Genomic DNA, 56,332 nt, shown 5'->3' on the forward strand with positions numbered 1-56,332 from the left:
TGGGCTGGAACGCGGGTGTAGAGCAATTGGTAGAGCCCCACCAGCAGCAGCGCCTCGACGTCGGAATCGGCCGCCTTGAACGGCTTCTGCAGCAGCTTGGCCGCCAGGGCCGACAACCGTGGTTGCCAGCGGGCGGTGCCGAACGCCAGGTCCTGGGTGAAACCGCGATCACGGTCTTCGACTTTGTCCAGTTGGGTCGGCAGGGAACTGTTGAGCGAAGCCTTGCCGCCGAGGACGGCGGCGAGTGCCTTGGCGGCGGCCAGACGCGGATTCATGAAGCGTCCGCCGCTTGGCCGAGGACGGTGCCGACGGCGAACTTCTCACGGCGGCTGTTGAACAGATCGCTGAAGCCCAGCGCCTTGCCGCCGGGCAATTGCAGTCGGGTCAGGCACAGCGCCTGAGCGCCACAGGCGACGATGAGGCCGTCTTTGCTGGCGCTGAGAATTTCACCCGGTGCGCCCTTCCCTTCGGCGCAGCTGGCGGCCAGGACTTTCACGGCTTCGCCGTTCAACGTGCTGTGGCAGACCGGCCAAGGGTTGAAGGCGCGCACCAGGCGCTCCAGTTCGACGGCCGGACGGCTCCAGTCGATGCGGGCTTCGTCCTTGTTCAATTTGTGCGCGTACGTGGCGAGGCTGTCATCCTGCACTTCGCCTTCCAGCGTGCCGGCGGCCAGGCCCGCGATGGCCTCGACCACGGCCGGCGGGCCGATCAGCGCGAGGCGATCATGCAGGCTGCCGCCCGTGTCTTCAGCGCCGATAGGCGTGTTCACCTTGAGCAGCATCGGCCCCGTGTCCAGTCCGGCCTCCATGCGCATCACGGTCACGCCGCTCTCGGCATCGCCGGCCTGCACGGCGCGCTGGATCGGCGCCGCACCGCGCCAGCGCGGCAGCAGCGAAGCGTGGCTGTTGATGCAGCCCAGGCGCGGGATATCCAGCACCACTTGCGGCAGGATCAAGCCGTAGGCGACCACCACCATCAAGTCCGGCTTCAGCGCGGCCAGTTCGGCCTGGGCTTGCGCATCGCGCAGGGTCGGCGGCTGCAACACTTGCAGGCCATTCTCCAGAGCCAGTTGCTTGACCGGGCTGGGCATCAGTTTCTGCCCACGACCGGCAGGGCGATCCGGCTGGGTATAGACCGCGACGATTTCATGAGGGCTGGCCAGCAGGGCCTTGAGGTGTTCAGCGGCAAATTCGGGGGTGCCGGCAAAGACGATGCGCAGTGGCTCAGTCATGGGAAGCTCTCAATTACAAAGCAATCGCAAAAAGAAAAAGGCTTGCCGCGGCAAGCCTTTGAAGAAGGGCATCAAGCGTTCTGGCGATGAATCTTTTCCAGTTTTTTCTTGATCCGGTCACGCTTGAGATTAGACAGGTAATCGACGAACAGCTTGCCGTTGAGGTGGTCGCATTCGTGCTGGATACACACCGCCAGCAGGCCTTCGGCGATCAGCTCGTAAGGTTGGCCGTCACGGTCCAGGGCCTTGATCCTGACCTTCTGCGGACGGTCGACGTTTTCATAGAAGCCCGGCACCGAAAGGCAGCCTTCCTGGTACTGCTCCATCTCGTCGGTCAGGGTTTCGAACTCGGGGTTGATGAACACCCGCGGCTCGCTGCGGTCTTCGGAGAGGTCCATTACAACGATGCGCTTGTGCACGTTGACCTGGGTCGCGGCGAGGCCGATGCCGGGCGCCTCATACATTGTTTCAAACATGTCATCGACCAACTGGCGCACTTCGTCGTCCACTACGGCCACCGGTTTGGCGATGGTGCGCAGGCGCGGGTCCGGAAATTCGAGAATGTTCAAAATGGCCATAAGCTTGATAAATGCACGTGTGAAGTAAGGTCGGGTGGCTGGCCTGGCGTGTCTTGGAATGCAGGCTACCGTTGTAAAACGTTGCTCTTGAATCGGAGCGAGCCACGGGGGCTCTGGCGTTTTACGCGAACGCACATAATAAAGGGATTCACCGCATGAGGAAATCACTACTCGCCCTGCTGCTCCTGGCCTCGGCCGGTATCGCGCACGGGCAAGTGCAACTTCGGGAAGGTTTTCCGCAGCAATACACAGTGGTTCCAGGGGATACGCTGTGGGACATTTCCGGTAAATACCTGCGCGAACCCTGGAAATGGCCCGAGCTGTGGCAGGCCAACCCGCAGATTGAAAACCCGCACCTGATCTACCCCGGCGACACCCTGTCGCTGATCTACGTCAACGGCCAGCCACGGCTGACCCTCAATCGCGGGGCCTCGCGCGGCACCATCAAGCTGTCGCCGCGAGTCCGCAGCTCACCGGTGGCAGACGCCATTCCGAGCATCCCGCTCCAGGCGATCAACAGCTTCCTGCTGAGCAACCGCATCGTCGACACGGCGGAGGATTTCAACAAGGCGCCCTACGTCGTCGCAGGCGATGCCGAACGAGTGCTCAGCGGCACCGGCGACCGGATCTTCGCCCGCGGCACCTTCGATGCGAGCCAGTCGGCCTACGGCATCTTCCGCCAAGGCAAGGTCTACACCGACCCCGAGACCAAGGAATTTCTCGGGATCAATGCCGACGACATCGGCAGCGGCGAGATCGTCGCCACCGAAGGCGACGTCACCACCCTGGCCCTGCAGCGCACCACGCAGGAGGTGCGCCTGGGCGATCGGCTGTTCAGCGGCGAAGAACGCTCGATCAACTCAACCTTCATGCCCAGCGCGCCAAAATCGGACATCAACGGGTTGATCCTCGATGTGCCCCGGGGCGTGACCCAGATCGGCGCGATGGACGTGGTCACCCTGAACAAGGGGCGCCGTGACGGATTGGCCGAAGGCAACGTTCTGGCGGTCATGAAGACCGGTGAAACAGTGCGCGACCGCATCACCGGCGCCCCGGTGAAGATTCCCGACGAACGCGCCGGCCTGCTGATGGTGTTCCGCACCTACGACAAGCTCAGTTATGGCCTGGTGCTGTACGCCTCGCGCTCGCTGGCAATCCTCGACAAGGTGCGCAATCCGTAACGGGTCTCACAAGTTACCAACAGAGTTATCCACAACTTGTTCCCGTTTGTACGGGCCTTATGACGATCAAGGATTGATCACATGCCATTGCCTGAATCCGCTGCGGTTCCGCCCGCGGAACTGGAGGCCCGTCTGCGCTTGCATCGCTTGCCGGAACTGGGACCCAAACGTTTCATGACCCTAATGGAAGCCTTCGGCTCGGCCTCCAAAGCCATCAGCGCCCCGGCCAGCGCATGGCGAGCGCTGGGGTTGCCGGCGCAGTGCGCCGAGGCCCGACGTGCGCCGGAAATTCGTGACGGCGCGGCCCGCGCGCTGGCCTGGCTAGAGGGTTCGGCCCACTGTCTATTGATGTGGGACCAGCCCGACTACCCGGCGTTGCTGGCGCAGATCTGCGACGCGCCGCCGCTTCTGTTCGTTGCCGGCGACACCTCGATTCTGGAAAAGCCGCAACTGGCAATGGTCGGCAGTCGTCGCGCCTCGCGTCCCGGCATGGACACCGCGGCGGCATTTTCCCGGAGCCTGGCCGGAGCTGGATTTGTCATCACCAGCGGTCTGGCCTTGGGTATCGACGCGGCCGCGCATCAGGCTGCGCTGGATGTCGGCGGGCAGACCATCGGTGTGCTGGGCACGGGCCTGGAAAATTTTTATCCACAGCGCAATCGTCGGCTGGCAGAAGCGATGATCGCCCAGGGCAGCGCGGTACTGTCGGAGTTCCCCCTGGACGCGCCACCCCACGCCAGCAACTTCCCGCGCCGCAATCGGATTATCAGCGGGTTGTCCCTTGGCGTGCTGGTGGTCGAGGCCAGCGTCGCCAGTGGCTCGCTGATCACCGCGCGCCTGGCGGCGGAACAGGGTCGTGAGGTGTATGCCATTCCGGGGTCGATTCACCATCCCGGCGCCCGGGGCTGCCATCAACTGATCCGTGACGGCGCGGCGCTGGTGGAAACCGTGGAGCACATCCTCGAAGCGCTACGCGGTTGGCAACGCTTACCCTTCACCGCCGAGCCTGTGCCCGTGACGCATCCGCTGTTGCGCCTGCTACACGCCGCGCCGCAGACCAGCGAAGCACTGGCCGATGCCAGCGGCTGGGGCTTGTCCAAGGTCCTGGCGGCACTGACCGACCTGGAAATGGACGGAAGGGCGGCGTGCGAGCATGGACGCTGGTTTGCTCGCTAGGTTTTATGGGGAAGATCGGTAAACTGCGCACAGCCTTATTTGCGTTGCGGAGAATCTTTCATGGTCAACAGTTGGCGTGTGCAACAAGCCGCGCGAGAAATTCGCGCCGGGGCGGTGATTGCCTATCCAACCGAAGCGGTCTGGGGCCTGGGTTGCGACCCGTGGAACGAAGATGCGGTGGAGCGCCTGTTGGCGATCAAGTCCCGACTGCCCGACAAGGGATTGATACTGGTGGCCGACAATATCCACCAGTTCGATTTCTTGTTCGAGGACTTCCCCGAGACCTGGATGGATCGCATGGCCAGCACTTGGCCTGGGCCGAACACCTGGCTGGTCCCGCACCAGAACCTGTTGCCGGAATGGATCACCGGCGTGCACGACACCGTCGCGCTACGGGTCAGCGATCATCCGATCGTGCGCGACCTGTGTTCGCTGGTCGGCCCGCTTGTCTCCACCTCGGCCAACCCCCAGGGGCGCCCGGCGGCGCGGACGCGGATCCGCGTGGAGCAGTATTTCCGCGGACAGATCGACCTGGTGCTGGGCGGCAACCTGGGCGGGCGTCGAAACCCGAGCGTGATCCGTGACCTGGCGACCGGCAAGGTAGTGCGCCCGGACTGATTTTTTATCAGCGCACAATCAACTGTGGGAGCGAGCCTGCTCGCGAAAGCGGTGTATCAGTCAACATTGATGTTGGCTGACTTGACGCCTTCGCGAGCAGGCTCGCTCCCACAGGTTCTTTAGCGACCTCTAGATCAAGGCAGGAGGATGGTCGACCCCGTCGTGCGCCGCGCCGACAACTCGGTATGGGCCTTGGCCGCTTCCGCCAGCGGATAACGCTGGTTGATATCCACGGTAAGCTTGCCGCTGGCGATCATGGCGAATAGCTCATCGGCCATGTGCTGGAGGTTTTCCGCGTTATTGGCGTAGGTCGCCAGAGTCGGGCGGGTGACGTACAGCGAGCCCTTGGCCGAGAGGATCCCCAGGTTCACACCGTCCACCGCGCCGGAGGCATTGCCAAAGCTCACCACCAGGCCACGGGGAGCCGTGCAATCCAGGGAGGTCAGCCAGGTGTCCTTGCCGACGCCGTCGTACACCACCGGGACCTTATTGCCGTCAGTCAATTCCAGTACACGCTGTACGACGTTTTCCTTGCTGTAGTCGATCACTTCCCAGGCGCCGTGGGATTTTGCAATAGCGGCTTTTTCCGCCGAGCTGACGGTGCCGATCAGCTTCACGCCCAGGGCCTTGGCCCACTGGCAGGCCAGCGAGCCCACGCCACCGGCGGCGGCATGGAACAGGATGGTTTCGCCGCCCTTGAGCTCGTAAGTCTGGCGCAGCAGGTATTGCACGGTCAGGCCCTTGAGCATCACACCGGCGGCCTGTTCGAAACTGATGGATTCGGGCAAGTGGACCAGATTGGCCTCGGGCAACACATGCACATCGCTGTAGGCCCCCAGCGGACCGCTGCCATAGGCCACGCGGTCACCGACCTTGAAGCACGTGACGTCCGCGCCGACGGCCTCGACCACGCCGGCACCCTCGGCACCGAGTCCCGATGGCAGCGCCGGTGGCGGGTAAAGCCCGCTGCGATAATAGGTGTCGATGAAGTTCAGCCCGATCGCCTTGTTGCTGACGCGAACCTGCTGCGGACCGGGCTCGGCCGGCTGGTATTCGACGTACTCAAGCACGTCCGGGCCGCCGTGGGCGCTGAACTGGATACGTTTGGCCATCTTCGCTCTCTCCTTATCGTGGGACTTTTTACCAAGCCTGCTATCGGACTCCTAAGCTTGATCTCCGTCAACTGTGGCGTGGGCGGATGCGGTGTTATCCTGTGCGCCCATTTGCCGGCGGCCCTTGTACGCCGCGCAGCGTAGCCCTGATCAAGGTGATGTCATGACTACTCGCACCGAGGCCGTGAAAGCCTATCTGCTCGACCTGCAAGACCGCATCTGCGCCGCCCTGGAAACCGAGGACGGTGGCACTCGCTTCGTCGAGGACGCCTGGACCCGACCTGCCGGCGGTGGCGGACGCACCCGGGTGATTGAAAACGGTACGGTCATCGAGAAGGGCGGCGTCAACTTTTCCCACGTCTTTGGCAGCGGTCTCCCACCCTCGGCCAGCGCCCACCGGCCGGAGCTGGCCGGGCGAGGCTTCGAGGCCCTGGGCGTGTCGCTGGTGATCCACCCGCACAATCCCCACGTGCCTACGTCCCACGCCAACGTACGCTTTTTCATCGCCGAAAAAGAAGGTGAAGAGCCGGTCTGGTGGTTTGGCGGCGGTTTCGACCTGACCCCTTACTACGGCGTGGAAGAAGATTGCGTGCATTGGCACCGCGTCGCCCAGCAAGCCTGCGAGCCGTTCGGCCCGGAGGTCTATTCGCGCTACAAGGCCTGGTGCGACAGCTATTTCCACATCAAGCATCGCAACGAACCGCGCGGCATCGGCGGTCTGTTTTTTGATGACCTGAACGAGTGGGACTTCGATACCAGCTTCGCCTTCATGCGCGCCATCGGCGACGCCTACATCGATGCCTACCTGCCTATCGTGCGGCGTCGCAAACACGACCCGTTCACCGCCGCGCAACGACAATTCCAGGAGTTCCGCCGTGGGCGCTACGTGGAATTCAACCTGGTCTATGACCGTGGCACCCTGTTCGGCCTGCAATCGGGCGGGCGTACCGAGTCGATCCTGATGTCGCTGCCACCGCAGGTCCGCTGGAGCTACGACTGGAAAGCCGAGCCGGGCAGCGAAGAAGCGCGGCTGACCGATTATTTCCTGCAGGACCGCGATTGGCTGGCTACGGCCTGAACGGGGAAAAGTCCATGGATCGCTACGTTGTAATGGGTAACCCGATCGGCCACAGCAAGTCGCCGTTGATCCATCGCCTGTTTGCCGAGCAAACCGGGCAAGCGTTGGACTACACCACGCTGCTGGCGCCGCTGGAAGACTTCGCCGCTTGCGCCCGGGAATTTTTCCGTGAGGGGCGTGGGGCAAATGTCACCGTACCGTTCAAGGAGGACGCCTTTCGCCTGGCTGACAGCCTGACCGAACGGGCGCAACGGGCCGGTGCGGTCAACACCTTGAGCAAACAGGCCGACGGCCGCCTGCTGGGCGACAACACCGACGGCGCCGGACTCGTTCGGGACCTGACCGTCAACGCCGGGTTCAGCCTCAAGAACAAGCGCATCCTGCTGCTTGGCGCCGGCGGCGCGGTACGGGGCGCCTTGGAACCCTTGTTGGCTGAGGCGCCGTCATCGCTGATTATTGCCAATCGCACGGTGGAAAAAGCTGAATTGCTGGCTGAGCTGTTCGCCGACCTGGGTCCGGTCTCGGCCAGCGGTTTCGATTGGTTGCGCGAGCCAGTGGACCTGATCATCAATGCCACATCCGCTAGCCTATCAGGCGATGTACCACCGATCGCCGGAAGTCTGATCGAGCCAGGCAGGACATTCTGCTACGACATGATGTATGGCAAGGAGCCGACGTCGTTCTGCCGCTGGGCCGAAGAACACGGCGCGGCGGTGGCGATGGATGGCCTGGGCATGCTCGCCGAACAGGCGGGCGAAGCGTTTTTCCTGTGGCGTGGCGTACGTCCGGACACCGCCCCGGTGCTGACGGAGTTGCGCCGTCAGCTCGCGGCGGTCAATCCCTGAAGAGGATCGGGCATTTCTCCGGTCCTTCCAGCTTCAACAATTCCTCCACCACCGGTGGCCTTGCCCCGCGCAAAGTCAGGCTGCGCCCCTGGCTGCGCAGGCGCCGGGCTTCCTGGTGGAGCATTTCGACGCCGGAGTAATCGATGAAGTTGATCTGCTGGGCGTCGATGATCACCTGCTGGGCGGGCATGCGTTGCAGGCGCACTTGCAAATAATGGCTGGCGCCGAAAAAGATCGAGCCGCCCACTCGCAAGACGTCCGCCTCACCTTCTCGGAAATGCTGCACCCGCGGTTGCGAAGTGCGCTTGAGATAGAAAAACAGCGAAGCCAACACGCCCGCGTAGATAGCCGTTTGCAGTTCAAGCAGCAGCGTGGCCAGGCAGGTAAGCCCCATCACCAGGAACTCGGAACGACTCACACGGTACAGCGCCCGGATACCCCGATGGTCCACCAGGCCCCAGGCGATCAGCAAAATACTGCCGGCCATGGCGGGAATGGGAATGTGCGCGATCAGTGTCGCGCCGGCAACCGCGAACAGCGCCACCCACAACGCCGAAAACACTCCGGCCAGGGGCGAACAGGCACCCGCTTCATAGCTGAGACCGGAACGGGTAAAGGAGCCGGCTGACAGCGATCCGGCGAAAAATCCTCCGACGATATTGGAAAGCCCCTGCGCCCGAACCTCCTGATTCGCATCGAGCAGTTGCCCGGAACGGACCGACAACGAGCGGGCGATGGACAGGCTGGTCACCAGCCCGAGCATGCCCACCGCAACGGCACCGGGCAGCAGACGCAGAATCAGCTCCAGGTCCAGGGGCAGCGGTGTAAGCGGCGGCAAGCGCCCGACGAAGGCGCTGACCAATGCCACATGCCCGAACATCCCGGGCCATGCCCAGACCACCAGGCTGGCGATCACCAGGGTGATCAGCAGACTCGGCCAGCGCGGCAGCAAGCGCTTGAGCACGATCCCGACCACCAGCGTCGCCAATCCCAACAGCAGCGATGGCTTATCCACAGCGCTGATGTGACTGACCAGCACCAGCACGCCCTTCAGGGCCGTGGCTTCGTTGGGCAGGTCCAGGCCCAGCAGGTTCGGCAACTGCCCCAGCGCAATCACTACCGCCGCACCCAGGGTGAAGCCGAGTACGACCGAGTGTGAGACAAAATTCACCAGTGCACCGAAACGCAGCAATCCCAGCAGCCATTGGAAAATACCCGCCAGTACCGTCAGCAGCAGGATCAACGTGATGTAGTCCTGAGTCGCCGGCACGGCCAGAGGACTGACAGTGGCGTAGAGGACAATGGAGATTGCCGCCGTAGGACCACAGATCAAATGCCAGGACGATCCCCACAGGCAGGCGATCAGCACCGGCACGATTGCCGCGTACAAGCCGTATTCCGGCGGCAGGCCGGCGATCAGTGCGTAGGCAATGGACTGCGGTAACGCGAGAATCGCGCCGCTGAGGCCGACGATCAGGTCACGGCCGACGCTGGCGCGGGTCTGCCGGGGCAGCCAGCTGAGGAACGGAAACAGCGAATGGCGCGTGGGGATTGCCATGGAGCCTCAAAGATGGGGTTTGGCACAAGAATATCAGGTGAACCAACGTGGCGAGGGAGCTTGCTCCCGCTCGGTCGCGCAGCGGCCGTAAAATCCGGCCTGCTGCGCCCGAAGCGTCGGACTGGCCCAGCGGGAGCAAGCTCCCTCGCCACAAGAGCCCGGCGCAGCTGTCAGAGCTTGGCCTTGACCGCCGCCAGCGCGTCCTTGCCATCCACCGTCTTCACGCCGTCCAGCCATTTGTCCAGCACCGCCGGGTTGGCCTTGATCCAGGCCTTGGCCGCTTCGGCGTTGCTGACCTTCTTGTTCACCACTTCGGCCATGATGCTGTTTTCCATTTCCTGGGTGAAGCTCAGGTTGGTCAGCAGCTTCCCGACGTTCGGGCAGGCCTGTGCATAACCCTTGCGCGTCAGCGTGTACACGCTGCCGGTATCGCCAAAGTACTTCTCGCCGCCCTTGAGGTAATGCATTTTCAGTTGCACGTTCATCGGGTGTGGGGTCCAGCCGAGGAACGTCACGAATTTCTGCTTCTTCACGGCTCGGGAGACTTCCGCCAGCATTGCCTGCTCGCTGGACTCCACCAGTTTCCATTCGCCCATGCCGAAATCGTTGGTCTTGATGATTTCTTTCAGCGAAAGGTTGGCCGGGGCGCCGGAACCGATGCCGTAGATCTTCTTGTCGAACTTGTCGGCGAACTTGTTCAGGTCGGCGAAGTTATGCACACCGGCGTCCCAGACGTAGTCCGGCACCGCCAGGGTAAACTCGGTGCCGTCCAGGTTCTTCGCCAATTGCGTGACATCGCCATTGGCGACGAACTTGTCATAGAACCCCTGCTGCGCCGGCATCCAGTTACCCAGGAAAACATCCACCTGGCCATCCTTCAGGCCACCGAACGTGATCGGTACCGCCAAGGTGTCGACCTTGGCCTTGTAGCCCATGCCCTCAAGCAGGAAACCAGTGATGGCGTTGGTCGCGGCGATATCGCTCCAGCCCGGATCGGCCATCTTCACGGTCTCGCAACTCTGCTCGGCCCACGCCGAAACACTGCTCAACGCCAACAGCCCGGCGGTCAGTACTGTGGATAACTTTTGCATGCGCTTCCCCTTACATTATTGGTCTATTGGCAGGGTTGTGGATAACGGGCCTTGCGCTCCAGATCGTCGAGGTCGATGTGGTTGCGCATGTATTGCTGGCTGGCATCGACCAGCGGCTGGTGATCCCAGCTCTTGAGTTTGCCCAGGGTCAACGCCTGGGCAACGAAACGACGGCGTCGCTGGCTGGCGAGCACCTGTTGGTGAATGGCTGGAATATCCCATTTGGCCCGCGCTTCGGCGAGAAAATCGTTGAACAGCGCCTGATGCTCAGGCGACTGACTGAGATCCGCCACCTCCTGAGGATCATCACGCAGGTCGAACAACAGGCACGGGTCATCTTCGCTGTAGATGAATTTCCACGGGCCGCGACGGATCATCATCAACGGGCTGACGGTACCTTCGGCCATGTATTCACCGAAGACTTCATCGTGCCCGCCCTGCCCTTGCAGATGCGGAACCAGCGAGCGTCCATCCAGCGGCAAGCCTGGCTCCAGCGTGCCACCGGCCAGTTCGACCAAGGTCGGCAGCAGGTCAGCAGTGGACACCGCCGCGCTGACGCGGCCGCTGGCAAACTGGCCTGGGGCGCTGATCAGCAGCGGCACGCGGGCGGCCATTTCAAACCAGTGCATTTTGTACCAGAGGCCTTTTTCGCCAAGCATGTCTCCATGATCGCCAGAGAACACAATGATGGTGTCGTCGAGCAACCCGGTGCCTTCCAACGTCTGCAGCAACTTGCCGACATTGCTGTCGATGTAGCTGCACGCGCCGAAGTAGGCGCGGCGAGCATCACGGATCTTATCCACAGGCAGCGGCTTGCCCCACAGATCGTAGACTTTCAACAGGCGTTGGGAATGTGGATCAAGCTCTGTCTGGTCCGGGGTGTAGGGCAGCGGGATGTCCTTGTCGTCATACAGATCCCAGAATGCCTTGGGAATCGTGTACGGATCGTGTGGATGGGTCATGGATACGGTGAGGCAAAACGGCTGGTCGCCGTCCTCGCGGATGTGGTCGAACAGGTACTGCTGGGCCTTGAACACCACCTCTTCATCAAAATCCAGCTGATTGGTGCGCACGCACGGTCCGGCCTGCGACACCGACGACATGTTGTGATACCAGCTCGGCCGCACATCCGGCTCGTCCCAGTTCACGGCCCAGCCGTAGTCCGCTGGATAAATGTCGCTGGTCAGGCGCTCTTCGTAACCGTGCAATTGGTCCGGCCCGCAAAAATGCATCTTGCCGGACAACGCCGTGCGATAGCCGAGACGGCGCAGGTAATGGGCATAAGTCGGAACGTCCGCCGGAAAATCCGCCGCGTTGTCATAGGCGCCGATCTTGCTCGGCAACTGACCGCTCACCAGCGTAAAGCGTGACGGCGCACAGAGCGGGCTGTTGCAGTACGCGGCATCGAATACCACGCCCTGGTCAGCCAGGCGTGACAGGTTGGGCAGCTTGATGGGCGACGGACCGTAGATCGGCAACATTGGCGCGGCCATCTGATCGGCCATGATGAAAAGAATGTTCTTGCGCTTCATGTATTCGCGGCATTCCATAGTGAACGGTTATGCGATATTGCTGCGAACGAGCATGTAGCCCATGCTGGTTGGGGTAAAGCCCATGCAAGATAATGACTAGGATAAGCTGAGCTTATGTATGACGCCTTGGGTGACCTGTCCCTGGATCTGTTCCGCGCCTTCGAATCAGCGGCTCGCCAGCAAAGTTTTACTGCGGCAGCGATCGAACTGGGCACGACCCAACCCGCCATCAGCCAACAGATCAAACGGCTGGAAGAGCAGCTCGGTACGCGGCTGTTTGATCGCATCTATCGCGGCATCGAACTGACCGAGGCCGGCGCGATCCTGTTCGAGCAGGTCCAGGCCGGCTTGCAGAGCATCGATGCGGGGCTCAACGCGATCACGGCCCAGCACCAGCATGAAGTGCTGCAGGTCGCGACGGACTTCGCTTTCGCCGCCTATTGGCTGATGCCGCGACTGCATCGGTTCCACGCGGCAAATCCGCAGGTAGATGTGAGCCTGGTAACCAGCGAGCGCAACCACAACATGCTGCGCACTGATATCGACGTTGCGGTGCTCTTCGGCGACGGTCGCTTCAAACAGGGCGAAAGTCGTTGGCTTTTCAGCGAAGAAGTCTTTCCTGTATGCAGCCCTCTCCTGCTCAAGGACCGCCCCCAACCCCTGCCCGCTCACGCCCTCGCGGAATTCCCGCTACTGCATTTGCGCGGCGGCAACAGCAGCGCCTGGTTCGACTGGAGCGGCGTATTTCGCGAGCTGGGCATCACCTCGCCACCGGCGCCGGGCCAACTGCGCTTCGACAACTACACCCTGCTTATCCAGGCGGCGATTGGCGGCCAAGGCGTCGCCATCGGTTGGCGTCACCTTGTGGATAACTTGCTGGCGCAAGGACTGCTATGTCGCCCGATCGCCGAAACGGTGCTTTCCCGGTTGGGGTATTACGTGGTCTTGCCCCAGCGCAAGCGCCGGGGTTTGCTGATCAAACTGTTCGTGGATTGGCTGATGGAAGAACAGGCCAATAGTGCGGAGTCGCTTACAGGGTTGCCGCTGCCTTCGATTGCGGTTTGAGGGAGCTGGCTGAGCTCTTACAGTTTTAGAGAGAGGTATTGATGCGTACGGAAGTAAATAGGTCAAGACATAAATGTTAGAGACACACTCAATATAGTGGGGCGATTATTTTTCGCCTCCGAATTCAAGTGCTATTGTTTTTGTCCAAACCACCTCCTCGGCTCGTATTGCGTCGGAACGCAGCATGTTTGAAGAAACATGCTGATGAAAGCGGTCCAGCCAACCACATCATTTCCCTTGAGAATAGGTTTTAACGCCGGAATCATGATCTCGTATCCATACTCGACGGTGCTCATATGTACTGACGCGACAAGAATGGTTGAGATAGTGCACACAACAAACCATCGCCATCTGAACTTATTACCAGAGAAATACCGTGATAAAAAATACAGCAAAGAAAAGGAGATAAATGAGAACGATATATACAAGACGGAAACAACTAGACTATTCATCCGTCGCCTCAGACTCAAGATAAATGGAGCGTATTGTCATGGTATTACTCGCGCCCTCCAAAATAAGCGCGTCCTTGCCCATTGTTTTGTATGCTCGAATGCGATCGGCATCTACATATCTAAACAAACGCCACGTATCTTTCTTTACCACCATTCTTCCAAGGCCATACACCGACATCATCAAATCCACCATCCCGTACGCGATATTTCCCCCTCTATCCCCTCCTCCAAACGTCTTGGAAACAGCGTGGTACCCCTGCCGTACCGGCCCCTCAGTGTCGGATCGCCCCTCCCAAAGATTGCGCCCATTCTCATAAACGTTATTCGCCCCATGGGCCATTATCGGAACCCCCGCCACCAGGCAGAGCGTTCCGGCCGAGACGTAGCAGATACCGCCACCCGTCGCGATTTGCATGGCGCCCGCGATAGCGCCGGCGCCTTTCTTGGCAATTTCCCAGAACTGCTCCAGCAGGCTGCCCTGTTCGTCCTTGATGGCCTGCAACCCTTGCTCAGGACTTTTGCGGCCCTGCGCGACATCGTTGACGATGCCTCTGGCGTAATAAGCCACCTCGCGATTGAACTGGATACGCAGCGTCCCATCGCTGATGTGCCGGGCCGCCAATGTGCACGCCTGGTTGCTCAGGTTCGCGGCGGCCTGGCTGACTGTCCAATAGTCGCAACTACTGGGCTGGCAACTTTCTTCCGACTGTTTCATTCCTCGGACTGCCATGAGCTGTAGCCGCTGGTTCCCGCCAGGTGATGGGTCCAGATGATGTCGCGGTAGCGAATGGCGACATGCTCTTGTGGCTCGGCGTCGCTATGAAGGATCACATGGGGCATATCCAGGGTGAGGTCAGCGATGACCCCTCCCCTGACTTCGATGGTGTAGAACTTCTCCAATAAACCAAACGAGGAGGTTCGGTAAAAGCTGATGAAGCAACGTATCGCCTCTCGGCTGGAGAGCGCCTGGGCAATAAGGGGTGAGGATTTATCGACGTTCTTGCTGATGATGATCGGACGATGCGTGGCTTTATTGATGTTTCCAATGTTCGCCATGTTATGGCTGTAGGAAAGCACCATGATTTCGTCGGCATGAGCTGCCTGGCATCTATTGCCGATGGAGTCCTGGGTTGAACATCCCGCTGAAATCAGTCCTTGAACCTCGCCGGTAATGGTCATGTAGCCATGGTTTGCCATACGTGCCGCTCCCTTCTAGCCGTTCGAACAGGCTATTCCGAAGGGGTTGGGCACGATGTAGGGCGCGGCGCAGGACGTTTCCGCAAATACGAACAGAATGTGTCGAGGCCAGCCTCAAGCCACAGTCGCCGACCGCGACGGGCGATCAGTCAGCCGCCACGAAACTCACATGCTCGCCCACATGCAGGTTCGAGCGCAGTTCATCGACAATGCCCACCGCCACCCGATTGAGGCGCTCCAGGGACTCGGCCATTCCGGACTCCAGGCTGGTGCTGACCTGGCTGAAATGCTCGATGCTCAAGCCCGGCGCGGCGTAGGGCGCGTTGACCAGGGTCCATTGCAAGGCGCTGTTTTTCAGGGCGTCGAGGATTTCCTCGGCGGCATGGCGTTGCAAGTCATCTTCGGCTTCCTGCTCATCGAGGGCAGCGAAATCGCCCACCAGGAACAGCCGGGGAATATTGACCGCCTGCATGCCTGCAATCAGCGCATCCACGGCCAGGACCTGCTCCACCGGGCCGGGAATGAGTGTGCGCTCCACTTGCTCGCTGTTCATTGGCAGCCCCGGCGCGTTCAACAGGCACACCACGGCAGTGGCGCCGGCAACGCTCTGCTTGACCCGTTCGGGGTCGAAGAGGTCGCCGGTCTTGGTCCGCAGGCCCGGGCGTGGCGCCAAGGCCGTAAGATCATCGAGGATGGCGATGACTTCGTGCTGGCGTCGCAACAGCTCAGCCATCAACGCACTTCCGAGGCTGCTCATGGCACCATAGAGCACCACTTTGATGACCGGGGTTTCGGCGTTTCTCATGGCTGGTATTCCTTTTTTCCCGCGTGTAAAGGCTCTGACCCGTGGTTAACCGCGAGGGTTCGGCTGGTCTTTCGAGGAGTGACAGATGCAACGGATCAAGGGCTATCACGCCCATGTTTATTTCGACGCCGGCACCATCGATCAGGCGCGGGCCTTGTGTGAGCAAGCGGCGCAGCTGTTCCCGCTGAAGATGGGCCGGGTTCACCAACGGCCGGTCGGCCCGCACCCGGACTGGAGCTGCCAGCTGGCATTCGATCCGCAGTACATCGGCGTGGTCCTGCCGTGGCTGGCGCTCAATCGCAACGGGCTGGTGATATTCCTGCACCCGGACACTGGTGATGATCTGGCCGATCACACCGATCATGCGATCTGGATGGGCGCGGTACGGCCGTTGAATCTTTCGGCGTTTGAATCAAGGACCTGATTGCCTTTTGTGGCGAGGGAGCTTGCTCCCGCTGGGCCGGTCCGACGCTTCGGGCGCAGCGGCCCCCAGGATCTTTCGGCCGCTGCGCGACCGAGCGGGAGCAAGCTCCCTCGCCACGAAAGCAGATTGGTCATCAGCAATTACTGCAGCGAAAGCAGGCTGGTCATCAGCCATTGCTACAGCGAAAGGCTGCTGAAAGCTTGCGCGATTAGGATCGCCTCACCTACCGGCAAAAGACCGGTGGCCAGAAACGAGCTTTCGAATGCTCGTGCGGCCTTTTTAACAACAACAATGGTGATTCTGATGTCCGCTGCTACCCGTCCCGTTGCATCCCCTCCATCCGTCCGTCCCGTGCCTTGCATCCTGCGCTGACCTGTCCAGTTCGCATTTCATAGCCGCGCCACGCCTGGAGTATTTCCCATGCTGACTTTCCTTGGCTTCGCCATGGTCATCACGTTCATGTTCCTGATCATGACCAAGCGCCTGTCCGCGCTGATCGCGCTGATCATTATTCCGATCCTGTTCGCGCTGTTCGGTGGCTTTGCGCCGAAGATCGGCCCGATGATGCTCGAAGGCATCACCAAGCTTGCCCCGACCGGGGTGATGCTGATGTTTGCGATTCTTTATTTCGCCCTGATGATCGACTCCGGCCTGTTCGACCCGGCCGTGCGCAAGATCCTCAAGATGGTCAAGGGCGACCCCCTGAAAGTTTCGGTCGGCACCGCCGTTCTGGCGCTCGTCGTTTCCCTCGATGGTGACGGCGCGACCACTTATATGATCTGCGTAGCCGCCATGCTGCCGCTCTACAGCCGTATCGGCATGAGCCCGCAGATCATGGCGGGCCTGATTATCCTTGCTGGCGGCGTGATGAACATGACCCCTTGGGGCGGGCCAACCGCTCGGGCGGCCAGTGCGCTGCATGTGGATCCGTCCGACATCTTCGTCCCGATGATCCCGGCGATGCTGGCCGGCGTCGTGGCGATCCTGGCGATTGCCTACATGTACGGCAAACGCGAGCGTGCGCGCCTGGGTGAGCTGCACCTGGCCGGTGACGACATGGACCACAGCGAAATCAGCGTCTCGCAATTTCCGGACGCCCGCCGTCCGAAACTGATCTGGTTCAACGGCGCACTGACCCTGGCCCTGATGTGCACGCTGATTGCCGGCCTGTTGCCGCTGCCGGTGCTGTTCATGGTGGCGTTCAGTATCGCGATGATCGTCAACTATCCATGCCTGCAACAACAGAAAGACCGCGTCGCGGCTCACGCCGGCAGCGTGTTGGCGGTGGTCGGGCTGATCTTCGCGGCGGGTATCTTCACTGGCATCCTGTCGGGCACCGGCATGGTCGATGCCATGTCCAAGAGCCTGCTGGCAGTGATCCCGGACTTCCTCGGTCCTTACCTCGCGGTCATCACTGCACTGGTGAGCATGCCGTTCACTTTCTTCATGTCGAACGATGCATTTTATTACGGGGTGTTACCAGTTTTGGCCGAAGCAGCCAGCCATTACGGCATCACTGGCGTCGAAATGGCCCGTGCCTCGATCGTCGGCCAGCCCGTTCACCTGCTGAGCCCGCTGGTTCCGTCGACTTACCTGCTGGTGGCCCTGGCCGGGATCGAATTCGGCGATCACCAACGCTTCACCTTGAAGTGGGCAGTACTGGTTTGCCTGTGCATAATGTTCGCCGCCTTGCTGATGGGGATTTTTCCGCTGTTCAGCACTCTATAAAAGCAACGCCCGCCGCGTCGCCCCTGTCGGTTAACCGAAGGCGCGGCGCGGCCTAACACTCGCTCAAAGGAACTCACATGGAATGGCTGACCAACCCGGAAATATGGGTTGCCTTCTTTACCCTGACCGCCCTCGAAATCGTCCTGGGTATCGATAACATCATCATGATCTCGATCCTGGTCAGCCGCATGCCCAAGCACATGCAGGCACGCACCCGGATCTTCGGCCTGGCGCTGGCGATGATCACGCGGATCCTGTTGTTGCTGTCCATCACCTGGGTGATGCGCCTGACCGCCGATCTGTTCGAAGTGTTCGGCCAGGGCATCTCCGGCCGCGACCTGATCCTGTTCTTCGGTGGCCTGTTCCTGTTGTGGAAAAGCTCTCAGGAGATGTACCACGCACTGGAAGGCGAAGAGGAAAACAGCGACGAGCCTTCGGTCAAGGGCGGCAACTTCATCTACACCATCATCCAGATCGCGATCATCGACATCGTGTTCTCCCTGGACTCGGTCATCACCGCGGTCGGCATGGTCTCCCATGTACCGGTCATGGTTGCCGCGATCATCGTCGCCGTACTGGTGATGATGCTGGCTTCGGGCACCATCAGCACGTTCATCGACAAGCACCCGTCGCTGAAGATGCTGGCGCTGTCGTTCCTGCTGGTGGTCGGTACCGTACTGATCGCCGAATCGTTCGATGTGCATGTGCCTAAAGGCTATGTCTACTTCGCCATGGCGTTCTCGCTGGCGGTGGAAGCGATCAATATCAAGATGCGTACCGCGATGGCACGCAAGCGCAAGCAGCAGGATCCGGTGAAACTGCGCAAGGATGTTCCGGGTCAGTAAAGATGCAGGGCAATGAACGAAGGGGCTCTTGGGGCCCCTTTTTTCATGTCTGCAGAAACTCAACTGTGGGAGCGAGCCTGCTCGCGAAAGCGGTCTGCCTGCAGCAGCGATATGGGATGGGCTGCTGCCTTCGCGAGCAGGCTCGCTCCCACAGGGGTTCGGGGTGTTCCAGATGAAGCAGTTTTTATGACAGTTTTGTTTCAAAGCCCTCTTCAGCTATGCAATGCTGGCGTCCGAACCATTCGCCAACTACAGCTTAAGTACCAGTAGAACGATGTGGCATCGTCAATTTGTTCCTTTGGAACGCTAACAGGGGGCTCCTCATGCTGACCCTGCTGAATCTGCTCTCCGCTGTGGCCTTGCTGATCTGGGGCACGCACATCGTCCGTACCGGCATTCTGCGGGTCTATGGCTCGAACCTGCGTCACGTCATCAGCCAGAACATGTCCCGGCGCTGGTTGGCTTTCATCGCCGGGATCATGGTCACCGCCATGGTCCAGAGCAGCAACGCCACGGCCATGCTCGTCACCTCTTTTGTCGGCCAGGGCCTGATGTCGCTGACGCCCGCCCTGGCGACCATGCTTGGTGCCGACGTCGGCACCGCGCTGATGGCACGGGTGCTGACCCTCGACCTGTCGTGGCTGTCCCCGTTGCTGATATTTCTCGGGGTGATTTTTTTCCTGTCGCGCAAACAGACGCGCGTCGGGCAGATGGGCCGGGTCGCCATCGGCCTGGGCCTGATCATCCTGGCCCTGCAACTGATCGTCGAAGCCGCTGCGCCCATCACCCAGGCCCAGGGCGTGAAGGTGATTTTCGCCTCACTGACCGGCGATATCCTGCTCGATGCGCTGGTCGGCGCGCTGTTCGCCATGATTTCCTATTCAAGCCTCGCCGCCGTGCTGCTGACCGCGACACTGGCCGGCGCGGCGGTGATCAGCTTGCCAGTGGCTATCGGCCTGGTGATCGGCGCCAACATCGGCAGCGGCATCCTGGCGTTTCTCAGCACCAGCATGCAGAACGCCGCCGGACGCCAGGTGGCACTCGGCAGCCTGCTGTACAAGCTGATTGGCCTGTTGCTGATCATTCCGGTACTCGATCCGCTGGTGGGCTGGCTGGACAGCCTGGATTTCAGCCACCAGGAAACCGTCATCGGTTTTCACCTGCTCTATAACACCGTGCGTTGCCTGGTATTGCTGCCCAGCGTCGGGCCGATGGGCCGGCTCTGCGCCTGGCTGCTGCCGGAGCGCCCGGACACCAACGGCACGGCCAAGCCCCGGCACCTCGACCCCACCGCCCTCGCGACCCCGAGCCTGGCCCTGGCGAACGCGGCCCGGGAAACCTTGCGCATCGGCGACCTGATCGAAAACATGCTCGAAGCCATGCTCGGCGTACTGCGCGGCGAGCAGACAGCGATCACTCAGCAAGTGCGCGCCATGAGCGACGATGTCGAAGCACTGTGCAGCGCCATCAAGCTGTATATGGCGCAAATGCCCCGCGAAGACCTCAGCGAACAGGACAGCCGCCGCTGGGCGGAAATCATCGAGCTGGCGATCAATCTCAAGCTGGCCAGCGACCTCATCGAACGCATGCTGCGCAAGGTCCAGCAGCAGAAGACCTCGCAACGCCGGTCGTTTTCCGATGTGGGCCTGGAAGAACTGGCGGGGCTGCACAGTCATCTGCTGGCCAACCTGCGGCTGGGGTTGACGGTGTTCCTGAGTGCCGATCGGGAAAGCGCACGGCAGTTGCTGCGTGAGAAACGTCGCTTTCGCGCGCAGGAACGGCGGATGGCCCATGCCCATGTCAGCCGTCTGCAACGCAAGGTCGTGCAGAGCCTGGAGACCAGCTCCCTGCACCTTGAGCTGATCGCTGACATGCGGCGCCTGAATTCGCTGTTCTGCGGCAGCGCCTATGTGGTGCTGGAAACCTCGGAGATCGGCGCCCTGGCCGTCGATGAAATTTCCGACATCACCCATTCGCCTTGAACGACTGGCGTCCTGGTCAGTCATTAAAAGGGACCGGGGCCCAAGCCCATCGCCAGCCAGACAACTCCGCGAAGTGTGAGCGAGCCTGCTCGCGATGAAGGCTGACCCGGCACCATGGATCTTCACTCAGCCGCCAGGAAGCCCGTTATGCGTTGTCTGCTGCTCGCCTTGCTTTTGTTCGGCTCACTCCCCGCCATTGCCCAGGATCGCTTTCAGGTCGAAGGCTATACGTTGCCCAACGGCCTGCAATTGTTGCTCAAACCCGGCACCGAACGCGGGCACGTGGCGATTCGGCTGGTGGTCGGCGTAGGGCTGGACGATTTCAGCTGCGCCGACAAGGAGCTGCCGCATCTGCTCGAACATCTTCTGTTCAGTGGGGTCGACGACAGCGGCGAAGGTGGCCTGGAAGAACGCATGCAGGCGTTGGGCGGCGAGTGGAATGCCTTTACCAGCAATGCCGATACGACGTTTGTCATCGAGGCGCCGGCGCGCAATCAGCGCAAGGTCCTGGACCTGTTGCTGGCATTGCTGACCCGCACCCGCATCGACGAAAAAGCCCTGGAGGCGGCCAAACGGGTGGTCGAGCGCGAGGACGGCGGCCACTACACCCATCTGCAACGCTGGCTCGACCGACAGGACCTGGGCCATAAAGCCAGCAACCAATTGGCCGTGGAACTGGGCTTGCGGTGCGCGGAACGGGCCGAGGTCGGTCACCTTACCCTGGCCCGGGTCGAGCAGGTGCGCAAGGCCTGGTATGCCTCCAACAACATGACGCTGATCGTCGTCGGCGATCTCGACCGGTTATTGCCGGCCTACCTGGAACGCAGTTTCGGCGAGCTCGAACCGGTCGAGCCCAGCGTCCACGAGCCGCTGCCGCAGATCCGCTACAGCGCGGTCACCAAACGCAACCTCATTCGCGGCCTGGCCGGCGACGGTGCCAAGCTTCATTGGCTGTTCCCGGAGCCGGTGCTGGAACAGCAGCACGACGAAACCTTCGACCTGCTCAAGGACTATCTGGACTGGGCGCTTTATCGCCAGTTGCGCCTGGCCAACGGTCTGTCCTACGGCCCCTGGGTGGAGCGGGAAGTCTTTGGCGGTGTCGGTTTTCTCAGCCTGAACGCCGACCTGGCGCGTGAAGACCTGCCGAAAGCCGAGCAGGTGCTGGAGCAGTTGCGCGGTACGCTGCTCAAGGACGGCCTGGACCCCGAGAGCTTCGTGCGGATCAAACGCGCCGCTATCGCCCATCAGTCCTGGGCCGTGCAAGGCAACAGCGCGCTGGCCGATTATTACTGGGGCGCCCTGGGCGATTATGAGGATGGCCGCTTCGCCAACCCGGCCGCCCGCTTGCAGGCCGTCAGCCTGGAGCAGGCCAACCAGGCCCTGCGCGAACTTCTCAAGGACCCGGGTTACCTGCGGATCGAGAAGCCGTTGCTTGGTGATGACGAACTCGTTTGGGTGTTCGCTGGGTTGGTGGTGTTGCTGCTGGTGGGTATTGGCTGGCGATGGCGTCGCAGGGCGCGACCGCAGCCAGACTGATACGCCTCGTGTGAGCAAGCTTGCCCGCGATGAGACAACACAAATCCCGTGGCGAGGGAGCTTGCTCCCGCTCGGCCGGTCCGACGTCTCGGGCGCAGCAGCCGCAAACCGGGCGATGCGGTTTACCGGGGGAAAATGCCGGGCCGCTACGCAGGCCAGCGGGAGCAAGCTCCCTCGCCACGAAAGATCACCGCGGCAGGCGTCGCGATCCTCGCCATGTCACCGTCCTGGCGATACTCTGTCAGAGATATTTCCCAAGACTTACTGTGAAACTGCCGATGCCGAACCTGACTCATTTAATCCAGCGCATCCTCGAACTGATGAAGCGCTATCCGGGGGTCATCGCCCTCGGCGGTTTCATTTCCGGGGTCGGCAGTTTCATGCTGGTGGATCGCCAGCAAGGCCTGGCGACCTGGATCGCCATCATGATGCTGGTGAGCTGGCTCTGGCTGATGCTGGAGAACAGCCTGACGCGGCTGTTCACGCGGATCTTCAAACGGGAGATACCCCAGCCGCTGCTGCGTTACGCCACGCAGATGATTCACCAGGAAAGCCTGTTCTTCGTCTTGCCGTTTTTCTTCATCACGACAACCTGGAACAGCAGCCAGCTGCTCTTTACCGGCCTGCTGGCGGCGTCGGCGCTGGTCTCGATCATCGACCCGCTGTACTACAAATGGCTGGCGCCCCGGCGGTGGGCGTTCCTGGCGTTGCACACGCTGACGCTGTTCGCAGCGCTGCTCACTGCGCTGCCGGTGATCCTGCACCTGACCACTGACCAGAGTTTCAAGCTGGCACTGGGCATCGCCATGCTGCTGTCGTTCCCGAGCCTGGCCTCGATCTTCCCGATCCGCACCGTGCGCAACGCGCTGGCGATTCTGTGCATCACCCTGGGCATCGGCGCCGCCGGCTGGGTGCTGCGCTCCTGGGTTCCACCGGCCACGCTCTGGATGACCGAAGTGGCAATCAGTACCCAGCTGGAAGACCGCACGCCTGGCGCCAGCCTCAAGGAAGTCAGCGCGGCCCAGATCCGTGGTAACGGCCTGTACGCCTACACCGCCATCAACGCACCGCGCGGGCTCGATGAGCGGATCTACCACGTCTGGCAGTTCAACGGCAAAGAGGTGGACCGCATCGCTCTGGACATCCATGGCGGACGCAAGGAAGGCTATCGCGCCTGGACCCACAAGCAGAACTTCCCGGACAACCCGACGGGAAAATGGCAAGTGCGGATACTCACCGAAAATGGCCAGATGATTGGTGTGTTGAGGTTCGAGGTGAAGGACTGAAGGTCCTGCGGACCTTATCGCGAGCAGGCTCGCTCCTACAGATCAGCCAAAGAACCAGTAGCAGACGCCGATGGCCGCTATCACCCCGGCCAGCTCGGCCAGCAGGGCGCAACCCACCGCGTGGCGGGCTCGCTGGATGCCCACGGCGCCGAAATACACCGCCAGCACGTAGAACGTGGTTTCGGTGCTGCCCTGGATGGTCGCCGCCACCAGGGCCGGGAAGCTGTCCACCCCGGAGGTCTTCATGGTTTCAATCAGCATCGCCCGGGCGGCGCTGCCGGAGAACGGCTTGACCATGGCGGTGGGCAAGGCGTCGACGAAACGCGTGTCCAGGCCGGCCCACTGCACCAGATGGCGGATACCGTCCAGGCCGAAATCCAGCGCCCCCGAAGCCCGCAGCACACCGACAGCGCAGAGCATCGCCACCAGATACGGCAGCAGCGTCTTGGCGACGTCGAATCCCTCTTTGGCGCCTTCGACAAAGGCCTCATACACTTTGACCTTGCGCAGCGCACCCACCACCAGAAACAGGATGATCAGGCTAAACAGCGTCAAGTTGCCGAGAATCGATGAGAGCCCCGCCAGCGCCGTGGCCGAGAGTGTCGCCAGCAACGCCATGAAACCACCCAACACCAGCGCGCCCGGGATCAGATAGGCCAGTACCACCGGATCCCACAAGCGCAGCCGTTGCATGAACGCCACGGACAACAGCCCCACCAGGGTCGAGGCGCTGGTGGCGAGCAGGATCGGCAGGAACACCAGGGTCGGGTCCGGCGCGCCTTGCTGGGCGCGGTACATGAAAATCGTTACCGGCAGCAGTGTCAGTGACGATGCGTTGAGCACCAGGAACAGGATCTGCGCGTTGCTGGCGATGGTCGGGCTCGGGTTGAGGTCTTGCAGGGCGCGCATGGCCTTCAAGCCGATCGGGGTGGCCGCGTTGTCCAGCCCCAGGCCGTTGGCCGCGAAGTTGAGGGTGATCAGGCCGATGGCCGGATGGCCAGCCGGGACTTCCGGCATCAAGCGCAGGAACAGCGGGCCGAGGGCCTTGGCCAGCCAATCGACTATGCCGGCTTTTTCCGCGATGCGCAGGAAGCCCAGCCACAGCGTCAAAGTGCCGAACAGCAGGACCATCACCTCCACCGACAGCTTGGCCATGGCGAAAATGCTTTCCACCATGGCTGCGAAAATACCGGCGTTGCCGCCGACCAGCCACTGCACCAGCGCCGACACGGCTGCCACGATAAAGAAGCCAAGCCACAGGCCATTGAGCATCGGTAAGTCCCCCGGAAGATGCGGCGAATGATAGCGGGGCCGGCAGAAACGACAAACCCCGGATTTCTCCGGGGTCTGGTTGGCACTGCACAGGAGGTCCTGTGGGAGCGAGCTTGCTCGCGATGGCGGTGTGTCAAGCAACTTTAATTTTGACTGAACTGACGCTATCGCGAGCAAGCTCGCTCCCACAATGACCGTGGCTGTTCAGGCAGCGTTGCTACTGGCCCAAACTCCCACATTTGATTTTCAGTAATCAGCGGCTGGAAGTTTCCCCCGACGGCAGCGGCTCCTTGCTGCGCCAGTGCGGCAGGGAGTTCCAGTAGCGCTGGCCCTTGGCATCGTCGTACATGCCTTCCCAGCGGGAAATGACCAGCACGGCCAAGGCGTTGCCGATAACGTTCAGCGCGGTACGGGCCATGTCCATGATGCGGTCGACGCCGGCAATGAACGCCAGGCCTTCCAGCGGAATACCCACGCTGCCGAGTGTCGCCAGCAGAACCACGAAGGAGACGCCCGGCACGCCGGCGATGCCTTTGGAGGTGACCATCAGGGTCAGCACCAGCAGCAACTGCTGGCTGATCGACAGGTCGATGCCATACAACTGCGCGATGAAAATCGCCGCGATGCTCTGGTACAACGTCGAGCCATCGAGGTTGAACGAGTATCCGGTAGGAACCACAAAGCTGCAGATGGCTTTCGGCGCGCCGTACGCTTCCATCTTCTCGATAACGCGCGGCAGCACGGTTTCGGAACTGGCGGTGGAATAAGCCAGCACCAGCTCATCCTTGAAGATGCGCATCAGCTTGATCACCGAAAAGCCGAACAAGCGCGCAATCAGGCCCAGCATCACAAAAGCGAAGAAGGCGATGGCGACGTAAACCAGGATCACCAGTTTCGCCAATGGCAGCAGGGAGGCGAAACCGAAGTTGGCGACCGTCACCGCGATCAGCGCGAACACGCCGATCGGGGCGTAATTCATGATCATGTGAGTGACCTTGAACATGCTCTCCGACACGCCCTGGAACATCTTCACCAGCGGGTCCCGCAGATCCGCTTGCAAGCTCGACAAACCGAGGCCGAACAGGACGGAGAAGAAAATGATCGGCAGCATCTCGCCGCGGGCAACCGCCGCGAAGATGTTCGACGGAATCAGGTTGAGGATGGTCTCGATGAACGCATGTTCATGCTGGACTTCGGCGGCGGTGGCCTGGTACTTGGAAATATCCACCGTGCCCAGGGTGCTCATGTCGATGCCGCTGCCCGGCTGGAAGAAGTTGGCCAGCAACAGGCCAACGACGATGGCAATGGTAGTGACGATTTCGAAGTACACAATCGTCTTGAAGCCGATGCGCCCCAGTTTCTTGGCGTCACCCACGCCAGCAATACCGACGATCAGCGAAGAAATCACGATCGGTATCACGATCATCTTGATCAGACGGATAAAGATATCGCCCGCCGGTTGCAGCACATTGCTGATCCACCAGGCCTTCTCGGCACTGAAGTGGTTGAGCAGCGCACCGATTGCAATCCCGAGCACCAGACCGATGAGGATCTGCCAGGCGAGGCTTAGTCGTGCCTTCTTCATATCATTACCCTTACTTCAGTTTGACTCGGGCAGTGACATGAACCGATCAGCGTAGACGATCGCAATTCGTGTCCTCTGCCCCCGTATAAGGTTGCGCCGAGCGGCCACGGCGGCTCACTGGCAGGCGAAAAAAGGCGCAACTATTGCGATGCAAGGGGGGATCGTCTAATGCCGTAAACGCCTACCCTATGCCGAATCGGCATGAGATTACGCGAGTGAAACGCACGTCCCAGCCGGTTCGAAGACGCCATTTATGCGGGTATAACTGCCGTAGCCCGGCCATTTCAGCGTAGCCGGGCTCAACCTGGCTTGCGCGAAAGGGCGATGAAAGGACAGCGCATTGAGCCTGCGTTGATCATGAAAACGCCATGGGCGCTCTCCGATATACGGTCAGGTATCAGTGAAGAAAGGAATTTGGCGAGGCAATACGCCGCAACACATGCGAGGACTCTCGCGGCAAGGAAGCAACCGCTCTGGCACAAGGCTCAGCGGCTAAAGCTCTTCGCAAGTTCGCTAAAGCCAAGATGGCTTTGCGAACTTGCGTCGCAGCTTTTTACCTGACCCGGCCCTTTCGCAGGCACCCCTTGTGCCCGTAGGTCACTCCGACCTTCAATGGTCAGAACGTCCCAGCCCCCTGGTCATGCGACGGCCCTCTTCGGGCCTCGCAGAAAGAAAGACATGGCTGTCTTCCTTGTTTTCAAGTCAGTACCAATTCGGATCTTTCTTGAGCTGTTCCATCAACATTTCCTGCATACCTTCGTCGGGGTTGCCGAGAAAGCGGTAGTCCGCATGGCGAGTTGGCGACTTGTCGGCCGGCAGTCCGGCGGGGACCTCTACCAACAATGCATAGGCCTCGTCCTTGTCGAAGCTGAAGGCAACGAACAGGCGCTTGCTGCGGCAGGTATCCTGGGTCTCGCACAAGGGGCCGACCAGATATTTATCGCCGTCCTCCTCGACCGCGTTCATCTGCTCGGAAACACCGGTCAGGTTCATGACCCACTCCGGCAGACGCTCCTCCTTTTTCACCACTTGCTGCCAGGTCTCACGGTACTGCGGATCCGCCTGAAGCACTTGGTTGACCCGCATCTGTCCATCATTGGCAGCCATTGCCATGGCGCTGCCGCCCAGAAGCAGGGCGGCGGCCAGTCCTTTTAATGACCGATTCATGGTCAGCCTCGGCCGCGACGGCCAAAGAAGAACGAAGCGATGAACATGACCAGGAACACGACAAAGAGAATCTTGGCGATGCCCGTGGCGGTGCCCGCGATACCACCGAAGCCCAGTACTGCAGCAATGATGGCAATGATCAGGAAGGTAATTGCCCAGCTCAACATGATGATTCTCCTTACACTTTTCTATTTAGTTAGGGTCTGGCGGTAATGGTTCCGACACAACGGACAGCCGGTTCGGCGGGTCAGAAGACCCAGCGTTCTTCACGGGGCATGTCGTTGGCGGTCTGCGCCTGGTCAACTTCCATCATGCGCATCGAAGCGGCTGCATCGGCGAGGTTGCTGACGGAAGTGAAATGGGTCTGGGGAGCTCGTTGAACCGATACCAGCGGCGCTTCCGGCTGTTGGCTTTCGTGCCAGAGCATTAATTGCTGACCGGCCACGAGAGTAATCAACAGGGCGACGACAGCCCACAGGCCCTGCTGGATATGCAGGGGGCTGATGCGAAATTGGGCGGCACATTGACGATTCATCCTGGAATTCCTCCCCACCCTAGCGGTGATCTGGTTGAGGCGCTCAAACGCCACGTTGACTAGGACATTGCAGCCGCCGTGCCAGAAATAAAGTGCACATTAAAACCTTTAAAATCAATTGGTTATGAACAGAATAAAAACTAGCCGGGGCGCATCCTGCACGATGGCCCAGCCAAGTGTCGTGCGTTCTGCACGACTACCCACAGAAGAGGCGTAAGATTCTTTTTGAATTGAAAGTCGGAAATAGATGTCGGAATGAGCGAGCCGAAACGTATGAAGCCCGGAGGCGGGGAAAAACCGGTTTAAAATCAGTTTGTTGTGAACCGATGGTCCACAGACGTACGCTCGATGGGTAATATTCAGTCAGAATCGACCATGCAACTTGCCCGATTTTTCTGACACTAATCATCATCATTCTTTAAGGAGCGTAGGAAAAATGGAATCCGCCACTGAGCATCAAGGCCGCATTCTGCTGGTAGACGATGAGTCCGCCATCCTGCGTACCTTCCGTTATTGCCTGGAAGACGAAGGCTATACCGTCGCTACCGCCAACAGCGCAGCCCAGGCCGAAGCCCTGCTGCAGCGCCAGGTGTTCGACCTGTGTTTTCTGGATCTGCGCCTGGGTGAGGACAATGGCCTCGATGTGTTGGCGCAGATGCGCATCCAGGCGCCATGGATGCGCGTCGTCATTGTTACCGCGCATTCCGCGGTGGACACCGCCGTCGACGCGATTCAGGCCGGCGCCGCTGATTATCTGGTCAAGCCGTGCAGCCCTGACCAACTGCGCCTGGCAACGGCCAAGCAGTTGGAAGTGCGCCAGCTGTCCGCCCGGCTCGAAGCCCTCGAAGGCGAGGTGCGCAAGCCCAAGGATGGGCTCGACTCCCACAGTCCGGCAATGAAAGTGGTGCTGGAAACCGCCCGCCAGGTCGCCAGCACTGACGCCAACATCCTTATTCTTGGCGAGTCCGGCACGGGTAAAGGCGAGTTGGCGCGGGCCATTCATGGCTGGAGCAAACGCGCGAAGAAATCTTGCGTCACCATCAACTGCCCCTCGCTGACCACCGAGCTGATGGAGAGCGAACTGTTCGGCCACAGCCGTGGCGCATTTACCGGCGCCAGCGAAAGCACCCTGGGGCGCGTCAACCAGGCCGATGGCGGCACGCTGTTTCTCGACGAGATCGGCGACTTTCCCCTCACACTGCAACCCAAGTTGTTGCGCTTCATTCAGGACAAGGAATACGAGCGAGTGGGTGACCCGGTCACTCGCCGTGCCGATGTGCGGATTCTCGCGGCGACCAACCTCAACCTCGAGGACATGGTGCGCGACGGGCGTTTTCGCGAGGACCTGCTGTATCGCCTGAACGTGATTACCCTGCACCTGCCGCCATTGCGCGAGCGGGCCGAAGATATCCTGACCCTTGCCGATCGCTTCCTGGCGCGCTTCGTCAAGGAATACGCACGCCCGGCCCGGGGTTTCAGCGATGAGGCCCGCGAAGCGCTGCTGGGCTATCGCTGGCCCGGCAACATCCGCGAACTGCGCAACGTGGTCGAGCGCGCCAGCATCATCTGCCCACAGGAAAAAGTCGAGATCAGCCATTTGGGCATGGCCGAACAACCGGTCAACAACGCCCCGCGGATCGGCGCGGCGCTGAGCCTCGACGAGTTGGAGAAAGCCCACATCGGCGCAGTGCTGGCCACCGCCGACACGCTGGACCAGGCGGCAAAGACCCTGGGTATCGACGCCTCCACGTTGTATCGCAAACGCAAGCAATACAACTTATGAGCGCCATCTTATGAAACTGGCGATGAAGCTGCGCACACGGCTGTTTCTCAGTATCTCGGCACTGATTACCGTGGCGTTGCTGGGGCTGCTGCTCGGCCTGGTCAGCGTCATGCAGATGGCCAATACCCAGGAACAATCGGTGCGTGACAACTTCTTCCTGCTGGACCTGGGCCTCAAGCTGCGCCAGACACTGGGTGATCAATTAATGATCATGCTGGAGGAAAAGCCCGACCTGACAGTGCTGGAACAATCCAAACGGCAGTATTTCGAGTTGTTGGATGAAGGCATTGCCCATGAGGAGCAACTGGCTGAATCGACCACCAGCTTCAGTCGCGCGAAAGCCGACTACCTCAATTTCCTCGAGGCCTTCGAGGCCTCTCGTCGGCAACCGACACAACTGACTGGCATCCAGGACCTGACGCAAAAATTCAACGTGCTGCGCGGAGGGTTGATCGAAGGCTACCGCCATGCCCTGAACAAGATCAGCGAAACCCAGGACCGCGCCCGCGCCCGCGCGTTGCTGATTTCCGGCCTGCTGGGGTTGGTGGGATTGGCTGTGCTGATCATCGGTTTCATTACCGCCCACGGCATCGCCCGACGTTTCGGTGCGCCGATCGAGGCCCTGGCCGCGGCGGCGGATGATATCGGCCAAGGCAATTTCGAAGTGACATTGCCGGTTTCCTCGGCGGCTGAACTGAACCTGCTGACGCGTCGCTTCGGCATCATGGCCCAGGCATTACGGGAGCATCAGGCCACCAATGTCGACGAACTGCTCGCCGGCCAGCAGCGCCTGCAAGCCGTCCTTGACAGCATCGACGACGGCTTGCTGATGATCGACCGCCAGGGCCGCCTGGAACACCTCAACCCGGTGGCCCAGCGTCAACTGGGCTGGGACGAGGAGCGCCTGGGCCAGGGCTTGGGCGAGGCCCTTGGACGCGTCGAGCTGGATGAAGAGCTGCAACTGGTACTGCGCGGTGGCAGCCAGGAGCGCGCACCGGACGACTTGAGCATCGAAGTGGATGGAGAGTCCCGGGTGCTGACTTACAGCCTCACGCCCGTCATCCATACCCAGGGCCAGATTCTCGGCGCAGTGATGATTCTGCACGACGTCACTGAACAACGCGCCTTCGAACGGGTACGCAGCGAGTTTGTCTTGCGTGCATCCCACGAGTTGCGCACACCGGTGACAGGCATGCACATGGCGTTCGGGTTACTGCAGGAACGCATGCACTTTCCCGAAGATTCACGCGAGGCGGACCTGCTCAACACCGTCAACGAAGAAATGCAGCGGCTGATGCAGCTCATCAACGACCTGCTGAATTTTTCTCGCTACCAGAATGGCCTGCAAAAGCTCACCCTGGCGCCTTGCTCCATCGAAGACCTGCTGGAAACGGCCAGGATGCGCTTTACCAGGCAAGCGCAAGAGAAGGGCATCGAGCTCCTCGTGGAGATCCAGGGCCCCTTGCCGCGCCTGCACGCCGATGCCGCGCAACTGGACCGGGTCCTGGACAACCTGATCGACAACGCGATGCGCCACACCAACGGCGACGGCCAGATCCGCCTGCAGGCCCGGCGCCACGGCGAGCGGGTGATCATCAGCGTCGAAGATAATGGCGAGGGCATTGCCTACGGCCAGCAAGGACGCATCTTCGAGCCCTTCGTCCAGGTCGGGCGCAAGAAGGGCGGCGCCGGCCTCGGTCTGGCGCTGTGCAAGGAAATCGTCCAGCTTCATGGTGGACGCATGGGCGTTTATTCCAGACCAGGGCAGGGCACTCAGTTCTATATGGCCCTGACCGTCTGAGGAGCCATCAGGCTTCGTCGTCCAGGCGCCGTCCAAGCAGGCGCCGCCCGCGTGTAATCAATTCGATAAGCTGCACCGCGCTGAGCGCATGGGCGAACAACCAGCCCTGGCCGAACTTCACGCCTTCACTGCTCAGGTAGGACGCCTGGGCCTCATGCTCGATGCCTTCGGCGATCACCTTGAGTTCCAGGGCGTGGGCCATGCGGATGATGTGCGGGGCCACGCCACTGCTGGCGGCGTCATGACCCAGCGCATCGACGAAGGCCTTGTCGATTTTCAGGCAATCAACCGGCAGCGTTTGCAGATAGGCGAGGCTGCAATAGCCGGTGCCGAAGTCATCGATCAGCACCTGATGCCCGACATCGCGCAGCGATTGCAAATTATCCCTCGCAACCAGCACATCAACCAGGCCGCGCTCGGTCACTTCAAACGCTATCTGGCGCGCCGACACCCGATGCAGCGCCAACAAGCGGGCAATCACCTCGCCGATGCGAGGCACCATCACGTCACACGCCGCCAGGTTCACCGAGATATACAGGTGCGGGTTGGCCCGTAACAGCTGGCCCAACTGGTCGAACAGCCGCTGCAGGACGAAATCGGTGATCTGGCGTATCTGCCCGGTATTTTCCGCCATCGGGATGAACAGGTCCGGACTGGTCAGCGTGCCGTCCGGCCGCCGCCAGCGCAGCAGCGCTTCGGCACCGACGCAGTTGCGGCTGTGCAGATCGAAGATCGGCTGGTACAAGACCTGCAACTCACCTCGCCGGATAGCCCCGTGCAACTCGGCATCCATGGACTGGCGCTGGCGCACCAGCAGGAAGACCTGGAAGCCGATCCCCAGCCCCAGCATCAGGCTGATGGGCAACATCCACCAGGCATTGGCCGGAATGCGCAGGCCGTTGCGCGGTGCAATGAGCACCAGTTGGTACTCCGGATTGTCGGTCGGCATCCGATAGATCAGCCGGGTCTGGGTCACTTGCAGAGACTGTTGGCTTTTCAGTGGCCAAGGCTCTGTCGGAGGCCAACGCTGCGCGCTGCCCAGCACCGGAATCGCCCGCTCACCATGATCCAGGACCACCAGCAGGCTGCTGCCGGGCGGCAGGTCGACCACATCGGTCAGGTGCCCGCGGGACGTGGCGACACGGAAATTGCCGCGCCCCAACATCAACGCCGCGCGGTTCTCGTCGGGCTCGGTGGTGGTGTTGAGCCAGTAGCTGTAGGCCGGGCCGCGCAAATCGGGCGGACGCACCAACGACATACCGCTCTGGCGCGGACGATTCGAGCAGACACCGTTGGCATCCAGATAAGCCGCCTCATAGACAAAGCGGTAGTTGAAGCTCACCTGCTGCAACGTGGCGATCATGTCGTCGTTGCAGCCGCGCAGCGGTTGCGCCTGCAAATCGTCGAGACTCTCGCGCAACTGCCCGAAAAGCTGTTCCAGCCGCTGCAGGAAACGCTCGCCCTGGGCATTCATCTGCTCGCTTTCACGCTGCTGTATCTGCTGCATCACTACAAACAGGCTCCCGGCCAACAGCAGCACCGTACTCAGGGCAGCCGCCATCATCGCCAGGAAAATAGGGCGATGGAGCCAACTCTGCAGGGTTTCGCGTGCAGCCGTCATCATCGGTAATCCGAAAGTTACCAATGAGTTATAGCTGCTGTTTTGGATTCGGCCCGATCAGTCGGACGAGCGTCATTATTTTGTCTGGTTAAGCACCTGCAAAATCGCCGCACTTTGGGCGTCCGGCGCGCCGTCGAAACGGCTTGGCCGGTAGCGCATCTGGAAGGCGGCCAATACCTGATGCGTGGCGACGTCCCACTCGCCGGTCCGTGGCGTCGGGTAGCCAAGGCGGGCCAGTTCAGCCTGGAACCAGCTGGCGCTGGGCAGTTGTCCCGCATAAGCCGTCTGCTGACGCGCGACAGCCCCTTCGTCCGGCCAGACACCCAGGCCCGCTTGCGCCAGGCGTTTCCAGGGAAACAGCGGCCCGGGGTCCAGCTTACGCATGGGGGCAATGTCGCTGTGGCCAATGATATTGACCGGATTGATCCCGTTACGACGGGTGATGTCCTTGAGCAGGACAATCAACGATTGCACCTGGGCTTCGCTGTAGGGGTACCAACGACGTCCTTCAGGCGTGTCGACATAGCCCTGATTGACGATTTCGATGCCGATGGAACTGGAGTTGAGCCAGGTTCGGCCCTGCCATTCGCTTTCCCCGGCATGCCAGGCGCGCCGGCTTTCATCCACCAGGTGGTAGATGGTGGCGTCCTTATCGTCGCCGATCAGGTAATGGGCGCTGACTTCGCCATGGGTCAGCAGGGCCAGGGAGCGTTCCAGGGAGGCGGAGGTGTAATGAACCACGACAAACTGGATGCGGCTGTCGTGGTTGACGGAAGGATGGCTGGTATCGAGCCGAGGGCCGCTGGCGCATCCGGCCAAGGCAATCAACGAAAGAATGATCGGGAAAAATTTCATGGCGAGGACATGCCCGAAGAAAATAATGCAACAGTGTAACGTATCGCCCAGCAATGATCCGACCGGGAATTGGATATCACAAAAAGGAAGTTGCGCCTTAGCCCAACTCCACCCGGTTGCGTCCCGCGCTTTTAGCCCGATATAGCGCCTGATCGGCTCTTTTCAGCACCAGATCGCTGTGTTCGCCCGGCTTGAACGCGGTCATTCCCATGGATACCGTGACCGTGACCGGCTCGCCCTTGAAGTGGAACGGACAGGCTTCGATGGCGGCGCGCAAGGCCTCGGCCAGCTTGGCGCCTGCGGCCAGCGACGTGTCTGGCACCAGCAGGACAAATTCCTCACCGCCAAAACGGGCAATGAAATCACTGCCGCGCACGCGCTTGCGCAGTACCGAGGCAATCAGCTTGAGCACTCGGTCACCGGCCAGATGACCGTAGTTGTCGTTGATCCGCTTGAAATGATCGAGGTCGAGCATGGCGATCAACAGACTGTTGCCGTGCCGCTGCCACTGCTCGACCTCATGTTCGAGACGCTCGGTCCAGGCGGCACGGTTGGGCAGCCCGGTGAGCGGATCGATGAGCGCTTTTTGCCGTTGCTCTTCCAGGTTCTCCCGGACAATCAGGGCGTCCTGTTCCATCAGTGCAACGCGCTCGGCGAGGCTTTTCAGACGGGCTGAAACTTCCTTCTCACGCTGGTCACGCTGCTTCTGATGCTGATCCATCGTGCCGATCAGGCCTTCGAGATGATTCTCCAGTACCTGCTTGAGGCCTTCCAGGTCGTCGGCTTGCTGCACGCTGCTCTGCAAGCCATCCACCTGCTCGCGAATCTGGTTGTTCATTTCCCTGGAGGCGGACAGGTTATCGGCGTGGTCCTCGCTGGCGGCCTGCAACGTGCTCTGGAATGATTCCAGCCGATCGTTGAGTCGCTGCAGATACGCTTCGAATTCATGCTGGCCGCTGTCGGTGATCGCCAGCATGAGGACCGCCAGATCGTCGAGGATCGGCAGCAATTCGTACCAGTTCAAGCCGTTTCGCAGGCGCTCGCGCATGGCCTCGGCTTGCGGACGGTGGCGCTCGGGCAGCGTCAGGTCGCCCAGCAGGCCCAGCAAGGTATCTTCGATATGCCTGGCGACCGAGCTGTAGGACGGTTCGGGGGAGTCGGGCAGGGCGTAGTGGGTCTCATCGGGATCAGCGGATGCCTCAAGCGCCACAGGTTCGGCGGGTTCCGCAGGGGCGATCGGTGCCTCATCGAGCGGCGGTTCACCCGGCGTCAGTTCGTCGGGATTGTCGAGCGCCGGTACCGGTTCGGCGGGCTCAGGGTCGATCGGTGCCGGCTCGGCGGTCGGCTGGGCAACAGAGGCAACCGATGTTGGCACGGACGCCGGGGCAGGCTCGTCGACCGGAGCATGGGACTCAACCGGCGCTGGCGGCGCATCTGGTGTGGGGGCGTGCTCGACCAGCGGTTCAGGTTCAGGTTCAGATTCAGGTTCAGGTTCAAGTGCAGGTGCAGGTGCAGGTGCGGCGGAGGGCGCTTCGGCTGTCGGCTCGGCAGAAGCCGAAATAACCGCCTTCGGCTCAGGCGTAGCGCCGGGTTGGGCAGGCTCGGGCGACGGTAGCGGCTCTTCATGGCCATGGCCGCCGAACAATCGTTGCAGCAGACCCGGACGGCTCGGCTCGTCGGGCGCGTCCAGCGCGCCCAGCGCCTTGCCCTGCAGGCTGCTCAGCTCGCTGAGCAGCAACGGGATTTCCCGGGCCTGGCCAACCCGGGTCTCCAGTTGCTTGGAAAACTTCTTCAGGGGCCGGCTGACGTCCTTCGGCAGCGGCAGCTTTTGCAATTGGACGACCAGGGCGGTCAACGCGGCGCTCATCTGTTCTACCCGGGTCTCGCGGCGCTGCTCGGAATCGAGTACGGCTTTTTCCAGGCGCGGCAGCAGGGCGGCGAGGGCGGCGTCCATGTCATCGGTGCGCACCACTTCGCGCATCTCTTTCATGCACTGGTCTACCGCGCGATCGGTGCCTTCGGCGGCCAGGGTGCTGCGCACCAGGCCACGACGCAGCAGGTCGAGCCGGGCGTCCCAGCGACGCTCGAGCTTTTCCTGTTGCTCGATGCTCTTGAGGTACTTCTCTCTCCAGCGTTCGGCGTCGTCGCTCATTCATCGGATCCGCGAGGGGCAGGACTCAGCGCGGGAAATGCATCGGCCGTGAGCGAACCCGGCAAACGTATTTCGACCGCGACCGGCAGGTGATCGGAAATGGGCTGGGCCAACACTTCGAACCGTTCGAGGGCCAAGGTAGGGCTCAGCAGGATATGGTCCAGGCAGCGCTGGGGGCGCCAGCTGGGAAACGTGGCTTCCAGTTGTGGGGCCAACAGGCCAAGGTCGCGCAGCGGTGAGGTCTGCAACAGGTCATTGGCATGGGTATTCATGTCGCCCATGAGGATTTGGTGCTTGTAGCCGCCAATCAACTCACGAATGTAGGCCAGTTGCATGGTTCGGGTCCGAGCCCCGAGAGCCAGGTGCATCATCACCACTACCAGCGCCTCCGGACCCTCGCCGAAACGCGCCAGGATCGCTCCGCGCCCCTTGGGGCCCGGCAACGGGTGATCCTCGATCGCCCAAGGCCGCAGACGACTCAGCACGCCATTGCTGTGCTGGCCGAGACGACCGAGGTTGCGATTGAGTTGCTGGTACCAATAAGGAAACGCGCCCAGCTGGGCGAGGTGTTCGACCTGATTGACGTAGCCGGAGCGCAGGCTGCCGCCGTCGGCTTCCTGCAAAGCGACCAGGTCGAAATCCTTCAGCAGGTCGCCGATCTTCTGCAGGTTGCCGGCTCGCCCGGTGTGCGGCAGCAGGTGTTGCCAGCCCCGGGTCAGATAGTGCCGGTAGCGCTCGGTGCTGATGCCCACCTGGATGTTGAAGCTGAGCAACCGCAGGCGATTGTCGGCGGGCAGGCCCGTGGACGTGACGTGATGCTCATTGACCTGCGGTTCATGCAGGCCAACGATGCGTTCGGTACTCCAGCGGGCCATGGACGTGGCCGCGCTTAGTTGGCGGCAGCCTTGGTGGCCGCTCGCTCTTTGGCGATCAGCTGGTCGGCCAGTTGCAGCGCTTCGTTTGCGCCGCCAGCGGAGCCGATGTCAAAGCGGTATTTGCCGTTGATGACCATAGTTGGTACGCCGGTGATTTCGTATTTCTTTGCCAACTCGCGGGCCTTGGTGATCTGGCCCTTGATGGCGAAGGAATTGAAGGTTGCCAGGAACTTGTCCTTGTCGACGCCTTGGGTGGCGAGGAACTCGGCCATTTCTTCAGGATCGGTCAGGCGCTTCTTTTCTTTCTGGATGGCATTAAACACCGCTGCGTGAACCTGATGCTCAACGCCCATGGATTCGAGCGTCAGGAACATCTGGCCGTGGGCGTCCCATGGACCGCCAAACATGGCCGGGATGCGCACGAAATTCACGTCCGAAGGAAGCTTTTCAACCCATGGGTTGATGACCGGCTCAAAGGCATAGCAATGCGGGCAACCGTACCAGAACAGCTCCACGACCTCGATCTTGCCAGGCACCGCCACCGGAACGGGGTTGCTCAATTCGACATAAGGGGCAGCGGGCTTTTCAGCCGCTTGGGCAGTCACGCCGAACAGGCTGGCGGCGACGAGCGCGGCGCTGATGATCAGATTACGCATGCTTTACTCCTGGACAATGAGGTGGCCTCGCGGGGCGTGTTTTTCAGACAGGCCGCCACGGGTTCAGTTTCGCTAGTGTAACGGCAGCGGCCACAAAAAAGGGCGGCCAAAGCCACCCTTTTGATGTTTGCACCGACGGATTAATCGGGCGTTAACGTTGCAAGAGGTTTCCCCCTTGCAGCCGCCTCAATGCAGGCCCTGGATGTAGCTCGAGACTGCCGCGATATCTTCGTCGCTCAGCTTGCGGGCGATGGTGCGCATGGTCATCGCGTCGCCGTCGTTGGCACGACCGCCTTCTTCCTTGCGGAAATCGGTCAACTGCTTGGTGATGTACTGGGCGTGCTGGCCACCCAGATGCGGGAAGCCGGCGGCGGCGTTGCCCTTGCCGTCAGGCGAATGGCAGCCCGTGCAGGCTGGCAGGCCCTTGGCCAGGTTGCCACCACGGAACAGCGCCTCACCCCGTGCCACGAGTTTTGGATCAGCGGCGCCGACGCTGCCTTTCTGGCTGGCGAAGTAGGCCGCGATGTCCGCCAGGTCTTGATCGCTCAGGTTGTTCAGCAGGCCGGTCATTTCCAGCACGACACGCTTGCCGTCCTTGATTTCCTTCAACTGCTTGACCAGGTAACGCTCACCCTGGCCGGCCAGTTTCGGAAAGTTGGGCGCCATGCTGTTGCCATCCGGACCGTGGCAGGCTCCGCACACGGCGGCTTTCGCCTGGCCTGCGGCAGCATCGCCTGCGGCGTGGGCTACACCGGATATCCCCAAGGTCAACAGCAGACTCACGATCAGTTTGTTCATCAGCTAATCCAACTACGGCTAAGGGTTAAGAGTTATGGACCGGGCTTACTCGCTCATCCACTGGATGATGGCTTGGTAATCCTCGGCACTGCAGTCCATGCACAAACCACGCGGCGGCATCGCCTTGAAACCCTGGGTCACGTGTTGCACCAGCGTCCCCATGCCTTTCGCCAACCTCGGCGTCCAGGCTTCGCGGTCACCCTTGCGGGGCGCCGTGGGTAGTTGGCCGGAATGACAGGCACCACAAACACGGTTGTACACAGCTTCCGGATCCTGTGTAGCCTGAGCGCTGTAAAGCGGCATCAAGACACCGGCAGCTAGCAGCCATTTCGTCATAAAACGACCTTTTCAGGGTTGAGAGCGAGCTGCGTTCTAGTGCGCAATTTCGGTCGGTCGCTCCCGTGAACTTCATCCTACGCTGGGACAAAGCGCACACAAAATCTGCGGCATTATATACTGGCGTCACTGAAACGGAAACGACACAGCTTGCCGCGTCCATTCCCGACGCCGCCCACATCGGAAATCCCATGCAACTGAAAAACCCCATCCTCGGCCTGTGCCAACAGTCCACCTTCATGCTCAGCGCCGCCAAAGTCGATCAATGCCCTGACGACGAGGGCTTCGAAGTGGCCTTTGCCGGGCGTTCCAATGCCGGTAAATCCAGCGCGCTGAACACCCTGACCCATGCCAGCCTTGCACGCACCTCGAAAACCCCGGGCCGCACGCAGCTCTTGAACTTCTTCAAGCTAGACGATGAACGCCGTTTGGTCGACCTGCCCGGTTATGGCTACGCAAAAGTGCCGATCCCGCTCAAGCAACATTGGCAGCGTCACCTGGAAGCCTACCTGGGCAGCCGCGAGAGTTTGAAAGGTCTGATCCTGATGATGGACATCCGCCATCCAATGACCGACTTCGACCTGCTGATGCTCGATTGGGCCGTTGCCAGCGGCATGCCGATGCACATCCTGTTGACCAAGGCCGACAAGCTCACCTACGGGGCAGCGAAAAACACCCTGCTCAAAGTGCAGTCGGAAATTCGCAAGGGCTGGGGCGACACAATCACCATCCAGCTGTTCTCCGCGCCCAAGCGCATGGGCCTTGAAGAGGCCTACACGGTGTTGGCGGACTGGATGGAATTGGCGGACAAGGGCAGCGAAGCGGCCGAGTAAGCCAAATCGCAGGCAAAAAAAACCCCGGACTTCGTATGGGGAGGGGGAAGTTCGGGGTCCAAGTTCCGGACCGCTAGGGCGGGGTCCAGATATCTGCCAACACTTAACACAACATAGGAGCATTGAAGGGCTTCACCAGCCATTCAGAATCTCTGAGTAGCAATTCACGGGTTTAGTTCAGATTATTTTCGGTAATAACCGTAGGAATTTTCAGAGCTAACCATGCCCTACCTGGAGTTTCGCTCATTCAATGTGGAATGGGTTGGCTGGGCTGACACCGACTCCCCCGTGGCGAGGGAGCTTGCTCCCGCTGGCCTGCGCAGCAGGCCCCTGCATTCCCTCGAGAAGACCGAATCGCCCGGTTTACGGCTGCTGTGCAGCCGAGCGGGAGCAAGCTCCCTCGCCACAAGAGCCCTAGGCCTCAGGACGTGGGAATCAGTGCGCCTCGTCCCAGTTATTGCCCACGCCCACCTCCACCAGCAGCGGCACGTCCAACGTGGCGGCGGCGCTCATGTGCTGGCGGATTTGCGCGCTCACCTGGTCGACTAGGTCCTCACGAACCTCCAGCACCAATTCGTCGTGCACCTGCAGGATGACTTTCGCATCGAGCCCTGACGTCGCCAGCCAGCCATCGACGGCCACCATGGCTTTCTTGATGATGTCGGCGGCCGTACCCTGCATCGGCGCGTTGATCGCGGTGCGCTCGGCGCCTTTGCGCAGGGCAGGGTTTTTCGCGTTGATGTCCGGCAGGTACAACCGGCGCCCGAAAATGGTCTCGACGAAGCCTTGCTCGGCGGCCTGGGCGCGGGTGCGCTCCATGTATTCCAGCACCCCTGGGTAACGCGCGAAATAGCGGTCGATGTAAGCCTGGGACTGCTTGCGATCCACGCCGATCTGCTTGGCGAGGCCGAACGCGCTCATGCCATAGATCAAGCCGAAGTTGATCGCCTTGGCACTACGGCGCTGGTCATGGCTGACGGCGTCCAGCTCGACCCCGAATACCTCGGCAGCGGTGGCGCGGTGCACGTCCAGGTCGTTGCGAAACGCATGGAGCAGTCCTGCGTCCTTGGCCAGGTGGGCCATGATCCGCAATTCGATCTGCGAGTAGTCCGCTGCCAGCAGCTTGTAGCCTTTCGGCGCGACGAATGCCTGGCGAATCCGCCGCCCTTCGGCGGTGCGGATCGGGATGTTCTGCAGGTTCGGGTCAATGGATGAAAGACGTCCGGTGGCGGCCACAGCCTGTTGATAAGACGTATGAATGCGCCCGGTGCGGCTGTTGATCTGCTCCGGCAGGCGATCGGTGTAAGTGCTCTTGAGCTTGCTCAGCGAGCGGTACTGCATCAGCACCTTGGGCAGCGGATAATCCTGCTCGGCCAGTTCGGCGAGCACCGCTTCGGCAGTCGATGCCTGGCCCTTGGCGGTTTTGCTGAGCACCGGCAAACCGAGTTTTTCGTAAAGGATCACGCCCAATTGCTTCGGTGAGCCGAGGTTGAATTCCTCACCGGCGATGGCAAATGCCTCACGCTCCAGTGCCACCAGCTTCTCGCCCAGCTCGACACTCTGGACGCCCAGCAGGTTGGCATCGACCAACGCCCCTTGGCGCTCGATACGCGCCAGGACCGGCATCAACGGCATTTCGATCTCGTTGAGCACCTTGCCCAGGCTTGGCGTGACGGCGAGTTTTTCCTGCAAGGCCTGGTGCAGGCGGAAGGTCACGTCAGCATCCTCAGCGGCGTATGGGCCGGCAAGTTCGAGGGAGATCTGATCGAAACTCAGCTGCTTTACGCCCTTGCCGGCAATGTCTTGGATATCGGTCTTGCTTTGCCCAAGGTATTTCAGCGCCAGGCTGTCCATGTCGTGACGAGTCGCCGTGGAATCGAGCACATAGGATTCAAGCATGGTGTCGAAAGCGATGCCCTGCACCAGGATGCCGTTGTTCTGATCACCATCGATAGCGCAATTGGCCAGGATGTTGATTTCGAATTTGGCATGCTGGCCGACCTTGAGTTTGTCCGGATTTTCCAGCAATGGCTTGAGCGCCTTGAGCACGGTGTCGCGGTCCAGTTGCTCCGGCACGCCCATGTAGGAATGCGTCAGCGGCAGGTAAGCCGCTTCAAACGGCGCAACCGCGAAGGACAACCCCACCAGTTGCGAGTGTTGGGCGTCGCCACCGTTGGTTTGCGTGACCAGGGAAAACAGCGGCGCCTTTTCAAGCTTGGCCAGCCAGGCGTCGAAGCTCGCCTGATCGAGGATAAGGTCATACCGCTTCTCGACGCCCGCCGCTGGCTCATCAGCGATTTCAACGATTTCCTGCCCGGCACGTTTGGCGTCGCGCTGGTTTTCTTCGAACCAGCTCTTGAATTCCAACAGGGTGTACAGCTCGGCGAGCTTTTCGTGATCCGGCGTGCCCATCTGCAGATCGTCGAGGCCAATATCCAGGGGAACGTCGGTCTTGATGGTCGCCAGCTCGTAGGAAAGAAACGCCATTTCCTTGTGCTCTTCCAGCTTGGCGGCCAAGGTCTTGGCACCGCGAATCGGCAGCGTGGCAACGATGTCCAGTTGCGCATACAGCTCGGTCAGGCCACCGTTGACGCCCACCAGAAGGCCGGATGCGGTCTTCGGCCCGATGCCCGGAACACCCGGGATGTTGTCGGACGAATCGCCCATCAATGCCAGATAATCGATGATCTGCTCCGGAGCGACGCCAAACTTCTCCTTCACGCCAGCCACGTCCAGTGAGCTACCGGTCATCGTGTTGACCAAGGTAATGTGCCCGTCGACCAGCTGCGCCATGTCCTTGTCGCCGGTGGAAATCACCACCGGGCGGTCGGCCGCGGCGCTGCTGCGGGCCAGGGTGCCGATCACGTCGTCGGCTTCGACGTTGTCCACGCACAACAAGGGGAAGCCAAGGGCCTTGACGCTGGCGTGCAGCGGCTCGATCTGCACGCGCATGTCGTCGGGCATGCTTGGGCGATTGGCCTTGTACTCGGCGTACAGCGCATCGCGAAACGTCCCACCCTTCGCGTCGAAGACCACCGCGAACGGACTGTCCGGATACTGCTTGCGCAGGCTCTTGAGCATGTTCAGCACGCCCTTGACCGCACCGGTCGGCAGGCCTTTGGACGTGGTCAGCGGTGGCAGCGCGTGAAAGGCGCGGTACAGATAAGAAGAACCGTCCACCAGGACGAGGGGGGCTTGGCTCATGAGCAGGATCAACCTTTTCGGCGGGTCCGGGGCTAGAATAGCGGGACCGTTGACGACAAAGGGACAAGGTTATCATGCGTACACTAAATCGCCTGTTACTGGCTGGCTTGTTTGCATTCACACCGTTGGCCGTCATGGCGGCGGATGACGCTCCTTCGGCGGACCCGGATGTCACCATCCGCACCGAAGGCGACAGAACCATTCAGGAATATCGGCAAAACGGCTTTTTGTATGCGATCAAGGTCACGCCCAAGAACGGCAAGCCTTATTTCTTGGTACGCGCCGACGGCACTGATGCAAATTTCATTCGTTCGGACCAGCCGGATATGCTGATCCCTTCGTGGAAAATTTTTGAGTGGTGATACCGCTCGCGACTTCAACCGGCGCCCGCTGAAGGGCGCCCGTACTGGCAGTTCTAACCATGTCTGTGTTCACGCCCCTGGCTCGGCCCGAGCTGGAAACCTTTCTCGCCCCTTACGGGCTCGGCCGCCTGCTTGATTTCCAGGGGATCGCCGCCGGCAGCGAAAACACCAATTTTTTCATCAGCCTGGAACAGGGTGAGTTCGTCCTGACGCTGGTCGAGCGCGGCCCGGTGCAGGAGATGCCGTTCTTCATCGAACTGCTGGACGTGCTGCACGGCGCCAATCTTCCGGTGCCTTACGCCTTGCGCACCACCGAGGGGGTTGCACTGAGGGAACTGGCCGGCAAACCGGCGCTGCTGCAACCGCGCCTGGCCGGCAAGCACGTCAAGCAGGCCAACGCCCAGCATTGCGCCCAGGTCGGTGAATTGCTTGCGCATCTGCACTTGGCCACCAAGGACAACATGATCAAACGCAAGACTGATCGCGGCCTGGATTGGATGCAGGAGGAGGGCGGCAATCTGCTGTCGCACCTCGATGCAGAGGCCCGTCAGCTGCTGCAAGCTGCGCTGGACGAAATCGCGCTGCGGAAGGTCGGCATCCTGGCGCTGCCCCGCGCCAACATCCATGCAGACCTGTTCCGCGACAATGCGATGTTCGAGGGCACGCACCTGACCGGACTGATCGACTTCTACAACGCATGCTCCGGGCCGATGCTGTACGACGTCGCCATCGCGTTGAATGACTGGTGTTCGAATGACGACGGTGTGCTCGATGGCCCACGGGCGAGGGCATTGCTGGGCGCCTATGCGGCGCTACGGCGGTTCACCGCCGCCGAGGCGCATTTGTGGCCAACCATGCTGCGTGTGGCATGCGTGCGGTTCTGGCTGTCGCGGTTGATCGCCGCCGAATCGTTCGCGGGGCAAGATGTGTTGATCCACGATCCGATGGAGTTCCAGCAGCGCTTGGCGCAGCGGCAGACGGTTCATACGGTGTTGCCGTTCGCCCTCTGACCGGCGGATGTGAATGCCTTTGTGGCGAGGGAGCTTGCTCCCGCTCGGTTGCGCAGCGACCGCTAGATTTTTAGGGCCGCTTCGCCCGAAGCGTCGGACCGGCCCAGCGGGAGCAAGCTCCCTCGCCACGGGTTATGCGGTAGCAGGCTATAGCGACTCCAAACACCCCGCCAGATCATTGCCCAACTTTTCCAACAACTGCTCATACCCCTGCGCCGTCGCCGGGGTGTAGCCACCCAGTGCGTCCAGCTCAGCCAGCTTGACCGGCAACCCGGCCACCAGGGTTTCGGCCAGGCGCGGACGCAGCGGCGGTTCGCTGAAGACGCAAGTCTTGCCCACCGCCTGCAAGCGTGTGCGCATCGCCGCCACGTGCTGGGCACCGGGCTGGACCTCGGCGGCCACGGCGAAAACCCCGGCGTGCTTGAGGCCGTAGTTGTCCTCGAAATAGTCGAACGCTTCGTGGAACACGAAATACGGCTTGCCTGCGACCCCGGCCAGACGCGCCTTGAGGCGTGCGTCCAACGCATCGAGGCGCTGGTTGAAAGCCTTGAGGTTGCTTTCATAGCGGGCCGCGTTCGCCGGATCCGCCGCGCTCAGGTCGGCAGCCATTTTGGCGGCGATCACCCGGGCGTTCAGCGGCGACAGCCACAAGTGGGCATCCACGGTGCCGGGACGATGGTCGTGGTCATGTTCGTCGGCATGCTCTTCGTCCTCGTGGGACGCGCTGTCCTGGGCGAAATGACGCAACTTGAGCCCCGGCAGATCCTGCACGGCGACGGAGGGCTGCGTGCGACCATTCAACACACGCGGCAGGAAACCTTCCATGTCTGGGCCGATCCAGTAAAGCAGGTCCACCGACTGCACCTTCCTTACGTCGGATGGCCGCAGCGCATAGTGGTGAGGCGAGGCACCAGGGGGCAACAGCACTTCCGGAACGGCCACGCCGTCCTGCACCGCGGCGGCAATCAGTTGCAGCGGCTTGATGCTGGTTAGCACCTTGACGTCGGCCCGGGCCGGGCCAATCAGCAGAAATGTTGCGACAAAAGCGACAAAGAGCGAAAAAATTCGGGACACGATGACCACTCGAAGAGGCGAGAACGGGTAACATAATAACGTCTCTCACTAAACTCGTCGCTGCCCATGCCCATTACCCCCCTTGCCAGTCGTCCCCATGATCACTCCCATTGCGTGCACAGCGCGCTGTCCGAGGCCGATGCCATTTGCGCGCGCCAGGGCCTGCGGCTGACGGCCTTGCGTCGGCGAGTGCTGGAGCTGGTCTGGCAAAGCCACAAGCCGCTGGGTGCCTACGACATCCTCGCGGTACTCAGCGAGCAGGACGGCCGCCGCGCCGCGCCGCCGACAGTCTACCGGGCGCTGGATTTCCTGCTGGAAAACGGCTTGGTACATCGCATTTCTTCGCTGAACGCCTTCGTTGGCTGCAACCATCCGGAGCACGCCCACCAAGGCCAGTTCCTGATCTGCCGCGAATGTCATGCGGCCATCGAGCTGGAACAGAAGTCCATCAGCGACGCGATCGTCGCCAGCGCCAAGGACGTCGGCTTCGTGGTCGACACCCAGACCGTCGAAGTGGTCGGCCTGTGCTCCGGTTGCCAGGGGGCCTGATGAGCAACGCGTTGATCCGCCTCGAACAGGTGGCCGTGACGTTCGCCGGGCAGAGCGTGCTGGACAACATTCACCTGAGCGTCGAACCGGGGCAGATCGTCACCCTGATCGGCCCCAACGGCGCCGGCAAGACCACCCTGGTGCGCGCCGTGCTGGGCCTGCTCAAGCCGGACAGCGGCAGCGTCTGGCGCAAGCCCCGGCTGCGTGTCGGCTACATGCCGCAGAAACTCCACGTCGACCCGACCTTGCCGCTGTCCGTGCTGCGCTTTCTGCGCCTAGTGCCGGGCGTCGACCGCGAGCGAGCCTTGGCGGCGCTGAAGGAAGTCGGCGCCGAGCAAGTGATCGACAGCCCGGTGCAGAGTGTGTCCGGCGGCGAGATGCAGCGTGTATTGCTCGCTCGCGCCCTCTTGCGCGAGCCCGAGCTGCTGGTGCTCGACGAGCCCGTGCAAGGCGTCGATGTGGCGGGACAGGCCGAGCTTTACAGCTTGATCACCCGCCTGCGCGACCGCCACGGCTGCGGAGTATTGATGGTGTCGCACGACCTTCACCTGGTGATGAGCACCACCGACCAGGTGGTCTGTCTCAACCGTCACGTCTGCTGCTCCGGGCATCCCGAGCAAGTCAGTGGCGATCCGGCCTTTGTCGAGTTGTTCGGAAAAAACGCACAAAGCCTGGCGATTTATCACCACCATCATGACCATTCCCATGACCTGCACGGTTCGGTGGTCAGCGCTCCTTCTGCTTCCACTCATGTTCATGGAGACGGCTGCAAGCATGGCTGATTTTCTGTTGTACGCCCTGCTTGCAGGTTTGGCGCTGGCGCTGGTGGCCGGCCCCTTGGGCTCGTTCGTGGTCTGGCGGCGCATGGCCTATTTCGGCGACACCTTGTCCCACGCGGCGCTGCTCGGCGTGGCCATGGGGTTTCTGCTGGACGTCAGCCCCGCCATCGCGGTGACCGTGGGTTGCCTGCTGCTCGCAGTGGTGCTGGTGACCTTGCAACAGCGCCAGCCGCTGGCGTCCGACACCCTGCTGGGCATCCTGGCTCCCAGCACGCTGTCCCTCGGGCTGGTGGTGCTCAGCTTCATGCGCGACGTGCGGATCGATCTGATGGCCTATCTGTTCGGCGATCTGCTGGCGATCAGTCCGATGGACCTGGCCTGGATCCTCGGCGGTAGCGCGGCGGTATTGCTGTTGCTCGTGGCGCTGTGGCGTCCGTTGCTGGCGGTTACCGTCCATGAGGAACTGGCACGGGTCGAGGGCCTGCCTGTGGTGGGCCTGCGATTGGCGCTGATGCTGTTGATCGCAGTGGTGATTGCCGTGGCGATGAAGATCGTTGGTGTATTGCTGATTACTTCATTGCTGATCATTCCGGCGGCTGCGGCACAGCGTCACGCCCGCTCACCGGAGCAGATGGCCTTGGGCGCAAGCCTGCTGGGCATGCTCGCGGTGTGCGGCGGGCTGGCGTTGTCGTGGTTCAAGGACACTCCGGCCGGACCGTCGATCGTGGTCAGCGCGGCGGCGTTGTTTCTGCTGAGTTTTGTCCTGCCCCGTCGAGGGGTGTAGACTTGCTCGCTTTTTGCGCAATTAGAGAGTCGCAGGAATGAAGCCGTTCGCCTCCCGTTATCTGCTCCTTGTCGCGTTTTCCCTGCTGCTGGGCGCCTGCCAGAGCACGCCGCCGACCGTCGAAACCCCGGATACCCGGGGCCCGGCCGTCGCGCAGCTCGAACAGAGCCTGGCCAGCAATGAATTGGCCACAGCAGAAGGCCAGTTGGCCGCGTTGCAAGCCCAGACGCCTGAAGATCCGTCGCTGGAGCCTTACCAGCGGCAACTGGCCGAGGCGTACTTGCGCCGCAGCCAGATCGACCTGCAAAAAGGCGATGTAAACGCCGCCGCCACCGCCCTGAGCCGGGCTCGCGCGCTGATGCCAAAAGCGCCGGCACTTACCGGCGAAGTGAACAGTGCGATCGCCCAGGCCCGCAAGGCCGAGCTGGAAAAAGCCGAAGCCGCCCTCCAGGCCGCCGAAGCCAAGCCGGTTGCAAGGGTGATCGACCCGAGTGCGCAGAGCACCACGGTTGCGCTGAATATCGGCGATATCCAGAAAATGCGTCATCAATTGGACGCCATCGCCGCCGATGTGGTGAATTATCAGTGCGACGTCAGCATCCAGGCACCGCGCACCGATGATTACCCTTGGTTGGCGACATTGCTGACCAAGCGGGTGAAGAAACTCGATCCCGGGTTTGATCTGAAACTGCAGAAGCAGATCTTGCGCAGCGTGCCGGCGCAGGTGGTTCTGACTCCGCGTAAGCACTGAAAGCTTCGCGAGCAGGCTCGCTCCCACATGGGTGTTGTGATCGACACGTATCCCTGTGGGAGCGAGCCTGCTCGCGAAGGCGTCCTACCAGCAACTAATCCCTTTTCAGACACCCATCAAGCCGGAACTGCCTTGGCCTTAGGCTCCCGCGCCCAAACCCGATGCTGGGCAATCGCGTCAAAAAACGCCTGGAACTTGCCCGCATCAGCGTCCGGAATCAGCCCCGCATCCGCCTCCAGCTTCAACAACACCAGCAATTGCCGCGCTTCGCCATGCAGCGCGATGGCCTTCAGGTGCTTGTAGGCTTCCAACAGGTAATGCAACGCCACGCCATCGGCACTCAGCGCCTTGATCGACTCCACCCCGCCTGGCACGAACACCGCGTCAAAGGCAATCGACGGCAAGCCTTCCATGGACGCATCCACCGGCAGCGTCTGCCCAGCGGCGGTGGTCACCGGCGCGGAGGTTGGACCGAGGATTTTCGCGTGGGCCCCTTCGGCTTCCAGTGCCTGCTTGAGCGCATCGATGATTGCCCCCTCGACACCGTTGGCCACCAGCACCGCGACCTTGCGGGTCTTGATATCGCCGGACAGCAGATTGGCCTGGCTCAATGCCGGGGACTCCTCCAGGGAAGGTGTCGGAACATCGACCGTACCGGCAGTGGGAGCCGGCAATCCAAGGTTCTTCGCAACTCGCCCGGCCAGTTCCAGATCGATGTTGGCGAGAATCTCGTTCACCTGCCGCGCCCTGATGAACTCACGTTCCACTTTGCCCAGTTCGAAGCTGTACGCCGCGATGATGTGCTCCTGCTCGTGGGGACTCATGCTCTTGTAGAACAGCCGCGCCTGGGAGAAATGATCGCCGAACGAATCGCTGCGCTGACGGATCTTGTGGGCGTCGATGCGCTCCGGATAACTTTCGAAACCACCATCCTGCGGACCGGGCGGGGTTTCCTTCGGCCAGCCGCCATCGATGGAGTTCGGCTCGTAGGACGCGCGCCCCTTGTCGATAGTGGTGCGGTGCATGGCATCACGCTGGCCGTTGTGCACCGGGGTGATGGCGCGGTTGATTGGCAGCTCATGAAAGTTCGGCCCACCGAGTCGGCTGATCTGCGTATCGGTGTAGGAAAATAGCCGACCTTGCAGCAATGGGTCGTTGCTGAAATCGATGCCCGGCACGATATGTCCGGGGCAGAACGCAACCTGCTCGACTTCGGCGAAGAAGTTGTCCGGGTTGCGGTTCAGCACCATCTTGCCCAGCGGCGTGATAGGCACCAGCTCTTCGGGGATGATCTTGGTCGGGTCGAGCAGGTCGAAGTCGAACTTGTGCTCGTCTTCCTCGGCGACGATCTGTACGCCAAATTCCCACTCGGGGTAGTCGCCCATCTCGATCGACTCCCAGAGATCGCGACGGTGGTAATCAGTGTCCTTGCCCGCGAGCTTCTGGGCTTCGTCCCATACCAGGGAACAGGTCCCGGCTTTGGGCCGCCAGTGGAACTTGACGAAGCTGCTGCGGCCTTCAGCGTTGATCATGCGAAAGGTGTGCACGCCGAAACCCTGCATGGAACGCAGGCTTTTCGGGATTGCCCGGTCGGACATCGCCCAGATCACCATATGAGCCGACTCCGGTACCAGCGAGACAAAGTCCCAGAAGGTGTCGTGGGCCGATCCGCCGGTGGGGATTTCGTTATGGGGCTCGGGTTTCACCGCATGGACGAAATCAGGAAACTTCACCGCATCCTGGATGAAGAACACCGGCATGTTGTTGCCCACCAGATCGAAGTTGCCTTCGTCGGTGAAGAATTTCACTGCAAAGCCGCGCACGTCCCGCACCGTGTCACCGGAACCCCGTGGGCCCTGCACGGTGGAAAAACGTACAAACACTGGCGTCTTTTTACCTGGGTCTTGCAGGAAACCGGCCTTGGTCAAGGCCGCATGCGATTCGTAGGCCTGAAAGTAGCCATGGGCACCGGTCCCTCGGGCGTGAACGATGCGCTCGGGAATACGTTCATGGTCAAAATGCGTGATTTTCTCACGCATGATGAAGTCTTCCAGCAACGACGGCCCACGCGGCCCGACGCGGAGGGTGTTCTGGTTATCGGCGATCTTCACGCCCTGGTTGGTGCGCAAGGCCTGTTCGGTGGCATCGGAGCGAAACTGCTCGAGGCTCTCCAGCTTGGCGTTGGTATTGCTGCGATCCAGCGTGTCGGTCCCGGCCATCTGGCTGGGGGCGGCAGGTTTTTTAGTGCTCATCAGGCATGACTCCTCGTTGCGATCCCCGCCGTGGCCAGGACCCGTGAGTTCGATGCGCCAGGCACGGTACCTGGGCATATGTGGAGGTGCCTAATGAGTGACCGATACCGTTTCGCTGTGTTCCTTTTTTATGTCCTTTGATCGCCTTATTGCCAAATCGCTGGTTCAATCTCAAATAAATGCTAAGAACCTCTATACGGACAGGCTAAAATGCGCGCCCGGCTTACCGCTGATCCTTTTCCACCGCGCCCCACAAGGTTCGCTACGTGATCGAGTTTCAAAACGTCCATAAAACCTACCGGGTTGCCGGTAGGGATATCCCCGCGCTGCACCCGACCAGTCTGACCATCCAGAACGGTCAGGTCTTCGGCCTGATTGGCCATTCCGGTGCGGGAAAAAGTACCCTGCTGCGCCTGATCAATCGCCTGGAAGATTCCAGCGGCGGCAAGATCATCGTCGACGGCGAAGAAGTCACCGCGCTGGACGCCAACGGCCTGCGCCGTTTTCGCCAGCAGGTCGGGATGATTTTCCAGCACTTCAATCTGCTCGCGTCCAAGACCGTGGCCGACAACGTGGCCATGCCACTGACGCTGGCGGGCGAACTGTCCCGCAGCGATATCGACCGCCGCGTCGCCGAACTGCTGGCGCGGGTAGGGCTGTCCGACCACGCCCGCAAATACCCGGCGCAGTTGTCCGGTGGCCAGAAGCAGCGCGTCGGCATCGCCCGCGCCCTGGCAACCAAGCCGAAGATCCTGTTGTGCGACGAAGCCACCAGCGCGCTCGACCCACAGACCACCGCCTCGGTGCTGCAACTGCTGGCGGAGATCAACCGTGAGCTTAAGCTGACCATCGTACTGATCACCCATGAGATGGACGTGATCCGGCGTGTCTGCGATGAAGTTGCGGTGATGGACGCCGGCGTGATCGTCGAGCAAGGCCCGGTAGCCGAGGTGTTCCTGCACCCCAAGCATCCGACCACCAAGCGTTTCGTCCAGGAAGACGAGCAGATCGACGAAAGCGAACAGCGCGACGACTTCGCTCACGTCCCAGGGCGCATCGTGCGTCTGACATTCCAGGGCGAAGCGACCTACGCGCCGTTGCTTGGAACCGTCGCTCGCGAAACCGGTGTGGACTACAGCATCCTGGCCGGTCGTATCGACCGCATCAAAGACACCCCCTACGGGCAACTGACCCTCGCCATCACCGGCGGTGACATGGAAGCGGCCTTCGCCCGCTTCACCGCGGCCGATGTCCACATGGAGGTGCTGCGCTGATGGAATTTTTTGCAAACATCGACTGGCTGGAAATCTGGCTGGCAACCGGCGACACCTTCCTGATGCTGTTCGGTTCGCTGCTGTTCACCGTACTGCTCGGCCTGCCGCTGGGCGTGTTGCTGTTTCTCTGCAGCCCGCGCCAATTGCTTGAAGCCCGGGGCCTCTACGCGCTGCTGTCGCTGATCGTGAACATCCTGCGTTCGCTGCCATTCATCATCCTGTTGATCGTGATGATCCCGTTCACGGTGTTGATCACCGGCACGTCGTTGGGCGTGGCCGGCGCGATCCCGCCACTGGTGGTGGGCGCAACGCCATTCTTTGCCCGCCTGGTGGAAACCGCCCTGCGTGAAGTCGATCGCGGCATCATCGAAGCGACCCAGGCCATGGGCGCTACCACGCGACAGATCATCGTCAATGCGTTGCTGCCGGAAGCCCGTCCGGGCATTTTTGCGGCGATTACGGTGACAGCGATTACTCTGGTGTCCTACACGGCCATGGCCGGTGTGGTCGGCGCTGGTGGCCTGGGCGACCTGGCGATCCGCTTCGGCTACCAGCGTTTCCAGACCGACGTGATGGTGGTCACGGTGGTGTTGCTGCTGGTGCTGGTCCAGGTCCTGCAAACCGTGGGCGACAAACTGGTTGTGCATTTCTCTAGAAAATAAGGCCTCGCGCCAATAAACCATGAGCCGGCCATTCGCTGGCAGGCGCCAAGAGCAGGCGCCTCAAAAGGAGTTAGCTGAATGAAAAAACTACTGGTCGCCTTCGCTGCCGCCGCAGCGTTCTCCGCACACGCCGACACCCTGACCGTCGCGGCCACGCCGGTTCCTCACGCGGAAATCCTCGAGTTCGTCAAACCGGCATTGGCGAAGGAAGGCGTGGACCTCAAGGTCAAAGTCTTCACCGACTACGTCCAGCCCAACGTACAAGTCGCCGAAAAGCGCCTGGACGCCAACTTCTTCCAGCACCAGCCGTACCTGGATGAGTTCAACAAGGCCAAGGGCACGAATCTGGTGAGCGTAGCCGGTGTGCACCTGGAACCCCTGGGCGCGTACTCCAGCAAGTACAAGGCACTTACAGAACTGCCAGGCGGCGCCAATGTCGTGATCCCGAACGATGCTACCAATGGCGGCCGTGCGCTGTTATTGCTGGCCAAAGCCGGGCTGATCAAGCTCAAGGACTCGAACAACATCCTGTCGACTACCAAAGACATCACCGAGAATTCGAAGGATCTGAAGTTCCGTGAGCTGGAAGCGGCAACCATTCCGCGCGTGCTGACTCAAGTGGATCTGGCATTGATCAATACCAACTATGCGTTGGAGGCCAAGCTTGACCCTTCCAAGGATGCGCTGGTAATCGAAGGCAACGACTCGCCTTACGTGAATATTCTGGTAGCCCGTCCGGACGACAAGGACAGCGAGGCCATGAAGAAACTGGTGGCAGCGCTGCATACGCCGGAAGTGAAGGCGTTTATTCTCGAGAAGTACAAAGGGGCGGTTCTGCCGGCGTTTTGAGCTGATCGGGTGTGAAAGACGGGACTGCGTGAAAGCGAGGTCCCGTTTTTTTATCTGACGGCATTGCGCGCAACCTGTCACAGCCATATGGACAATCCCATTCGGCCAATAAGGAACACCAATAAAAAGAGAAACAAGATACGAATTAATCTACTCCCATAGCGCAAAGCCAAAAAAGTGCCTGTCAGCGCACCCGCCATATTACACACCGCGACCAGTCCACCAATTACCCACAGCACATGACCTGAAGGTATAAAAAATAGCAGCGCCGCGCTAAACGTTCCCAGGTTAACCAGTTTTGCTGAGGCGGATGCATTCAGAAAATCGTAGCCAAAATATTTAACGAAAACAAATAACAAAAAACTACCACTGCCGGGTCCAAAAACTCCGTCATAAAATCCAATTATGCCGCCAAAAAAAACCCCAAGGAGGACCTCTTTGGATCCGCATTGAGCGTCCGAGTGAACAAGCCCTAGATCCTTTTTTGCAAATGTATAAACAGCCATGACCACCAATACAAAAAACACAAAATATTCCATGATCGCCTTCGGAACGAGCGAGACGGAAAAAGCACCCAAAAACGAAAATAAAAAAGCCGAGAGCATGGTTGGAAGCATCAGCTTCCAGGCGATTTTTATTCTTTTAACGTAACTGAATATAGAAGAAATATTTCCTGCAAGCACAGCCAGCTTATTAGTTCCAAAAACTGTGCTCAGCGAGTGCTGAGGTAATGCATGAAGTAGAGCGGGTACCTGAATCAAGCCTCCACCCCCTACAGCAGCATCGATCATCCCCCCGCAAAAAGCAAAAAATCCCAACGCGACCATGGCGTATTCAATTTGCATAAAAATCTTCCACTTTAGCCTTCGTGATTTGGTCCGAGTAAAGGTTTAAACATTCCAACTTTCAGGCCAATGTAAGCGTAGACGAACAATAGAAGCCATAGACGAGGCTTACAAGTCGGCGGATTCCGACGTAGTTGTAGGCCAAAGAGCAGAGATGTGTAGCTTGACGGAAGGATTATGCCAGTGGAATAAACAGGGCTTCGTTTCGGCCCATAAAATGAGCCCAGACTGGTTTGCGGTTGGGGCTTGGAATGGGTGATACGGTTTTGTCTGTAGGAACTTTAAGGGGCTGGGTGGGGCTGCTTTGCAGCCCAGCGGGAGCAAGCTCCCTCGCCACGAAGTTTTGACCGGTTTGGGAGTTTTTGCGGATGCTGCGCAACCCGCGCCGGCTTTACTCAGGGCAGACGCATCGCCGGGGGCGGGGACGACGCTGGCTTTTTCAGCAATCACATGCTCCCGGTCCTCTATCCGCATTTGTCCACTGTTCGGGCCGAGTAAACCCTAGGATCCGCTTCATTGTTCTACGACCCTCATGATAAATTCCCCGCCGCGACCTCTAATCAATAGAGGGCATTCAGGGAGAGAAGTGAGTGATCAAGTCTTTGTTGGTTGGGGCATTGCTGGCAATGGCATCAGCATCGGCGTCTGCGATGAGTTGCGATAACCCTAGAAACGCCTATGACAGAACCTATTGCGCGTCGCTGAAAATGGTTCAGTCGGACCAGGAAATCAACGAGCAATACAAGAAGACGATGAGTGCCCTGAACCCGGATCAAAAGAAGAAGGTGAAAGCCGCTCAGATCCAGTGGATCAAGATTCGTGACAACGCCTGTTCCAACGATGGCCTGCTCTACCTGGACTGTGCCAATGAGAAGACCGAGGCGCGTATCGTCATACTCAAGGCTGTCGAGCGCGAATGCCGCGCTGCCGGTTGCGACGACGCCAAGCTGTCGCAAGTCGAGTAACCCGCACACAAAAACCCGACGTAAAGCGTCGGGTTTTTCTTTGGCGGGGTTCGCTCGCTATCGCGGCTCAGCGTTATCCAATGGGCTGCTTCGCAGCCAGCGGGAGCAAGCTCCCTCGCCACGGGGTTGCAGTGTGACGTTTATCTTGGATCAACGTTGTCCAGTACTCGGTTCGCCAGTAATGAGCTCAGCTCGATCAGTTGCTGGACGCCGAGGGCGATGTGGCGGTGTGAGCCTTCCAGGTCGAACGCGAGGTTGCTGACCATGGCGTCGGCTGATGCCAGGGTTTCGCTGAGGTTGGCGAGCAGGCATTCGTTGTCGGTGTCTTGTACGACGGTGAAGAGTTGAGCGGATTGGAGAGCATCTCTTGGTTTTGGCGGGGAGGTGTTGTCCGCCTCTGGGGGATTCGGAGAAGGTTTGAACATGAGCTAAGTCCTTATGTGAAGCCGCAACCCCTCGCTACTAAACAGAAGGGTGGCAGCTGTACGCAGGTTAGTAGACCGGGGACTTAGCAAAGCCGGCGCGCCCGAGGGCGCCCTGCGCACAGCCGCCATCAAATACAGGCATGGAAATACCTGACTGGTAGAAGCTGTTGCACCTCACTAAATACCTCGAGCTACTAAACCCGACCACTGATAGGCAGTGGCAGGACGACAATAGAACCCGAGGGCAAGGCGCACAAGCCGGCGGATTCTGGCGTAGTTGTAGGTAATGGCGCAAGGATGTGTAGCTTGGTGGAAAGATGGCAGAGCGGGAATAAACAGCGCTTCGTTTTCAGCTCCGATCCCTGTGGCGAGGGAGCTTGCTCCCGCTCGGCCGCGCAGCGGTCGCAACCGATCATGCGGTTCGTCTGTAGGAATGCGTCGGCTTGTTTTGGGGCTGCTTCGCAGCCAACGGGAGCAAGCTCCCTCGCCACGGGGACGGTTTTAGTCTGGGAAATGGTGGCTTGCTGCGCAACCCCGCGGGGCTGAATTCCCTCGCCACGATGCAAAGCTCGTGGGTGCAGGTGTAATTCGGTTGTTTGCGTTGCTGGCAGGGTGCCACAATCGCGTTTTCTAGCGGCTTCACGATCAGGTGGATCACATGGATGGCCCAAGATCTCGCAATGGCATGGACTTTTGCATAGCCGGACAAGTGCGCACTGACCGACTGCAGCAACTGTTTCGCCAATCCGTTTCCGCCGTGTTTGGTAGTTACCTCGCGGCCATCATGTTGTGTTGGCTGTGTTGGGATCGCTTTGAGCACAGCACGGTTGTTTGGTGGCTGGCCATATTAAGCGGATCGACGCTGCTGCGGATCGCGATGTTCGTTGCCTATTTTCGCAGCGACGAGGTTCAGCGCACGCCTCAACGCTGGGAGCGCAGATACTGGGTCTCGCTGGTG

53 protein-coding genes (2 of these 53 running past the window's edge) are annotated in these 56,332 nt (G+C 60.7%); 26 read left to right on the forward strand and 27 right to left on the reverse strand.

What is annotated here, in order from left to right; genetic code table 11:
- The 3 genes from rsmB to def form a co-directional block, all read right to left on the reverse strand.
- Window positions 1-275 carry the 5' portion of a 16S rRNA (cytosine(967)-C(5))-methyltransferase RsmB gene (gene rsmB, locus J3P91_RS27385; protein ID WP_434602308.1) on the reverse strand. Its footprint begins 1,036 nt before the window's first position, so 275 of the gene's 1,311 nt are visible here — the first part of the coding sequence; it begins with the start codon at window positions 273-275; its stop codon lies off the left edge, out of view.
- Window positions 272-1,231 (reverse strand): methionyl-tRNA formyltransferase, encoded by a 960-nt coding sequence (gene fmt / locus J3P91_RS27390; protein WP_434602309.1) that lies wholly within the window; start codon window positions 1,229-1,231, stop codon window positions 272-274. The genes rsmB and fmt overlap by 4 nt, the downstream gene beginning before the upstream one ends.
- A 71-nt stretch (window positions 1,232-1,302) precedes the next feature.
- Complete coding sequence (def, locus tag J3P91_RS27395; RefSeq protein WP_434570796.1) at window positions 1,303-1,809, reverse strand: peptide deformylase; 507 nt, start codon at window positions 1,807-1,809, stop codon at window positions 1,303-1,305.
- Between the two features lie 155 nt (window positions 1,810-1,964).
- On the opposite strand from def, the gene J3P91_RS27400 reads away from it, so the two are divergent.
- The 3 genes from J3P91_RS27400 to J3P91_RS27410 all read left to right on the forward strand — a co-directional run bounded on the left by J3P91_RS27400 (window position 1,965) and on the right by J3P91_RS27410 (window position 4,784).
- Window positions 1,965-2,990 carry a LysM peptidoglycan-binding domain-containing protein gene (locus tag J3P91_RS27400; RefSeq protein WP_434602310.1) on the forward strand — a complete coding sequence of 342 codons (1,026 nt, stop codon included), beginning with the start codon at window positions 1,965-1,967 and terminating at the stop codon, window positions 2,988-2,990.
- Window positions 2,991-3,071: 81 nt separating this feature from the next.
- The gene (gene dprA, locus J3P91_RS27405) at window positions 3,072-4,166 is read left to right on the forward strand and encodes a DNA-processing protein DprA (RefSeq protein ID WP_434602311.1); all 1,095 of its coding nucleotides are present in this window, start codon (window positions 3,072-3,074) and stop codon (window positions 4,164-4,166) included.
- A gap of 60 nt (window positions 4,167-4,226) precedes the next feature.
- Entirely contained in the window at window positions 4,227-4,784 is a 558-nt protein-coding gene (locus J3P91_RS27410; protein ID WP_305497800.1) for an L-threonylcarbamoyladenylate synthase, read from the forward strand.
- A 134-nt stretch (window positions 4,785-4,918) separates the two neighbouring features.
- Here the strand turns inward: J3P91_RS27410 and J3P91_RS27415 are convergent, their stop codons facing one another.
- Window positions 4,919-5,896: an NADPH:quinone reductase gene (locus J3P91_RS27415; RefSeq protein WP_434602312.1), complete on the reverse strand. Its 978-nt coding sequence runs from the start codon at window positions 5,894-5,896 to the stop codon at window positions 4,919-4,921.
- Window positions 5,897-6,059: 163 nt separating this feature from the next.
- Between J3P91_RS27415 and hemF the strand changes: the two genes are divergently transcribed.
- A complete protein-coding gene (gene hemF / locus J3P91_RS27420; protein ID WP_434570789.1) occupies window positions 6,060-6,974 on the forward strand; it encodes an oxygen-dependent coproporphyrinogen oxidase in 915 nt (304 codons plus the stop codon).
- 14 nt (window positions 6,975-6,988) lie between these two features.
- A complete protein-coding gene (gene aroE / locus J3P91_RS27425; protein WP_434570787.1) occupies window positions 6,989-7,819 on the forward strand; it encodes a shikimate dehydrogenase in 831 nt (276 codons plus the stop codon).
- Here aroE and J3P91_RS27430 read toward each other — a convergent pair.
- From J3P91_RS27430 to betC, 3 genes are all read right to left on the reverse strand, one after another.
- The gene (locus J3P91_RS27430) at window positions 7,809-9,377 is read right to left on the reverse strand and encodes a SulP family inorganic anion transporter (protein WP_434602313.1); all 1,569 of its coding nucleotides are present in this window, start codon (window positions 9,375-9,377) and stop codon (window positions 7,809-7,811) included. The two genes, aroE and J3P91_RS27430, sit on opposite strands and share 11 nt — an antisense overlap.
- A 170-nt stretch (window positions 9,378-9,547) precedes the next feature.
- Window positions 9,548-10,468, reverse strand: a complete 921-nt coding sequence (gene choX, locus J3P91_RS27435) for a choline ABC transporter substrate-binding protein (RefSeq protein ID WP_305497797.1) — start codon at window positions 10,466-10,468, stop codon at window positions 9,548-9,550.
- A 23-nt stretch (window positions 10,469-10,491) separates the two neighbouring features.
- The gene (betC, locus tag J3P91_RS27440) at window positions 10,492-12,000 is read right to left on the reverse strand and encodes a choline-sulfatase (RefSeq protein ID WP_434602314.1); all 1,509 of its coding nucleotides are present in this window, start codon (window positions 11,998-12,000) and stop codon (window positions 10,492-10,494) included.
- Window positions 12,001-12,114: 114 nt separating this feature from the next.
- On the opposite strand from betC, the gene J3P91_RS27445 reads away from it, so the two are divergent.
- Window positions 12,115-13,065 (forward strand): choline sulfate utilization transcriptional regulator, encoded by a 951-nt coding sequence (locus J3P91_RS27445; protein ID WP_434602315.1) that lies wholly within the window; start codon window positions 12,115-12,117, stop codon window positions 13,063-13,065.
- 444 nt (window positions 13,066-13,509) lie between these two features.
- Here the strand turns inward: J3P91_RS27445 and J3P91_RS27450 are convergent, their stop codons facing one another.
- From J3P91_RS27450 to J3P91_RS27460, 3 genes are all read right to left on the reverse strand, one after another.
- Window positions 13,510-14,232, reverse strand: coding sequence for a DUF4225 domain-containing protein (locus J3P91_RS27450; RefSeq protein ID WP_434602316.1), 723 nt, complete (start codon window positions 14,230-14,232; stop codon window positions 13,510-13,512).
- A complete protein-coding gene (locus J3P91_RS27455; protein WP_434602317.1) occupies window positions 14,229-14,714 on the reverse strand; it encodes an Hcp family type VI secretion system effector in 486 nt (161 codons plus the stop codon). Before J3P91_RS27455 ends, J3P91_RS27450 begins: the two co-directional genes overlap by 4 nt.
- 145 nt (window positions 14,715-14,859) lie before the next feature.
- Complete coding sequence (locus tag J3P91_RS27460) at window positions 14,860-15,519, reverse strand: NAD(P)-dependent oxidoreductase (RefSeq protein ID WP_434602318.1); 660 nt, start codon at window positions 15,517-15,519, stop codon at window positions 14,860-14,862.
- Window positions 15,520-15,604: 85 nt separating this feature from the next.
- Here J3P91_RS27460 and J3P91_RS27465 point away from each other — a divergent pair, with 85 nt between their 5' ends.
- The 6 genes from J3P91_RS27465 (at window position 15,605) to J3P91_RS27490 (ending at window position 23,320) form a co-directional block, all read left to right on the forward strand.
- Window positions 15,605-15,943, forward strand: a complete 339-nt coding sequence (locus tag J3P91_RS27465) for a DOPA 4,5-dioxygenase family protein (RefSeq protein ID WP_434602319.1) — start codon at window positions 15,605-15,607, stop codon at window positions 15,941-15,943.
- A gap of 420 nt (window positions 15,944-16,363) precedes the next feature.
- Window positions 16,364-17,671, forward strand: coding sequence for a CitMHS family transporter (locus J3P91_RS27470; RefSeq protein WP_305497791.1), 1,308 nt, complete (start codon window positions 16,364-16,366; stop codon window positions 17,669-17,671).
- A 77-nt stretch (window positions 17,672-17,748) separates the two neighbouring features.
- Window positions 17,749-18,516 (forward strand): TerC family protein, encoded by a 768-nt coding sequence (locus J3P91_RS27475; RefSeq protein ID WP_305497790.1) that lies wholly within the window; start codon window positions 17,749-17,751, stop codon window positions 18,514-18,516.
- A 323-nt stretch (window positions 18,517-18,839) separates the two neighbouring features.
- The gene (locus J3P91_RS27480; protein WP_434570770.1) at window positions 18,840-20,498 is read left to right on the forward strand and encodes a Na/Pi cotransporter family protein; all 1,659 of its coding nucleotides are present in this window, start codon (window positions 18,840-18,842) and stop codon (window positions 20,496-20,498) included.
- Window positions 20,499-20,645: 147 nt separating this feature from the next.
- The gene (locus tag J3P91_RS27485) at window positions 20,646-22,034 is read left to right on the forward strand and encodes a M16 family metallopeptidase (protein ID WP_434602320.1); all 1,389 of its coding nucleotides are present in this window, start codon (window positions 20,646-20,648) and stop codon (window positions 22,032-22,034) included.
- A gap of 278 nt (window positions 22,035-22,312) precedes the next feature.
- Window positions 22,313-23,320, forward strand: coding sequence for a DUF5924 family protein (locus J3P91_RS27490; protein ID WP_305497787.1), 1,008 nt, complete (start codon window positions 22,313-22,315; stop codon window positions 23,318-23,320).
- Window positions 23,321-23,362: 42 nt separating this feature from the next.
- Here J3P91_RS27490 and J3P91_RS27495 read toward each other — a convergent pair whose 3' ends face one another.
- The 5 genes from J3P91_RS27495 to J3P91_RS27515 form a co-directional block, all read right to left on the reverse strand.
- On the reverse strand, window positions 23,363-24,592 hold the full coding sequence (locus tag J3P91_RS27495) for a nucleoside recognition domain-containing protein (protein WP_305497786.1): 1,230 nt from the start codon (window positions 24,590-24,592) through the stop codon (window positions 23,363-23,365).
- A gap of 253 nt (window positions 24,593-24,845) precedes the next feature.
- Window positions 24,846-26,177 carry a glutamate/aspartate:proton symporter GltP gene (gene gltP / locus J3P91_RS27500; RefSeq protein WP_434602321.1) on the reverse strand — a complete coding sequence of 444 codons (1,332 nt, stop codon included), beginning with the start codon at window positions 26,175-26,177 and terminating at the stop codon, window positions 24,846-24,848.
- A gap of 702 nt (window positions 26,178-26,879) precedes the next feature.
- Entirely contained in the window at window positions 26,880-27,344 is a 465-nt protein-coding gene (locus J3P91_RS27505) for an inhibitor of vertebrate lysozyme family protein (RefSeq protein WP_434602322.1), read from the reverse strand.
- Window positions 27,345-27,346: 2 nt separating this feature from the next.
- Complete coding sequence (locus J3P91_RS27510) at window positions 27,347-27,511, reverse strand: DUF1328 domain-containing protein (protein WP_003177151.1); 165 nt, start codon at window positions 27,509-27,511, stop codon at window positions 27,347-27,349.
- 80 nt (window positions 27,512-27,591) lie between these two features.
- Window positions 27,592-27,879 (reverse strand): hypothetical protein, encoded by a 288-nt coding sequence (locus tag J3P91_RS27515; RefSeq protein WP_434570762.1) that lies wholly within the window; start codon window positions 27,877-27,879, stop codon window positions 27,592-27,594.
- A gap of 436 nt (window positions 27,880-28,315) precedes the next feature.
- Here J3P91_RS27515 and algB point away from each other — a divergent pair, with 436 nt between their 5' ends.
- Together algB and J3P91_RS27525 are read left to right on the forward strand one after the other, a co-directional pair.
- Window positions 28,316-29,662 carry a sigma-54-dependent response regulator transcription factor AlgB gene (algB, locus tag J3P91_RS27520; RefSeq protein WP_434570760.1) on the forward strand — a complete coding sequence of 449 codons (1,347 nt, stop codon included), beginning with the start codon at window positions 28,316-28,318 and terminating at the stop codon, window positions 29,660-29,662.
- A gap of 10 nt (window positions 29,663-29,672) precedes the next feature.
- Window positions 29,673-31,463 carry an ATP-binding protein gene (locus J3P91_RS27525; protein WP_434570759.1) on the forward strand — a complete coding sequence of 597 codons (1,791 nt, stop codon included), beginning with the start codon at window positions 29,673-29,675 and terminating at the stop codon, window positions 31,461-31,463.
- 7 nt (window positions 31,464-31,470) lie between these two features.
- Here J3P91_RS27525 and J3P91_RS27530 read toward each other — a convergent pair whose 3' ends face one another.
- From J3P91_RS27530 to J3P91_RS27560, 7 genes are all read right to left on the reverse strand, one after another.
- On the reverse strand, window positions 31,471-33,084 hold the full coding sequence (locus J3P91_RS27530; RefSeq protein ID WP_434574327.1) for an EAL domain-containing protein: 1,614 nt from the start codon (window positions 33,082-33,084) through the stop codon (window positions 31,471-31,473).
- Between the two features lie 75 nt (window positions 33,085-33,159).
- Complete coding sequence (locus J3P91_RS27535) at window positions 33,160-33,939, reverse strand: N-acetylmuramoyl-L-alanine amidase (RefSeq protein ID WP_434602323.1); 780 nt, start codon at window positions 33,937-33,939, stop codon at window positions 33,160-33,162.
- A gap of 97 nt (window positions 33,940-34,036) precedes the next feature.
- Window positions 34,037-36,091, reverse strand: a complete 2,055-nt coding sequence (locus J3P91_RS27540) for a diguanylate cyclase (RefSeq protein ID WP_434602324.1) — start codon at window positions 36,089-36,091, stop codon at window positions 34,037-34,039.
- Entirely contained in the window at window positions 36,088-36,966 is an 879-nt protein-coding gene (locus J3P91_RS27545) for an endonuclease/exonuclease/phosphatase family protein (RefSeq protein ID WP_434570753.1), read from the reverse strand. The genes J3P91_RS27540 and J3P91_RS27545 overlap by 4 nt, the downstream gene beginning before the upstream one ends.
- Before the next feature lie 14 nt (window positions 36,967-36,980).
- Entirely contained in the window at window positions 36,981-37,622 is a 642-nt protein-coding gene (locus J3P91_RS27550; RefSeq protein ID WP_434602325.1) for a thiol:disulfide interchange protein DsbA/DsbL, read from the reverse strand.
- Window positions 37,623-37,808: 186 nt separating this feature from the next.
- Window positions 37,809-38,420 carry a c-type cytochrome gene (locus J3P91_RS27555; RefSeq protein ID WP_305497775.1) on the reverse strand — a complete coding sequence of 204 codons (612 nt, stop codon included), beginning with the start codon at window positions 38,418-38,420 and terminating at the stop codon, window positions 37,809-37,811.
- A 45-nt stretch (window positions 38,421-38,465) separates the two neighbouring features.
- Window positions 38,466-38,756, reverse strand: coding sequence for a c-type cytochrome (locus J3P91_RS27560; RefSeq protein ID WP_030138991.1), 291 nt, complete (start codon window positions 38,754-38,756; stop codon window positions 38,466-38,468).
- A gap of 191 nt (window positions 38,757-38,947) precedes the next feature.
- Here J3P91_RS27560 and yihA point away from each other — a divergent pair, with 191 nt between their 5' ends.
- On the forward strand, window positions 38,948-39,589 hold the full coding sequence (gene yihA, locus J3P91_RS27565; protein ID WP_025211089.1) for a ribosome biogenesis GTP-binding protein YihA/YsxC: 642 nt from the start codon (window positions 38,948-38,950) through the stop codon (window positions 39,587-39,589).
- 435 nt (window positions 39,590-40,024) lie between these two features.
- Here yihA and polA read toward each other — a convergent pair whose 3' ends face one another.
- Window positions 40,025-42,793, reverse strand: a complete 2,769-nt coding sequence (polA, locus tag J3P91_RS27570; RefSeq protein WP_434602326.1) for a DNA polymerase I — start codon at window positions 42,791-42,793, stop codon at window positions 40,025-40,027.
- A gap of 74 nt (window positions 42,794-42,867) precedes the next feature.
- Between polA and J3P91_RS27575 the strand changes: the two genes are divergently transcribed.
- Both J3P91_RS27575 and J3P91_RS27580 read left to right on the forward strand, forming a co-directional pair.
- Window positions 42,868-43,155, forward strand: a complete 288-nt coding sequence (locus tag J3P91_RS27575) for a DUF2782 domain-containing protein (protein ID WP_122567709.1) — start codon at window positions 42,868-42,870, stop codon at window positions 43,153-43,155.
- Between the two features lie 59 nt (window positions 43,156-43,214).
- Window positions 43,215-44,165, forward strand: a complete 951-nt coding sequence (locus tag J3P91_RS27580) for a homoserine kinase (RefSeq protein ID WP_434602327.1) — start codon at window positions 43,215-43,217, stop codon at window positions 44,163-44,165.
- 147 nt (window positions 44,166-44,312) lie between these two features.
- Here J3P91_RS27580 and znuA read toward each other — a convergent pair whose 3' ends face one another.
- A complete protein-coding gene (znuA, locus tag J3P91_RS27585) occupies window positions 44,313-45,239 on the reverse strand; it encodes a zinc ABC transporter substrate-binding protein ZnuA (RefSeq protein ID WP_434570743.1) in 927 nt (308 codons plus the stop codon).
- Window positions 45,240-45,305: 66 nt separating this feature from the next.
- Here znuA and zur point away from each other — a divergent pair, with 66 nt between their 5' ends.
- The 4 genes from zur to J3P91_RS27605 are packed head-to-tail and all read left to right on the forward strand — an operon-like array spanning window position 45,306 to window position 48,102.
- Entirely contained in the window at window positions 45,306-45,788 is a 483-nt protein-coding gene (zur, locus tag J3P91_RS27590; protein ID WP_053126886.1) for a zinc uptake transcriptional repressor Zur, read from the forward strand.
- Entirely contained in the window at window positions 45,788-46,570 is a 783-nt protein-coding gene (znuC, locus tag J3P91_RS27595) for a zinc ABC transporter ATP-binding protein ZnuC (RefSeq protein WP_434602328.1), read from the forward strand. Before zur ends, znuC begins: the two co-directional genes overlap by 1 nt.
- Window positions 46,563-47,351: a zinc ABC transporter permease subunit ZnuB gene (gene znuB / locus J3P91_RS27600; protein ID WP_249876777.1), complete on the forward strand. Its 789-nt coding sequence runs from the start codon at window positions 46,563-46,565 to the stop codon at window positions 47,349-47,351. The genes znuC and znuB overlap by 8 nt, the downstream gene beginning before the upstream one ends.
- 37 nt (window positions 47,352-47,388) lie before the next feature.
- Window positions 47,389-48,102, forward strand: coding sequence for a PA5502 family lipoprotein (locus J3P91_RS27605; protein WP_434602329.1), 714 nt, complete (start codon window positions 47,389-47,391; stop codon window positions 48,100-48,102).
- 116 nt (window positions 48,103-48,218) lie between these two features.
- On the opposite strand, the gene katE is transcribed toward J3P91_RS27605, so the two are convergent.
- Window positions 48,219-50,354, reverse strand: coding sequence for a catalase HPII (gene katE / locus J3P91_RS27610; RefSeq protein ID WP_434602330.1), 2,136 nt, complete (start codon window positions 50,352-50,354; stop codon window positions 48,219-48,221).
- 266 nt (window positions 50,355-50,620) lie between these two features.
- On the opposite strand from katE, the gene J3P91_RS27615 reads away from it, so the two are divergent.
- From J3P91_RS27615 to J3P91_RS27625, 3 genes are all read left to right on the forward strand, one after another.
- Window positions 50,621-51,628: a methionine ABC transporter ATP-binding protein gene (locus J3P91_RS27615; protein ID WP_434570734.1), complete on the forward strand. Its 1,008-nt coding sequence runs from the start codon at window positions 50,621-50,623 to the stop codon at window positions 51,626-51,628.
- Window positions 51,628-52,290 carry a methionine ABC transporter permease gene (locus tag J3P91_RS27620; RefSeq protein ID WP_305497766.1) on the forward strand — a complete coding sequence of 221 codons (663 nt, stop codon included), beginning with the start codon at window positions 51,628-51,630 and terminating at the stop codon, window positions 52,288-52,290. The genes J3P91_RS27615 and J3P91_RS27620 overlap by 1 nt, the downstream gene beginning before the upstream one ends.
- Before the next feature lie 78 nt (window positions 52,291-52,368).
- Window positions 52,369-53,139, forward strand: coding sequence for a MetQ/NlpA family ABC transporter substrate-binding protein (locus tag J3P91_RS27625; protein WP_434570732.1), 771 nt, complete (start codon window positions 52,369-52,371; stop codon window positions 53,137-53,139).
- Window positions 53,140-53,216: 77 nt separating this feature from the next.
- Here the strand turns inward: J3P91_RS27625 and J3P91_RS27630 are convergent, their stop codons facing one another.
- Window positions 53,217-53,984 carry a sulfite exporter TauE/SafE family protein gene (locus tag J3P91_RS27630; protein WP_434602331.1) on the reverse strand — a complete coding sequence of 256 codons (768 nt, stop codon included), beginning with the start codon at window positions 53,982-53,984 and terminating at the stop codon, window positions 53,217-53,219.
- 590 nt (window positions 53,985-54,574) lie between these two features.
- Between J3P91_RS27630 and J3P91_RS27635 the strand changes: the two genes are divergently transcribed.
- On the forward strand, window positions 54,575-54,949 hold the full coding sequence (locus J3P91_RS27635; RefSeq protein WP_305497763.1) for a lysozyme inhibitor LprI family protein: 375 nt from the start codon (window positions 54,575-54,577) through the stop codon (window positions 54,947-54,949).
- Between the two features lie 140 nt (window positions 54,950-55,089).
- On the opposite strand, the gene J3P91_RS27640 is transcribed toward J3P91_RS27635, so the two are convergent.
- Window positions 55,090-55,374, reverse strand: a complete 285-nt coding sequence (locus J3P91_RS27640; RefSeq protein WP_434570728.1) for a DUF6124 family protein — start codon at window positions 55,372-55,374, stop codon at window positions 55,090-55,092.
- Between the two features lie 658 nt (window positions 55,375-56,032).
- Here J3P91_RS27640 and J3P91_RS27645 point away from each other — a divergent pair.
- Window positions 56,033-56,332: the beginning of a diguanylate cyclase gene (locus tag J3P91_RS27645; protein ID WP_434602332.1), read on the forward strand. 828 nt of this gene lie beyond the right edge of the window; only the first 300 of its 1,128 coding nucleotides appear in the window; the start codon lies at window positions 56,033-56,035; its stop codon lies off the right edge, out of view.

The organism is Pseudomonas sp. Z4-7 (assembly GCF_051131965.1).
GTDB lineage: Bacteria > Pseudomonadota > Gammaproteobacteria > Pseudomonadales > Pseudomonadaceae > Aquipseudomonas.

Excerpts from the sequence above, each read along its gene's own strand:
- J3P91_RS27535 (WP_434602323.1), bottom strand. The coding sequence starts at position 33,939 with ATGAAATTTTTCCCGATCATTCTTTCGTTGATTGCCTTGGCCGGATGC.
- J3P91_RS27470 (WP_305497791.1), top strand. The coding sequence starts at position 16,364 with ATGCTGACTTTCCTTGGCTTCGCCATGGTCATCACGTTCATGTTCCTG.
- J3P91_RS27575 (WP_122567709.1), top strand. The coding sequence starts at position 42,868 with ATGCGTACACTAAATCGCCTGTTACTGGCTGGCTTGTTTGCATTCACA.
- J3P91_RS27525 (WP_434570759.1), top strand. The coding sequence starts at position 29,673 with ATGAAACTGGCGATGAAGCTGCGCACACGGCTGTTTCTCAGTATCTCG.
- J3P91_RS27605 (WP_434602329.1), top strand. The coding sequence starts at position 47,389 with ATGAAGCCGTTCGCCTCCCGTTATCTGCTCCTTGTCGCGTTTTCCCTG.
- J3P91_RS27490 (WP_305497787.1), top strand. The coding sequence starts at position 22,313 with ATGCCGAACCTGACTCATTTAATCCAGCGCATCCTCGAACTGATGAAG.
- J3P91_RS27510 (WP_003177151.1), bottom strand. The coding sequence starts at position 27,511 with ATGTTGAGCTGGGCAATTACCTTCCTGATCATTGCCATCATTGCTGCA.
- gltP (WP_434602321.1), bottom strand. The coding sequence starts at position 26,177 with ATGAAGAAGGCACGACTAAGCCTCGCCTGGCAGATCCTCATCGGTCTG.
- J3P91_RS27480 (WP_434570770.1), top strand. The coding sequence starts at position 18,840 with ATGCTGACCCTGCTGAATCTGCTCTCCGCTGTGGCCTTGCTGATCTGG.
- J3P91_RS27505 (WP_434602322.1), bottom strand. The coding sequence starts at position 27,344 with ATGAATCGGTCATTAAAAGGACTGGCCGCCGCCCTGCTTCTGGGCGGC.
- J3P91_RS27530 (WP_434574327.1), bottom strand. The coding sequence starts at position 33,084 with ATGACGGCTGCACGCGAAACCCTGCAGAGTTGGCTCCATCGCCCTATT.
- J3P91_RS27485 (WP_434602320.1), top strand. The coding sequence starts at position 20,646 with ATGCGTTGTCTGCTGCTCGCCTTGCTTTTGTTCGGCTCACTCCCCGCC.
- J3P91_RS27495 (WP_305497786.1), bottom strand. The coding sequence starts at position 24,592 with ATGCTCAATGGCCTGTGGCTTGGCTTCTTTATCGTGGCAGCCGTGTCG.
- J3P91_RS27580 (WP_434602327.1), top strand. The coding sequence starts at position 43,215 with ATGTCTGTGTTCACGCCCCTGGCTCGGCCCGAGCTGGAAACCTTTCTC.
- znuC (WP_434602328.1), top strand. The coding sequence starts at position 45,788 with ATGAGCAACGCGTTGATCCGCCTCGAACAGGTGGCCGTGACGTTCGCC.
- katE (WP_434602330.1), bottom strand. The coding sequence starts at position 50,354 with ATGAGCACTAAAAAACCTGCCGCCCCCAGCCAGATGGCCGGGACCGAC.
- znuB (WP_249876777.1), top strand. The coding sequence starts at position 46,563 with ATGGCTGATTTTCTGTTGTACGCCCTGCTTGCAGGTTTGGCGCTGGCG.
- choX (WP_305497797.1), bottom strand. The coding sequence starts at position 10,468 with ATGCAAAAGTTATCCACAGTACTGACCGCCGGGCTGTTGGCGTTGAGC.
- fmt (WP_434602309.1), bottom strand. The coding sequence starts at position 1,231 with ATGACTGAGCCACTGCGCATCGTCTTTGCCGGCACCCCCGAATTTGCC.
- def (WP_434570796.1), bottom strand. The coding sequence starts at position 1,809 with ATGGCCATTTTGAACATTCTCGAATTTCCGGACCCGCGCCTGCGCACC.
- zur (WP_053126886.1), top strand. The coding sequence starts at position 45,306 with ATGCCCATTACCCCCCTTGCCAGTCGTCCCCATGATCACTCCCATTGC.
- J3P91_RS27450 (WP_434602316.1), bottom strand. The coding sequence starts at position 14,232 with ATGAAACAGTCGGAAGAAAGTTGCCAGCCCAGTAGTTGCGACTATTGG.
- J3P91_RS27545 (WP_434570753.1), bottom strand. The coding sequence starts at position 36,966 with ATGGCCCGCTGGAGTACCGAACGCATCGTTGGCCTGCATGAACCGCAG.
- J3P91_RS27630 (WP_434602331.1), bottom strand. The coding sequence starts at position 53,984 with ATGCAAATTGAATACGCCATGGTCGCGTTGGGATTTTTTGCTTTTTGC.
- J3P91_RS27555 (WP_305497775.1), bottom strand. The coding sequence starts at position 38,420 with ATGAACAAACTGATCGTGAGTCTGCTGTTGACCTTGGGGATATCCGGT.
- hemF (WP_434570789.1), top strand. The coding sequence starts at position 6,060 with ATGACTACTCGCACCGAGGCCGTGAAAGCCTATCTGCTCGACCTGCAA.
- J3P91_RS27475 (WP_305497790.1), top strand. The coding sequence starts at position 17,749 with ATGGAATGGCTGACCAACCCGGAAATATGGGTTGCCTTCTTTACCCTG.
- J3P91_RS27430 (WP_434602313.1), bottom strand. The coding sequence starts at position 9,377 with ATGGCAATCCCCACGCGCCATTCGCTGTTTCCGTTCCTCAGCTGGCTG.
- dprA (WP_434602311.1), top strand. The coding sequence starts at position 3,072 with ATGCCATTGCCTGAATCCGCTGCGGTTCCGCCCGCGGAACTGGAGGCC.
- J3P91_RS27625 (WP_434570732.1), top strand. The coding sequence starts at position 52,369 with ATGAAAAAACTACTGGTCGCCTTCGCTGCCGCCGCAGCGTTCTCCGCA.
- betC (WP_434602314.1), bottom strand. The coding sequence starts at position 12,000 with ATGAAGCGCAAGAACATTCTTTTCATCATGGCCGATCAGATGGCCGCG.
- polA (WP_434602326.1), bottom strand. The coding sequence starts at position 42,793 with ATGAGCCAAGCCCCCCTCGTCCTGGTGGACGGTTCTTCTTATCTGTAC.
- J3P91_RS27540 (WP_434602324.1), bottom strand. The coding sequence starts at position 36,091 with ATGAGCGACGACGCCGAACGCTGGAGAGAGAAGTACCTCAAGAGCATC.
- J3P91_RS27415 (WP_434602312.1), bottom strand. The coding sequence starts at position 5,896 with ATGGCCAAACGTATCCAGTTCAGCGCCCACGGCGGCCCGGACGTGCTT.
- J3P91_RS27620 (WP_305497766.1), top strand. The coding sequence starts at position 51,628 with ATGGAATTTTTTGCAAACATCGACTGGCTGGAAATCTGGCTGGCAACC.
- J3P91_RS27455 (WP_434602317.1), bottom strand. The coding sequence starts at position 14,714 with ATGGCAAACCATGGCTACATGACCATTACCGGCGAGGTTCAAGGACTG.
- J3P91_RS27560 (WP_030138991.1), bottom strand. The coding sequence starts at position 38,756 with ATGACGAAATGGCTGCTAGCTGCCGGTGTCTTGATGCCGCTTTACAGC.
- aroE (WP_434570787.1), top strand. The coding sequence starts at position 6,989 with ATGGATCGCTACGTTGTAATGGGTAACCCGATCGGCCACAGCAAGTCG.
- J3P91_RS27465 (WP_434602319.1), top strand. The coding sequence starts at position 15,605 with ATGCAACGGATCAAGGGCTATCACGCCCATGTTTATTTCGACGCCGGC.
- J3P91_RS27515 (WP_434570762.1), bottom strand. The coding sequence starts at position 27,879 with ATGAATCGTCAATGTGCCGCCCAATTTCGCATCAGCCCCCTGCATATC.
- yihA (WP_025211089.1), top strand. The coding sequence starts at position 38,948 with ATGCAACTGAAAAACCCCATCCTCGGCCTGTGCCAACAGTCCACCTTC.
- J3P91_RS27550 (WP_434602325.1), bottom strand. The coding sequence starts at position 37,622 with ATGCGTAATCTGATCATCAGCGCCGCGCTCGTCGCCGCCAGCCTGTTC.
- J3P91_RS27640 (WP_434570728.1), bottom strand. The coding sequence starts at position 55,374 with ATGTTCAAACCTTCTCCGAATCCCCCAGAGGCGGACAACACCTCCCCG.
- J3P91_RS27460 (WP_434602318.1), bottom strand. The coding sequence starts at position 15,519 with ATGAGAAACGCCGAAACCCCGGTCATCAAAGTGGTGCTCTATGGTGCC.
- J3P91_RS27445 (WP_434602315.1), top strand. The coding sequence starts at position 12,115 with ATGTATGACGCCTTGGGTGACCTGTCCCTGGATCTGTTCCGCGCCTTC.
- algB (WP_434570760.1), top strand. The coding sequence starts at position 28,316 with ATGGAATCCGCCACTGAGCATCAAGGCCGCATTCTGCTGGTAGACGAT.
- J3P91_RS27410 (WP_305497800.1), top strand. The coding sequence starts at position 4,227 with ATGGTCAACAGTTGGCGTGTGCAACAAGCCGCGCGAGAAATTCGCGCC.
- J3P91_RS27400 (WP_434602310.1), top strand. The coding sequence starts at position 1,965 with ATGAGGAAATCACTACTCGCCCTGCTGCTCCTGGCCTCGGCCGGTATC.